The sequence below is a fragment of the Prevotellamassilia timonensis genome, from assembly GCF_900106785.1.
Classification (GTDB): domain Bacteria; phylum Bacteroidota; class Bacteroidia; order Bacteroidales; family Bacteroidaceae; genus Alloprevotella; species Alloprevotella timonensis.
Genome location: NZ_LT629845.1, coordinates 471563 through 529233, shown reverse-complemented (window position 1 = coordinate 529233; position 57671 = coordinate 471563). Strand labels below are relative to the sequence as shown.

Sequence of the window (57671 nt, the reverse complement as noted above, 5' to 3'; positions counted from 1 at the left end):
CGACAACCGTCCACGTCAGTACGAATTCAACCGTCTGAACCTGACCTACACCGTCATGTCAAAGCGCAAGCTTTTGGCTTTGGTGCAGGAGCATCTCGTTGATGGTTGGGACGACCCGCGCATGCCGACCGTATGCGGCTTGCGTCGCCGTGGCTACTCGCCCGAGGCTGTAAGAAAGTTCATCGACATGATTGGCTATACCAAGTTTGACGCACTCAACGACTATGCCATGCTCGAGGCTGCTGCCCGCGAGGATTTGAACGCGAGAGCGCTGCGCGTAAGTGCCGTGTTGAACCCCGTCAAGCTGATTATAACCAACTATCCTGAAGGACAGACCGAAGAAATGGAGGCAGTCAACAATCCCGAACGCGAAGAAGACGGCACACATACCATCACCTTCAGCCGCGAATTGTGGATGGAACGCGCTGACTTTATGGAAGATGCGCCCAAGAAATTCTTCAGAATGGTGCCTGGCAAGGAGGTGCGCTTGAAAAATGCTTACATTGTAAAGTGTACTGGCTGCAAAAAAGCAGCCGACGGCACAATCGAAGAGGTATATGCCGAATACGACCCCTCAAGCCGCAGCGGCCTTGAAGGAGCAAACCGCAAGGTTAAAGGCACACTTCACTGGGTGAGCGTGGCACATAGCTTGCCAGCCGAAGTGCGTTTGTACGACCGACTCTTCAATGTCGAAAATCCCTCAGCTGACGAAAGAGACTTTAGAGAGTTGCTCAACCCAGACTCGCTGAAAGTACTCAGCAACTGCTATGTTGAAAAGTTCGCTGCCGAAAACCCAACTGGCAACCGCTACCTGCAGTTCCAACGCACAGGATATTTTACTGCAGACAAGAACTCTACGCCCGACCACCTTATATTCAACCGCACGGTGAGTTTGAAGGATACTTGGGCCAAGCAGAAGTAAATCGAAGGATTTATGGGTGGGGCTAATAATTCTGAAATAGGGATTTGTGCTCTATCGGACGCCACACCCACTGATTTCACAAAACGACTTTGAACATCATAATATTGGGCTACGCTTAAATGCAATGCAGTTCGTTGCACGCAACAGCGTAGCCCTTTATTGTTCAATAAGTAGGTGTTCAAAATTATTTAATACAAACAGTAGGTATCATTTTCACATTGAAAGCACATTCTCGAGACACATCTGTTCCCTTCGGTCTCGGTCACATAGCCCGCTATGCTTTCTCACCCGAAGGAAACATCTGCGCCCCGATAATGCACTTTCAATGTAAAAATAATTTTGAACACCTACTTAAACATGGGGACACCATATATGGATAAATATCTGAAAGAAGCAATTGCAGAATACGAGCAAAAGATTGAAACAGGTGAAGACTTCTACATGGACGCCTCCACCCTCATGGACATTGAGGAATACTACGAGAAGAATAACCGTAAATATGATGCGGAACGCCTTATGCGTTTCGCCGAAAAGTTGCACCCTGACAATGAGGAGGTGCTCGTGGTAAAGGCATACCAGCTAAAGGGTGATGGCAAATGGAATGAAGCCATGGGCATCATTAAAGGCATTGCCAATCAAGCGAACCGCGACGTGCAACTATTTTACATTGAATGGGACGTGGCTTGCAGCAGATTAGACAAAGCCGAAGTACGGACGCAACACAATCTGCCAGCGGTCATGAACGACAACGACTATGATTGGTACCTTGACCTGGGAGAAATATACCTGGACTACGGATTTCAGAAGCGCGCACTAAAGTATCTTGAACAAATACCCAAGAACTACCAATTTCGCAGTCGCGCTGACGAACTTATAGCCGAAGCCTACTTTCAGTCACAAAATTACGACAAGAGCATAGAGGCTGCCAACCGACAGGTTGACATCAACCCTTACGACGCCATATCATGGAGCCAACTGGCTGACATTCAGCAAAAGTGCGGGCTGTATCAAGAGTGCATACAGAGCTGCGACTACGCACTCGCCATCGACGACACCAACCAACGTGCCATGAGTTTGAAAGTGTTCGCCACCTTTGCTACACAAAACACCGAAGAGGGACTGAAACTGTGTATTAAATACGCCCATTTGTGCCCCAATGATTATAGTTTGCGCATGTATGCAGGTGAACAACTTTATGCGCAACATCGCGAAAAGGAAGCTTTGCAATCACTGCAAGATGCCCTCAGACTCTGCCCGCCCGAAAGTCCAGACCACCTGCGCATCACGACCGACCTTGTTTACACCCACATCATGCTGGGCAACGACAATATGGCAGAAGAGCTTGCTTTGTCGCTTGGCATGCTCGGCAGTTCGCAGTGCAGCCTGCTTACACAACTGGCAGCCTATTACCATGAATTTCAAAATGACAAAAAGGCTGTTGAGCTGCTTGACAAGGCATTAGATGCGCCACATAATGACATGAAGGAGTACACGGCCATTGTTGAGCAACTGAATGAAATCAAGAACTTTAATTTAACAAGCGAGCTGTGGATAAAACTGGCAAAACAACCCATCATACAAGAGAGTTGCGACATATATCCTTACATAGCCTTGGCCATGTACAAACTAATGCAGAAGGAGCTGTTCCTTCGCAACTTTCAAATCACGCTTGCCACCAGGCCCGACATGGTGGTCAAACTGTTTGGCCGCATGTTCAACACATACGTTCTCGACGATATTCTACAACAAATCAAGAAGGATTTCAAACTGGAATAGGTGTGCAAGCGGATTGTGACCTTCACTTGGACGAATTACAATGCAACAACCAAAGGAGCAAAAATGCCGAGAGGAGACCGTAAGGCAATTTCTAATTTCCCCATTCCTCTCCCTCCCCTCCCTCTCCAACAACTCTTTGCTCATCGCATAGAGCCGATAGAACATCAGAAGGCTGAAGTACAGAAGGCCATTACCAACCTTAAAACCTTGCTTGCCTCTCGTATGCAGTATTGGGTTGAATGAAAAAACGCAAGCACTAATGGGGGCGACGCGTTCCGCGTCGGGCTATTTTTCAGCAGCCTCGTCCCGCGAAAATTAAGGCAAAGGCTCACAGACAAGCGTATAAATTAAATAATGCTGTCTGCGAGCCTTTACATCAGTGTATGAACATTGCATTTTTCCCGTCGCGGAACGCGTCGGCCTCATTAGTGCTTGCGTTTTTGTAGCGCGTTTTAGGCAACTCAAATTACTTCAACAAGTCGGGGCGTAGGCGTTTGGTACGTTCCATGCTTTGTTGCAATTCCCATTCCTTGATTTTTGCATCATGCCCCGAAAGCAGAATATCGGGCACTTTCCACCCTTTATAATCAGCAGGACGTGTGTATACTGGCGCAGCTAACAAGTTGTCTTGAAAAGAATCACTCAAGGCGCTTTGTTCGTCGGAAAGCACACCCGGCACCAGGCGCACGAGTGCATCGCTGATGATGGCCGCTGGCAGTTCACCCCCAGTCAGCACATAGTCGCCTACACTTATCTCCTTAGTAATAAGGTGTTCGCGTATTCTGTAGTCTATACCTTTGTAATGACCACACAGAATTATAATATTCTTTTTCAGCGACAGTTCGTTGGCCATTGGCTGGTCGAACTGTTCGCCATCGGGCGATGTAAAAATTATTTCATCATAATCGCGCTCCGATTTTAACTGGCTGATGCAGGCATCGATAGGCTGACACTGCATCACCATACCAGCAAAGCCGCCAAAGGGATAGTCATCTACCCGGCGGTGCTTGTCTGTAGTGTAGTCACGCAAATTATGTACATGTATTTCAACGAGTCCCTTCTTTTGGGCACGAGCCAATATAGAGGTGTTTACAAAGCCGTCAAGCATTTCGGGCAAAACGGTTATGATATCAATACGCATAGATGGTAGTGTATGGTTTCAAAATTACATCGCAAAATTACAAATTTATTGGCGAAAGTCTGTACTTTTGTATTTCAAATTAGGAACACGCTCACAACAAGCTAACGACATGGACGAGAAAGCACGTATATTGCAACTCCGCAAAGAGTTGCACCAACACAACTATAATTATTACATACTCAACGCTCCAACCATTACCGACCAGGAGTTTGACATGCTCATGCACGAGCTCATGGACCTTGAACGCAAACACCCGGAAATGGCTGATGCCAACTCACCTTCTGTGAGAGTTGGCAGTGACCTGAGTCAGGACTTTGTACAGGTAGAACACACGACGCCCATGTTGTCACTCGGCAACACCTACTCACGAACAGACGTTGAGGATTTTTACAACCGCATAAGGGAGGGGCTGCAAGGTGAACCTTTTGAAATTTGCTGCGAGCAAAAATTCGATGGACTGAGCATTTCCCTCATTTATGAGAACTATAAACTGGTGCGTGCTGTGACACGTGGTGATGGTGTGCGCGGCGACGATGTAACGGCCAACGTCAAAACGATCCGAACCATACCCCTGCAGTTGCCTGAAGACTGCGGCTGCCCCGCAAACTTTGAAATTCGTGGCGAAGTGCTGATGCCGTGGCAAAGTTTTGAAAAGCTTAATGCCGAACGCGAGGCACGCGAAGAACAACTGTTTGCCAATCCGCGCAATGCTGCCTCAGGCACGCTCAAAAGTAAAAGTTCGGCAGTTGTGGCACACCGCCACCTCGATGCTTACCTTTACTATGTGATGGGCGACAGCATACACGAGCCTACACACTTTGGCCGGCTGGCCAAAGCACGCCAATGGGGCTTTAAGGTGTCAGACCACGTAAAACTGGCACACTCTGTTGACGAGATATTTGAATACATTGACTATTGGGACGTACACCGCCGCGAATTGCCTGTGGCCACTGACGGCATTGTGCTGAAAGTAAACTCACTGCAGCAACAACAACGCTTAGGCTTTACAGCCAAAAGCCCACGATGGGCTATAGCTTACAAATTTAAGGCAGAACGTGCCTGCACCACACTGCGCGAGGTGACTTACCAAGTAGGCCGCACGGGCGCCATAACCCCCGTTGCCAACATGGACCCCGTGTTACTGGCCGGCACCATTGTCAAACGCGCCTCATTGCACAACGAGGATATTATCAAGCAACTTGACCTGCACATTGGCGATCACGTTTATCTTGAAAAAGCCGGCGAAATTATTCCACAAATTGTGGGTGTCAACACCGAGGCACGCCAACAAACCGGTGAAGCGCTTGGCCCAAAGGTGTCATTCATTACACACTGCCCCGAATGTGGCTCACCATTGGTGCGCTACCCAGGCGAGGCAGCAACCTATTGTCCGAATGACACAGCGTGTCCGCCACAGCTCAAGGGGCGCATTGAGCATTTTATCAGCCGCGATGCCATGAACATAGAATCACTCGGCCCAGAAACGGTGGACGCCTATTTCGAACGAGGACTCATTCACGATGTGGCCGACTTGTACCAACTTAAAGTGCAAGACCTTTGGGGCGAAGATGGCACGAAAGCCCGTTCGGCTAATAAAATAATCGAAGGTATTGAAGAGAGCAAGAAGGTGCCGTTTGAGCGAGTTTTGTTTGCCCTCGGCATTCGTTTTGTGGGCAAGGTCGTGGCCAAAGGTATTGCACGCCACTTCAAATCAATGGAAGCTCTGTTTAAGGCAAGTATCGACGACCTGCTTGCATGCGACGGTGTGGGTGAGGTGATAGCATCAAGCGTTCGTACATTTTTGCGCGAAGAACGCAACATCACCCTGATTAAACGATTGAGCGATGCTGGCGTACAGATGTGCATTGAGGAAAAGGAAATGGCATCTACGCTACTTGCTGGCATGACAATCGTTATAAGTGGCACATTTGAACAGCACTCGCGCGAGGAGTATAAGAAAATTATTGAAGACAATGGTGGCAAAAACGCTACAAGCATATCAAAGAAGACTTCTTTTATTCTTGCCGGCGAGGGAATGGGCCCATCTAAGCGTGAAAAAGCAGAAAAACTGGGTATACCCATCATTAACGAAACCGAGTTCTTAGCCAAACTCGAAGTTTGAACCATGACTGCAGACGGACTCAAACACCAAACGCTACCTCTGATAGGGGCGGAGCGTCCCGCAAGATTTTAGGCAAAGGCTCACAGACAAGCGTGTAATTAGCACCGTCTGTGAGCCTTTGTTTTGTGTATGTACATTGCATCTTCCACACGGGACGAGGCTGCTAAAAAAAACGCGGGACGCGTCGCCCCCATTAGTGCTTGCGTTCGGCGTTTGAGTTCGTTCGCATTTTTACGTTTTACCAGACAGTTCCCTTTGCCAGAATGGCAAACAAGTTGAGATAATAACAAAGATGATATTTGAACTTTGTTATATAGAAGACAACAATATGAAACCTATATACTATCATCTGCTATCAAACCATCAAGCGTTCTACACAATGTATCGCTATTGACCTTTTCAACATAGATGGCACGAACAATCCCGTTATTATCAGACACATAGACACGCGGTATGCCTGCTGTGGCAAACAACGCATAGACACTGCGATCCGTCTGTGCCGAATATGGTATGTCCAAACCTTGCGCCTGCCAATATGCGGCAACATCATTGCCAGATTGCGCCCTGCTTATACACACAAAAGCGACACACGCTTTATACTTATTATAAACGTTCTGTAACGCAGGCAAAGCCCGCTGGCAATCTTTGCATTGGGTGCTGAAAAACACTATTACGGACGCATGCCCACGCAAATTATCACTACTCACCAAAGTGCTGTCACTTGTAGTCACCGTAAAATCAGGCAAACGCTGCCCAACACTCACAATGTCCGTCACCTTAGCATTTTCCTCTAATTTACCCAGACATGACGTCATTAGGCCGACAGCTATGACTAAAAGCAAAAAGATTTGTTTCATTCTGCAAATGTACAAATAGCATTGCGCTTATCCGAAAGTTTGATGGCAAATATTCAATCATTTGCATTCTGCCGCAAATATTCTATGCTCTGACGAAATATACGATATTTTCACAGAGTGACTCCATAAACAACCTAAGGCGCAAATGTCCAAGAAATAACACGTTTTGCTTTGTTGAAAGTTGGGTTTGCAGTAACTTTGCTTACCAATAGCAGCAATACATAGCAAATTGCAGAGTGGAATATGCCAATACCTGCATAGACTTTGTATTGTCATAAGGAGTATGCAGACAAGCTGTCATACAATTTATACGAACAACGTAACTAACTGACAACCAGCGTATGTACGATAATTATATTGAACTAATGATTGAAGGCATGACACGTGGTCGAGAACTGCAAGATGCTTTCATTTTGGTGCTGCGTGAAAAGGAGGGCAAACGTTTCCTTCCAATCCTCATTCCGCACAATGGGTACGATATGATTGCAAATGCATTAAAGCATAAAGACTTTACTTGCTCAAAGCTGATGAATAAATTGGCTGGGCGCGTGGGCATGACCATGATAGGTGTACGACTGATGCAGCCAGCCAATGGTGAGACACAAGCCTTGCTTGACTTTGAGCTTGTTAATGAAGTGGTGTCTATCACCGTGCCCGTGGCCGAAGCCGTTGTGTCAGCAATAGAAACACACTCTGCACTGTGGGTGCAACGCGACACTTTTGAGCGACAATCAAGAATGAACAATCCGGACAAGCAAAGCATGGCCTTGCCCCTTGCTGCCATGAGCAACAACTTGCTTAAAGAAGCTCTCAAATCGGCAGTCGAAGATGATAACTTTGAACTGGCCAGCGTGTTACGTGACGAGCTTAACAAGCGGGATATGGCAAATAACAACGAGTAGAAGCCAAACAAGACAAATCATGAAAGAGACACACATTTTCTATGCGCCACAAATAGCTGAAGGCTCTAACGAACTTCCAGCCGACGAAGCAGGACATGCTGTACGCGTGCTCAGAATGAGAGAGGGGGACGCACTGACCCTGACTGATGGCATTGGCCATTTCTACGACGCACATATTACAGTGGCCTCGGCAAAACACTGCACTTTTGCCATTGACCACGAATGGAACGACCACAAACTATGGCAAGGCAGCATTAACTTGGCTGTTGCACCGACTAAAAATATGGACCGCATGGAGTGGTTTGCTGAAAAAGCCACCGAAATTGGAGTTGATAAAATATCACTTCTCAACTGTGCCAATTCTGAACGACGCGTGGTAAAAACCGAACGACTGGAAAAAATAGTCGTTTCGGCCATGAAACAAAGTCACAAAGCTTTCAAACCAGAGATAGAACCCCTTACATCATTTGAGGATTTCATAAACAAACCTTTTGACGGACAGAAGTTCATAGCACATTGCTACACCCCCGAGGAGACAGGCGACAACCAGGACGGCATTCACCTTTCAGGACGTAATTTCTTAGGCGAGCTTCTTAATTCAGACGGGGAGTCCTTGGTTCTTATCGGCCCAGAAGGCGATTTCAGCATTAGTGAAGTTGACAAGGCTATTCGCAATGGTTTTCAACCAATTAGCCTTGGCGAAAGTAGATTAAGAACAGAGACTGCAGCACTTGTTGCCGTGCATCTCATGTATTTGGCAAAACGCACAAAGGCCTAACTCTATAGAATGTTATGCAAAAGGCTAAATCGAAGAAATATATCATTGCAACTACAATAGTGGTTGCAGCCATTGCAGCCTTGCTCACATGGTGGCTTTGGCCCAAAGGATATGAGGATTTCATACCAGCACAAAGTAAAGCTGTTATACGCATCAACCCTGCAAAAATAAAAGACCAGGTGGGCGGCCAAACGCTCCCGGCATGCTTGGGCGAAATGATGGCTGGCACCACATCGGGTATTGATATGAGCAAGCCTGTATACGCTTTCATCACACCTAACGAATACTTCTGCATCACAGCAAAGATTGATGATGGAGATGAGTTTGCCCGTGCGCTTGCACAAAAGGCAAAGCTTAACACCGGCAATATTGACAAATCTGATGGCAGAAACTGGGCCTGGATAAACAGCGGCTGGCTCGTGAGTTGGGATAACAGCAACATGGTATGTATTGGCCCCGGCGTTGCGAAAGAACGCGACTTATTGCGCCAGACGATTACGGCCATGATTAACTCGGGCGATAACTTTACAAGCACCGATGCTTTTAACAAGCTCAAGGCTATTGATGGCAGCATACAAATATACACTCAACTCGACGCGGTGCCTGCACCATATAACATGCTGTTCCGCCTTGGTGTGCCCCCCGACTGCGACCCTGCCGCAATACACGTGTTTGCCGCCGCAAATGTTAAACGCAGTAAGCAGGGACAGTTAACAATGTCTGACATTAACTGCGAAATTACCAGCGACAACAACGATATTATCAATGCAATCAACACCTTTGAACAATCAAAAGGCTGTATAACCACCCCACCAACCACAACTACAGCCGGGCACTTATTGTTCATGGCCACGCGTGCACAAGGCAAGCCATTACTACAACTGCTCAAAACGGACGCCACGCTACGCGGGCTACTCATGGGCCTCAATCAAACATTTGACGCTGATCAGATGATAGGTAGCACAGACGGATTGTTTAGCATTGCAATTGATGCCTTTGGCAAGGATTGGACACCATCATTTTGCATGAAAGCTGAAACGCACACTTCCCACCTTTTTGACGATGCAAACTATTGGCTGCAAAGTGCACACAAACAAAAGAATGTACTATTGAAGCAGTTGTCAGACCATGCTTTCTATCTGAGCAGCGACAAACAGCAACTTAACTTTGGCTTGCAAGACTGCAACAATGCACTATATTTTGCATCGCCCCAAATGATTGGTGAAGCTAAGAAACCTTTTGGCTTTGACAAAAGCAACTCGGCAAACGGCACTTTAGTTTACATCAGTCTTGATGTGAATGGTCTGCTCAAGCAGCCCTGTTTTGAACAAGGCGGGCTACACGACTTAATCCGCAAATTTACGTTAGGCGCACAACATATCACCTATCAAGCCATGAGCGGCCGTAAAGCAACAATCAGCATCGAATAAAACCAGCATATTATCATGCAATCAATTACATTATCAAACGTTCTGCCTCATGTCTTTGCCCAACGTTCAGACCTTAAGAGCGAGATATGGAAGCAAAATGTGAAGTTTGAAAAAGGTAAGCTCTATTTGGTCGAAGCCATGTCGGGCACAGGCAAATCTACTCTGTGTAGCTACGTATTAGGATACCGGCATGACTATACCGGCCTTGTACGTTTTGACGATACTGACGTCAAAACACTCACTGTAAGCAATTGGGTGGATATACGGCAACGTAACATCAGTCACTTGTTTCAAGAACTGCGCTTATTCCCCGAACTGACAGCTCTTGAAAATGTCGAGATTAAGAACAAACTTACAAATTTCAAGACCCAAGCAGAGATTGAGAGTTGGTTTGAGCGTTTGGGCATTGCCGACAAACTTGATGCCAAAGTTGGACGTATGAGTTTTGGACAACAGCAACGCGTAGCCATGATACGCGCTTTGGTACAACCCTTCGACTTTTTGCTGGCCGATGAACCTATCAGCCACCTTGACGACACCAATTCTGCCATTATGGCTGATATCATGATGTCTGAAGCCAAACGGCAGGGAGCCGGAGTTATCGTAACGAGCATAGGCAAGCACATGGAACTTGACTATGATCAAACATTCAAACTATAATTCGCAAACAGACGCTTTGCTATGAACAAGTTGATTTGGAAATTGCTCAGACAGCACATCAGCCTGTCACAACTTGCAGGTTTTTTCTTTGCCAACCTTTTTGGCATGTGGGTAGTCATGCTGGGCATTCAGTTTTATAAGGACATCATACCGGTATTTACCGAAGAAGACAATTTTATCAACAACAACTTTTTGGTTGTTTCCAAACACATCACGACCGTTGGCACACTGTCAGGCCGCAGTAACGCTTTCTCAACATTCGACATTGACGATGTGCGCAAACAGCCCTTCTGTAAAAAAGCGGGTGCTTTTACGTCCTCACAATATAAGGTGTCTGCAGCAATGGCAGTTAATGGTGCAGAGCCTCTGAACACGGAAATGTTCTTTGAAGCCGTACCCGACAGTTTTGTTGATGCCTCAGCAGCCGACTGGCAATATAAGCCCGGCGATGAAGAAGTGCCTGTCATTTTGCCTCGTACGTATATTGCACTATATAACTTTGGTTTTGCACAAAGTCGCAATCTGCCAAAAGTAAGCGACGGACTTGTCGGTATGATTGATATGCGCATCTTTATCAATGCCAACGGCCAACACGCCCAATTCAAAGGCAAGGTGCTGGGCTTCTCAGGCAGATTGAACACAATACTCGTCCCCCAATCGTTTATGGATTGGAGCAATGCCACCTACGAACCTGGTAAGACGGAGGATCCATCACGCATCATATTGGAAGTTAACAATCCTGCAGACTCACGCATAGCGCAATACATGCAGCAAAAGGGCTATGACGTAGAAGACAACAAACTGGACGCTGGCAAGACTACTTACTTCTTGAAGGTCGTGGTAAGCATGGTGATGCTTGTCGGTTTATTGGTCAGCATACTTTCATTCTACATTCTTATGCTCAGCATATATCTGCTTGTACAAAAAAATACGCAGAAACTTGAGAACCTGCTACTCATAGGCTATAGCCCCAACCGTGTGAGCCGCCCCTATCAATTACTGACTCTCGGCATGAATGCAGCAACACTCATATTGGCGTTTGCATTATTAATAGTCGTTCGCGACTATTATATGCACGTTATCGGCCTTATTTTCCCAACAATAAAAAGAGGTAGCATGCTGCCCGCACTTTTGACTGGTGGAGGCATTTTTGTATTAGTTTCTATTATTAACATCATTGCCATCCGCAAAAAGGTCATGAGCATTTGGAACAGAAAGGAATAACAGCATTATGAAAGAATTACTCTCACTATACAAGCACTGGAAAGGGCAAGCGCCTCTTAAGGTGGAAACCCTGCCTAAAGCAGGCAGCAACAGACAATACGTGCGCATATATGCAAATAACAACGAAAGCGTAATCGGCGTTATAGGCCCTTCAACACATGAAAACCACTGCTTTGTATATCTTGCCCGGCACTTTTCTGAAGCAGGAATGCCTATGCCGCACATTTACGCAGTGAGCGATGACGAGACGTGCTACATACAGCAAGACCTTGGACACGAATCTCTTTACGATGCACTCGCAAATGCTCGTAAAAACGGATATAATTATGGCCAAGAAGAAGTTGCACTGCTTGAAAAGACCTTGCGAATGCTTGCACATGTACAGGTTGAGGGCGGAAAGGGCATTGACTACGAGCAATGTCTGCCTCCGATACGCTTTGACCATCAAGCCGCCATGTTCGACTTAAATTACTTCAAATACAGTTTTTTGAAGACAACGGACTTGCCTTTCAACGAAATAGAGTTGGAACGCGACATGCAACAGTTCGCAAAGGACCTGGCCGGTAATGAGCAAGATGATCATTACTTTTTGTATCGCGACTTTCAAGCCCGCAACGTCATGCTGTGCGATGGTGCTCCATATTTTATAGACTTCCAAGGCGGAATGCAAGGCCCCCTGCAATATGACATTGCATCATTCCTGTGGCAAGCGTCTGCACGTTATCCGCAAACATTGCGTGAGCAACTAATTGATGCTTACTTAGCCGAATTGCAACAAATTGTGCCACAACTCAATTCCAACGCGTTCCGCCAGCGTTTACAACAATTCGTATTATTCCGCATACTACAAGTGCTCGGAGCCTATGGCTTGCGTGGCTACTTTGAACGCAAAAAGTACTTCCTTGACAGCATACCTCTGGCAATACAAAATTTGCGCCGTTTGCTACTTGAAGGTGTCGCTACGCCCTACCCCTGCCTGAATGACACGTTGCACCGCATGGTAGAGCTGCCACAGTTTAACCAAAAGTCCGAAGAGCTTGGCCAGGCCACAAAGTCAAAGTATGACGGGCAAGGGCCATTAGTTGTACGCGTATTCAGTTTCAGCTACAAGAAAGGTATTCCCGAAGACACCTCTGGCAACGGAGGCGGATATGTATTTGACTGCCGAAGCACACACAACCCCGGACGCTACGAACAATACAAGCCTCTCACCGGCCTTGATGCTCCCGTAATCAAATTCTTGGAGGACGATGGCGAGATTCTCACATTCCTTGATTCTGTATACAAGTTGGCTGATGCACACGTGACACGCTACATGGAACGTGGATTTACAAATTTGATGTTCTCATTCGGCTGTACAGGTGGGCGACATCGCAGTGTATACTCTGCCCAACACCTGGCCGAGCATATACACCAAAAATTCGGCATAGAAGTACATATCTGTCATAGGGAGCAAGGCATTTCTGACACGCTTAATGCCACCAAATAGCACATATCTGCAGACTGAAGGTGTACTTACTGAAAGGCGCTGACTGACGACAAACTGCGAGTTAAGTTTCTCTAAAAAAATACTTGAGATATATTGTTATCCAATAATAAGCAGTAACTTTGCTTTAAGACATGCCTATGAATACAGCCGAAATGAACCATTTTCAAGACATTTATGACGCATTAGACCATGGCCAAACTGATGAAGCCATGCGACTTATCTGCCAAGAGCAACAAAAAACAGAGCATTCGGCAGAACTCTACTACTTGCAAGGTAAAGTATTCATGAAGCTGTCTGACTGGGGCAATGCCATTTCGTGTTTTCTAAAATCTGAAGAGATTGAACCGGAAGGCCCCGCACGCCAATGCAGATTGATGCTGACAGAAATCATGGATTTCTACAACAAGGACATGTACAACCAATAACACATACACTCATGCCCCTGAAGCCGGGCAGGAATTTGATACATATAAATATGAGCAAAATGAAAGGAGCTCTTGTCATCGACACCAAACGATGCAAGGGATGCGGACTATGCATTGTGGCATGTCCCACCCATACGCTCGAATTGTCAAAAAAAGAAGTCAACCATAAAGGCTATGCCTATTGCGAGGAAATAGCAGACACTTGCATTGGCTGCGCTTCGTGCGCCATTGTATGCCCCGACGGTTGCATTAGTGTTTATCGAACAAAAGAGTAGAATCAGGTATAAGAAAAGACTCACGCAAAACTATATATGTGTGCAGTCTGCCCTTGAAACATACTTCTATGAAAGAAGAAAACGAAGTACTCCTACTTAAGGGGAATGAAGCCATAGCACGCGCAGCCATACGCTGTGGGTGTGACGGATATTTTGGATACCCTATTACACCTCAAAGCGAGGTGCTTGAAACTTTGGCAGAGTTAAAGCCTTGGGAAACTACCGGCATGGTGGTGTTGCAGGCTGAAAGCGAAGTAGCATCAATCAACATGCTATATGGCGGTGGCGGAAGCGGCAAACGCGTCATGACATCTTCATCATCACCTGGCGTAGCGCTGATGCAAGAGGGTATCAGCTATATGGCTGGCGCCGAAGTACCAGGACTGATTGTTAATGTGCAGCGCGGTGGCCCTGGTCTTGGCACCATTCAACCATCACAAAGCGACTACAACCAAGCAACAAGAGGCGGTGGTAATGGCGATTACAACGTAATTGTATTGGCACCTGCATCTGTACAGGAAATGGCAGACTTTGTTGACTTGGCATTTGAACTCGCATTCCGGTACCGCAACCCTGCAATGATCCTTTCCGATGGCGTTATCGGCCAGATGATGGAGAAAGTTGTGCTCCCCCCGTTCAAGCCTCGCCGCACCGAGGAAGAGATTGCTAAAGAGTGTCCTTGGGCCGCTAACGGACATGGACTGAAAACACGTGGCCCCCAAGTTATCACATCTCTTGAACTTGAGCCGTCAAAAATGGAAGCTAAAAACTTGCATTTGCAGCACAAATATCAAGAAATAAGAGACAAGGAGGTTCGATACGAATGTCAAAACCTTGAAGACGCGGACTATGCTATTGTAGCTTTCGGTTCGGCAGCACGCATCTCACAAAAGGCAATGGAAAGCGCCCGCAAGCAGGGGCTTAAAGTGGGATTGTTCCGCCCTATAACCCTATGGCCTTTCCCCGAAAAGCAAATCAGCGAACTCAGCAAGAAGGTCAAAGGTATTTTGGTCGTTGAAATCAATGCAGGACAAATGATATTTGACGTGCGATGCGCAGTTGAAGGCAGAACGCCCGTTGAACATTATGGACGCTTGGGAGGCATTGTACCCGACCCAGACGAAATTATAGAAGCCTTGCGAAAGTTACAATAACAAGTGCCATACGCACCTTTAACAACGCTTTAATATGATCAATAACAACACACCTGGAAACGGGCATGACATATTGGAACAGTTGCGTCAGTCAAGAGAGGCGCAACAAAAAAGGCGCATGACGCATAATCTTTTCCTGAGAAACATTCTCAATAGCATTTTCATCATTGTGGCTTTGGTTGCCATGATTGGTATCTTGGTTGACAACACACGCACCATGCTGTGGTATAGTGTCGGTTTGTTTGCTGTCATCATCAAAATGGTTGAAGTTGTATTAAGAATGCCCGGAATAAAGAAAAATAATTTTTCAGCCAGAAACTCATGACAAGAGAAGATATTATCAAACCAGAGAATTTGGTGTATAAAAAGCCAGAACTCCTGAACGACACGGACATGCACTACTGTCCTGGGTGTTCGCATGGCGTTGTTCACAAACTTGTGGCAGAAGTCATTGCAGAAATGGGCCTGGAAGAAAAGACAATAGGTATCAGCCCCGTTGGTTGTGCCGTTTTTGCCTACCGTTACATTGACATTGATTGGCAGGAAGCTGCACACGGGCGCGCGCCAGCACTTGCCACAGCATGTAAGCGACTTTGGCCAGACCGTTTGGTGTTTACATATCAGGGAGATGGCGATTTAGCATGTATCGGAACTGCCGAAACAATTCATGCCCTCAATCGTGGCGAGAACATCACCATGATATTCATCAACAATGCCATCTATGGCATGACTGGTGGCCAAATGGCTCCCACCACCCTATTGGGCATGAAAACTGTTACTTGCCCGTACGGCCGTGACCCTAAATTGCATGGTTATCCACTCAACATTACAGACCTCGCTGCAAACCTTGAAGGCACAGCATATGTTACACGTCAAAGTGTACATAGCGTTGCCGCCATACGCAAAGCGAAGAAAGCTATTCGCCATGCATTTGAAAACTCAATGCAAGGCAAAGGTTCTAATTTAATCGAAATTGTATCTACCTGTTCTTCTGGTTGGAAGATGTCACCCGTCAAAGCCAATGAATGGATGGAAGACCACATGTTCGACTTTTACCACATTGGCGACCTGAAAGATAAATAAACAAGACACATGAAACAAGAAATTATTATATCTGGATTTGGTGGCCAAGGAGTGCTTTCAATGGGCAAAATTTTAGCTTATGCGGCACTTATGGAGGGCAAAGAAGTAACATGGATGCCTGCATACGGACCTGAGCAACGTGGTGGCACAGCAAATGTAACGGTCATCATCAGCGACGAACCCATATCATCGCCCATACTCAGCACATACGATACGGCCATTCTGCTCAACCAACCCTCACTCGACAAGTTCCAACCCAAGGTTAAAAAAGGTGGTACTCTTATATACGATAGTTTTGGAATCATAGAAAAGCCTTCACGCACAGACATCACCTCATGGCACATTCCTGCAATGGAATCTGCTGCCGAAATGTCTATGATGAAGTGCTTTAACATGTTCATCTTAGGAGGTTTTCTTAAAGTTCACCCAATCGTATCCATCGAGAGTGTAATGAAAGCCTTACGTAAGACACTGCCTGAGCGTCACCACAATCTGCTACCTATGAACGAGCAGGCCATTCTGAAGGGACGTGATATTATTTCGAAATAATAAAAAGGAGACCGTACTCCCCATATTAACCAAATAAAAAAACGATTATGGCAAACCGCAAACAACTCAAAAAGAGTATCAAAATGATCACTGGCGACCTCTTTGCCGATTGTGTGGCTTTAAGTATGTGCCAACAAGCAGACCGAACTGTGCTTGACGAACTTATGAAAGAGGTTATTGCCCTTCATGGTGAATATGTTGCACGCATCAGCCATACAGAAAAAGGATCTGAACGCGAATTTTATCGTAAGCTCAAACAAGAGTTTACCGATAAGGTTAACGACATTAATGCCCGCATCATAAAGGCATAAAGTCAAAACATAGTAGCGTTAGTCAAATGATTACCGATGTGCAAGTGTTTAACATCTGTATCAAAACAGGTGTTGCAACACTTGCACATCTCGTTTGAGACAACTAATACCAATTTTACATAAAAGAAATGCTCAAATCCATTTGCAAAACAATACTGCACAGATGGTTAGGCTGGCGCGTCGAAGTCACTGAACAGACGCCAAACAAATGCATTATTTGCGTGGCACCACATACAAGCAATTGGGATTTTATCATCGGAGAACTATACTACACTTCTATCGGATTGACCTCGAATTTCCTGATGAAAAAGGAATGGTTCTTTTGGCCATTTGGCCGATTGCTTAAGCGCATAGGAGGTATTCCTGTCGAGAGAAGCAAACATACGAGCATGACGGACCAGTTGGCCCAGAAAGCAAAAGAATCTTCTCATTTTTCACTTGCCATTACTCCCGAGGGTACAAGGTCTTTAGCCAAGCAGTGGAAAAGAGGTTTTTACTTTATCGCATTAAAGGCACAACTTCCTATTTTGCTTTACGCTATCGATTATCCCAACAAGCGCATTGTGTGCACAAAAACACTCAACCCATCTGGAAACGTTGATGCGGATATGCGCATCATCATGGAATATTATCGCCAGTTTGAAGGTAAGCACCCCGAAAAATTTGCGGTTGAAGAAATTGCCCAATAATTACTCTCCTGACTTCATCACTTTTTTGTGCCATTGAATGGCGCGTATTGAAAAACGCTGAGTTACGCCATTTGATTGGGTGACGCATTGCATGCGAACGGACTCAAGCACCAAACGCTATCATCAAGCGCTACCATCAAGCGCTACCACCAAACGCGAACTCTAATGGGGGCGACGCGTCCCGCGGAGAAAGATGCAGCTATTATTAGCAGTAGTAGCGTTCGTATTTAACTCCTATCTCTATCCCGCGAGACGCGTCGCCCCCATTAGTGCTCGTTTCTTTCGCAGCGCCTTTCAGATCGTGCGAATTTATACGTAAGCGGAACGCCAGGCGAAAGTCGCTCTTGACAAAGTGGAGAAATACGCTGTTCTTGCCACTGTTGACAAGCAAGAACTTACATTTTCTCTTCTCAACATAAAGACACCTGTACAAGAAGCAATGAATACCGTAAATAAGAAACTTTCCATCCCAATTCCTGCACTCATCGGACAAAAGACTTGGCGAGAGGAACGGACAACAAACATCAATGACGCTATCAAGGTTCTTGTCGTTGCCATCAACGCTGAACGTGACAAGCAGAATAATGGTACACAAGCATCTGTCAACAAAACTTACACTTACTATATGCAGCAACTCAACAAACTGATTATTGAGAATAAGGCATTGCAGAATGAGAATGATACACTAAAGGCTGAAAATGCAAAAGTGAAGCAACACATATCGCTGCTTGACGAAAATGCTGTCAGACAAGCAACCGTTCAAAAGGATGCAGTTATTGAAAGTCTCAATACCCAATTAGCCTCAAAAAACGAGGACATTACAAGACTCAAGACTGATTACAATACTCTATTGGAGAAATATAAAATCTTGGTTTTTCAATGGAACGACTTGACAAAGCAGCCTGAAATAATTGAAGCTGTTAAACGTGTGGAAGACCGCAAGGAACAAGAAGCGGAGGCAAAACGTGAAGAACAGGCAAGACAAGACAGATACCAAGGTGTACTTAACCGATTCATTAGTGAAGGTAATGAACAGCTTAAAGCCTTTTCGCAATCAAGCAGAATAGATTTCGATGAAAAAGAAGCCAAAGCAATCTATTATGGTATTATGGCTACTGCCACAAAATCCAACATTGCGCTTCGCTCTCCACAAGGAGCAAAGTTTGCCGTTGAAAGATTTCTCGCGAGCATGGATTGGAATGGTTGTGGCAACTATCGGAGAGAATGTGTCGCACACTGGACAAAACTCTTTGCTACCGATGAAGTTGTTTATACCGAACCCATCATTCAGAACTTCCTTTCGTTCATTGATTACATGTCGTGCAGCGCAGATACATACGTTTCATTCGGTGGCTCCAATGGTTGTGCTGACCAACTCACTAATTGGGACGGAACACAGAAGTTGGGATTAGGAGCACCATCAAAAAAGAAGCCACAAGGTTCATCCAGATAATGGCAATGAGAGGCGATTTGTGACGTTGGTTACAGCAAATCGCCTCAAATTACAGAAATATGATGCCAGAAGTGAAGATTTCCAATGATTTATTCTTTCGTCTGAATAAGATTTCCCACTTTTGTGGTCAATAATTGACAATTCTATCAAGAAAAAGTCTATTGGTTTAATCTAACCTCTGAGCAATAACATTGGAAGATAACACCAAACAGCCTTTAACGGCTGACGCTTCATTGTATAATGGGCAGCCTACCGACACAGACTCATCGTGTCCAAGTGCAAGATTTACCTCTTGTACGCCCTCCGTTTCTGACGATGTCAAAGGTGGGGTGTCGGTAGAGAGTGTGCCAAACGCAAATAGGCAATGGTTCGTTTTGCGAGTTTCATATGGACGCGTTCTCAAAGCTAAAGAATTTGTAGAAGCTAAAGGCTTGGAAAGCTATGTTCCTAAGCGATATAAAGCGGTAAGGAAGCAAGGAAAGAAGCGAATCATAACAGACCCTCTTCTCTCCTCATTTCTCTTTGTTCATGCTACATATAGCCAAGTCGAAGCATTGTGTCGCAATAATAATGCATCAGTTGGTAGGGCATTGCTTAGTTTCTACTACGACCATACTTCTTACCGAGAAGATGCTCCTGACAAAAATCCACCTCTTACTATTTCTGATTCAGCGATGGACAATTTCATAAGATTGACTTCCATAAAGAATCCTCACATCATTCCTGTTACTTCAGAGAACATCATGTATAAATTAGGTGACGAAGTGGTTGTAACAGAAGGTGAATTCATAGGAATTCACGGAAGAGTGGCAAGAATTGCAGGACAGCAGAGAGTGGTCGTAGAATTGTTTGAGGGATGCTTAGTAGCTACGGCATATGTGCCAAAAGAGGCGATGAGGAAAGAAAAATCAATAACGCTGCTTGATTAACGCAACAGATTAAACACTATATAATAAATGAAATGAGCAATTCTCCTAACATATAATAAAAATATACAATCAAATGATGAAAGAAGAATTCATGAATATGAAAAAGTTGTATCATTACACAAAGTTTGATACTGCAATTAAAATATTGGAATCCCATAGTCTAAGATTTGGAAGGTTGCATAACATGAATGACATTCATGAAAATGACAAACTTTCCTATGTCGACACAACAGGAACTCTTATCAATAGTTTTCCATCCGAAGTATTGGATGCAATAGATTGTGAGATGGCAAAATATCGACAGATTAGCCTTACCGCAGATGATAACAAACAGGATAAATTGGGGTTCGACCTTCATCAAATGTGGGGACTTTATGCCGATAAAGGCCAAGGCGTCTGTCTCGTATTTGACAAGGACATATTATGCAAACAAATTGATGATGCCGTTCTGCACAAAATTGTATCATACGATACCTCTGTAGAATCGTTTTATATTGCAAACTCCAATGACTCTCAAAGTATCCAAAGCAACATACAAAAGAAAGCCGATAAGTTATTCTTTCACAAGCGAAAAGAATGGGAGCACGAACAAGAATACCGATTTATTAAACGCTGTACCAACCTCAATAAAGAGGAATACTTGTATTATGGCAAAGCCTTAAAATATATTATCCTGAATTCTGTAATCGAGAATACTGATAGTGTTAAGTTTAAAAAATGTAGAGAAACTGAATAAACATACACAAAGAGTTCCAATACTGGTATATGGTAATGGATTGCTTGATTATTCTCTTATTGATATAAATCACACGGAAATAATCTGGAATTCTTCCTATGGATATGATATTCTCATTCCTGAAGTTAATTGTGAGATAGATGTTTGACGTTTCAAAAAGGAAATTGTATGAGTTCAATATTAAAAATATTAGTAGACATTCAATGCCTTGTCTATTGCGATTTTGAAGAAGTTGGTGAAGCTTTCCCAAATTCCATATTAAAGATAGAACTGCGTAAAGGTATATATAAAATAGGCTTTAAAAAAGACAATATTAGTCTAAAATCAATCAAATACAAGATTAAAACTGATAATGAGGATTATCTATTAGAAGAATCTTTAACTAATATATATACAAAAAAGAAGGAAACGAAAAAAAGAAAGGAGATTTCTGAAAAGAACGTTTTATGGATTAATGTTGGTGGTAATTGGAGAATTATGTCTGTAGATAATTACATTCTTAATTCCGTGGCCATGAAGTCATGGATAGATCTTCCCAATAGCTATAATTTATTACCAATGGGGCAGCATCGTGATCCAGACATTGATGCATGCGGTTATATTCCGTTCAATATAGGTGGAACGTTAATGGAAGATGACCTAACCGGTTTCTTTATATCAGGAGGAACATGGGGGTGTTTGGACAAATCTGGTAAAGTCGTAATACAACCAATATATAGTCGTAAAGTGTTTTTCTATAATGACCAAGTTGTAAGTACATATATCAATGGTATATTTAGTGGAGTCATTAATCAATTCGGGGAAAAGTCATTTGCCGAATTTGATAGTGTGCTCCCAGTAGATGAGGTTGTTGGCTATTATGATGTGTCACAGCAAAATAAACATGGAATCGTTAATAAACACGGAGAATTCATCTTACCATTAAACTATTTAAGTTTTGGATATCATACAAGTAAGGTAATTGGGGCACAAGACACATTGTCAAAAAAATGGGGATTGTTAAGATTTGATGCTACTATTGTATTACCTTTTATCTATGATAATATCAATAAGGCAGAAGATGGTTTTTTTGTGTGTAAAAACAAGAAATGGGGAACTGTGAACCTTGAAGGAAAAGTTATTGTAGATACAAAATATCAAATAATAACAAAGATATCAAAATGTTATTATAATCCATCTGCATATGAGGATTTAGATTATTTGTACAACAATTACTCTATAGTTGTTCTTTGTAATAATTATGAAGGTTACCAATATGGTATCGTTAATACACACTTTGTAAAGCACTTCAGTTCTCAAACAACAACAATTGCATTTAAGGAAATTATTCCATGTAAATATGATGCCATATATTCAAAAGAAGGCAAGCATTATTCAGATGATGATTTGGTTGAAGCAGCAACAAATCAATGCGGCGCTCCTGATGGATTATTCGAAATCACAGATGTATATTTCGTCTTAAAACGAGAGCACATGCAATGTGATAGATATGATGACAAGGGCAATATCACATACTCGTTTATTTGTGATGAATTTAATTCAAAATACAAAATTCTATCTCAAAAATACTATCTTAGAAACACGAAAAATGAATTTGATGACAGTCCGTATGACATATTAGAAACTATAGATTTCTATGATGGAACTTATTTTACAAAGAATATCTATCCTGATGATTGGGATGGATATACTTCTATTCCAGCAATAGGACAAGTAAATGTAAAGCACAAAGTCTCTTTTTTAATTGGCAAAAGGGATGATGAATGGTGTGTGTTTGATAACAGAGAATCTAATGCGTATGACTGCAAAGAGAATGAAGCAAGTGAATACTACTGCTTATACAATAATCGTCCAACGACAATTTTATTCAGCTATAAATGTGACAAAATCATTGAATTTGGCATCTTGCTTAGTGGAGAATATTTTGCTATAGTAGAAATAGATAATTATAAAAAGCTATGTATTATTGAGGATTCTAAAATAATATATGAATCTGATTATATGATAGAAATACATTCTTCATATAATCAACTTGCACTTTCAAAAAGATTAGACTTAGAGAAATATCTATATTTAAACGGATTAGGTAATGATTATTTTATTGCAAGATTAACCATTGATAAATGGCAGATTTTAAAGTACGATTACGCCTGTGAAAGTTACGGAGTAGGAATTTTCAAATCTCCAGAATTTGATTTTATTCGGTTTATAGATGAAAATACTGTTGAGATTCATTTATATCACAATGGGCGTACGCTATATAATACAATGTCCATATTGTGTTGGGACAACATGCGACCAGATTGTAAACGATGGAAAGTATCACCTTATGAGGAACGAAATTGCAATTGGGTAGCTGTATTTGATTTTGACAAAGAGAAAGAAGGAATCGTAATAGAAGAACACGATAAATTGTCAGAAACAGAAAATCCTTCATATGGAGGTTATGACATTGTTGGAAAAGTCCCAGAGGAAATAATCATTCCATTTAAATGGGATTATGCAAGAGTCTTTTATAGCGAGCAAAATCCAATAATAGTTGTTGGAAATTTTACAGGTAAAAAAGTCGGAAACTTCTTAGGTGCTGCCAATGAAATAAAGTGTGCTATCTTGGATACAAATCAACGTCCTTTAAGCAGTTTCATATTTGACAGAGTGTCTGTTGGTCGGTCTTGCCAAGATTTGCGATTCCATATAGGTAATTATGGTGCCGATATAAATCTTGCAAAAGATGAATTTATCTATGCTGTTCCTTTTTTGAATTATGACTCATGTGATGAAGAAGGACATCGCATATGGGGAACTCCCTTTAAGAATTTGAGATGTTTTATTGATACTGAGACAACAGGTTTACCAATAAACGACAATCTGCCGTATACAGAATTGGACAATTGGCCTCATCTTGTTCAAGTTGTATTAATTATTGAAGATGACAACTATGGAATATTGGCAAAACGGAATATGATTTTGAAACCGAATGGGTATTCCATACCAGAATCATCCGCAAGAATACATGGAATATCCAATGCCCAAGCTATCAAAGTAGGAGAAGATAGAAAACATGTTATAGGTTTCTTAGACCAGGTTTTAAGTAATTCTAACATCGTTATAGGACATAATGTTTCCTTCGACTTAAATGTGGTTAAAGCTGAAATAATCAGAGTCAAAGGGATAGAAAATGCATTGCTCACTACAAAGAATCACAATGTAGTTGACACGATGAAAATGGGTATGAATATATGCAAAATACCTAATTTGTCATTCCATACACGTATGAGTCAGCCATATAAATATCCCAAATTGGATGAACTCTACTACAAATTGTTCAATAAGCACTTTAATAACCAACATGATGCTATGGCGGACGTACAAGCAGCATATGATTGTTATTACGAACTTAAAAGGAAATCACAATGATTAAATTGTATAACACAAATGTAGATGTTTTGGTGGTAAGGAAGTCAGACTATCAGAATAACAATATCGGCGATGGATATTTTATTGTTCCTAAAGAAGAATGGCTTTGTGAAGATGATGGACTCAAAAGTTTTCATTTATTCCTAACCAAGTTTGACGGAAACAGAGTTTCCTTGTTTTTGACAAGTGAACGGCATCCTGTTATTTTCAGAGAACTACCATTATCACGAAGAAGTGATTATATTGAGATATAAATATTACTGAAACAGAATGAAGTATTGATTATGCTCGAACTCGAACTACAGCAATACCTCCTCCGTGAGTACCCACAAGAGAATGCTCGCTGTGAATGGAAGGAATTTAAGAACTTGAAGAACTCGTTCTGTGGGGACGAGAAAGATGATGTCATATCCTACGTGTCGGCTATCGCCAACATGGAGAAAGAGCAAAAACTTCGTTATGTAGGCAGACTCTTAGTAGAATTAAATAAAGAAAAACAGATAGACAGAATAGGGTTGAAGTGGATATTAAAAGACTGTAATCGGTCGGTTTAATCATAATCCGACCGAAAAATCCACAATCCGACCGAAAATCCGACCATTTGAAAAAAATCGACCGAAAATCCAGCCGATATTTTCGACTTAAACGTCAAATAAAACTGTTTGATTTGTGACATCAGTGTAGGTTTAACAAGTAAAATTTTTACCCAATTAAAAAAATGCTTTATCACTATACTTCTATAGATGCCTTTAAAAGCATTCTTAAAAATGCAAAGGCTCAGATGCAAATGTGTTTCTGGGCAACAAGATACGATTGTTTTGCAGACAAAGAAGAGTTTAAACTTGGCATAGAAACAATAAAACGGCTTTTACCACAAGTTGAAAAAGACTTGCCTTCAGATAGACAAATAGCCTTTTCTTTCGATTGGGACAAAATAAGAGAGAATGAAAATTTACCATTTCCTTATATTGTTTCATTCACTTCACGACCAAACAATTCTTATATGTGGGAAGAATATGCAAAATCAGATGGAATTGTGATGGAAATAGATGATAGTCTGAATTTTCAAACTCAAGAATATCCTATGATGAGAATTGTTTCCTGTATATATGCAGGTGAAAATTCAGATGACAAATTGGTAAATATACTCAGAGAAGAATATTCAAACTTGGGCTATGTCCTTCTTAAAGGGCCCAATAAAGATACAGCTTTCTATTTGTTGAAAAATCATCCGCAATCATTTGTTGTACTAATAGCAATGGGATTGCTCTCGTTTGTTGCGCCAAGAATCAAACGAGCCAAAGATTACTGGATGGAGGAAGAAACACGAACAATTATTCCAATACCAATACCGGCATACAGTAAGAAAACAGAAGGATTTGATGAAATCATTGCAAAATTTGGCATATCTTCAACATGGATAAGAAAAATTTTATCCAATGAATATTCGCGTAAACGAGATGATGGCTCGACTCTATATTACAGAAAGTTGCTTCTACCTATAAATCTACTTAAAGGTTTATATGTGAAGTCCAACAAGGCAAAAGGAAGTGTCGAAACATTCTTAAATGAACAAAATATAAAGATCCCTATAATTCAAGTTGATTAATAAATATGGCACTCGCAATAAACATAAACGACCTGCTTAACAAGCAGAAAATAGAATCCAACCGCATTGAGTTCAAGAAAGGTTGGAACCCAGGAAGCATATATCACAGTATATGTGCTTTCGCCAATGACTTTGATGATCTTGGCGGTGGATATATCATAGTTGGTGTAGATACCGACGATAAGACAGGCATGGCAATTCGCCCTGTAGAAGGTGTGCTAATTGAAAAGATTGATAACATCCTACAGGAGATGGTAGGTTACAACAACAAAATGGCTCCATACTATTTACCTCGCTCTTCTGTAGAGGAGGTTGATGGCAAACAGTTGATAGTTATATGGTGTCCTGCTGGCAGTTACCGTCCATATTCTGTGCCTGTAAACGTAACAGCGAAAGGGACAAAAGAATATTTCTACATTCGCAGTGGCACAAGTAGCATTGAGGCAAGGGGTGAAGTTCTCGTTGAATTGCGAGAGTTGGCTAATCGTGTGCCTTTTGATGAACGAGGCAATAGCGACATCCAGTTGGAAGATATTTCTCTGGTGCTTCTTCGTGATTATCTTGTCAAAGTGGGTAGCAAACTGGCTGATGATGTGATAACGACTCCGCTTTCTACCATACTTGACAAATGGAACTGTACACAGGACCAAAAGAAAACCGTTTGCTTCGCAATGTGGCAGCCATGATGTTCTGCGAGAATCCAAGCAAGTTCTTCCCTTACACTCAGATTGATGTGGTGACATTCCCTAACGGAAAGATGAAAGCCCCGAATAATTTCACAGAGGTAACATTCAAAGGCAGTGTTCCACAGATGATAAAGCAGACAATGGATTACATTAAGAGCAATGTACTCAAAGAGTATGTGCGTAAGATTTCTGGTAGGCAGGAGGCAGAACGCTTCTGGAACTATCCATACGATGCTATTGAGGAAGCAGTTGTAAACTCTGTATATCACAGAGATTTCTTGCAGCATGAACCAATAGAGATTACCATTGAACCAAGCGGAATCTCTATACTCAATTGTCCTGGACCTGACAGAAGCATCTCCAAGGAGGATATAGAAAAGGGCGATATGCTAAAAAGCCGTCGCTATCGCAACCGTCGTTTGGGTGATTTCTTAAAAGAACTTGACCTTACAGAGGGTCGCTCAACTGGTGTTCCAACAATACAAACAAAGTTAGCAGAGAATGGTTCACCACGTGCCATCTTTGAAACTACAGATGACCGCTTGACGTTCTTGGTTACTATTCCTGTTCATGAAGGATGTCGTGAAAGTTCGGAAACGAATAGCAACAGTTCGGAAACAGACATACTTGGTTCGGAAAGAGGTTCGGAAACAAAGGACTTGATTATAGATATCATAAAACAAGACCCACATATAACAGCCGCTGAAATCGCAATGCAATTGAATATGTCTTCACGAGGAGTTGAGAAGCAAATACGTAAACTTCGTGAATTAGGCAAAATTAAACGAACAGGTGGTAGATTTGGAGGCTATTGGGAAATCGTAATATTAGACAAAGAATAAAACGGATATGTTATTAGGAAACAAGATAAGGTCTCTAAGAGACGAACAAGGGATATTGCAGCGTCAAGTGGCTGCATACTTAGAAATAGACACCCCCATGTTCAGCAAGATTGAACGTGGGGATAGGCGAGCAAAAAGAAGTCAAGTAATTCAAATGGCAACATACTTCAAAGTGTATGAAAAGGAAATGCTCACTCTTTGGCTTGCCGACAAAGTATTGGATGCTTTGGAGGGTGAAGACGAATTGAAACTTACAGCCATTGAAACCGCCAAATCCAAGTTAATGGATATTAATAGGTAATTTGCAGCGAGCAATTCATTTTCTGATATAAACAACGCAAGATTGGTTTCTTGCAACCATTGGGAACTTCATGGTATCAAATCAACTTGATACTATAAAGTTCCTATTGATTTACAAACACTTACAAAGCAATTACTGGTTCAAGCGTGGGAACTTGCTCTGTCGCCCGTCCCACCTTTAGAGGCTTCTCGCATTGCCCGATATTGTAGAACGAGCAACGTTGAAGCCCACGCCGATATGAATATAACAACCCCTTTGAGCAAATAATAAGACATAAAAAGCCATATATACTTGCTAAAGGGATGCGTATAAACACATCCCGAGGACATCCACCGTTGCCTCATCCTTGACAATATCTGAATTTTGCGAGAATTCCTAAAGATCAAAGACAAGACGCTTGAAGACGCCTTATTAATATGTCGTGACTCTTTTCCCACCCATTACCCGCTTTGTTATGGCGACACCGTCTCACTCGGCCCGGCGTGGACTGTCTTTGCCTATGTATTATTAGAACATGTCAAAATTACACACATCGGCACGAGACTAAGAGTCATTTGCAAAATGACAAATTTTCTTGCATGTTACAATGTTTTTTGAGAAAAACTTCAAAAAAATAGACATTTAACCCGACTCTTCTGACATTCTGCGGGAGGAGGAGAAGAAGCGAAGTGTTTATGAAAACGTTGCAGTTCGAATAATGCGCTCTTTACTCTGTTTGTGATAAACTTTTCCTTCTGACTCTTTTGCAATACGGCCTGCACGAGATGCTTACAATTATTCGAAGTACCCCCCGCGAGACGCATCGCCCCCATTAAAGCTTGCGTTTGGTGGTAGCGCTTAGTGATAGCGTTTGGTGCTTGAGTCCGTTCGCATGTTTACGTTTCACAGGAAAGCAATAAATTATAAAAGGGCAAAGACAAGAAAGTTGCCGCTTGTAGCTTTTACCATACTACAAAAGCTTACACGCCGAGCATCTTGCATCTTACACTAACACGCCGCAACTCATTGACTATCAACACTTTACTCAGTGTAAGATGTTACAGATGCCACCTACACGCAACCTGCACAAGGCACAAGCTGCAACACGGCACAAGCACGGGAGGGTTATATCACGGCATAGGGGAGCAGAAAAGCCTGTTGCTCCGACAGATTTCTCTACGTCCCTGTGGCGTAAAACCCACCACATACGTCCAAATCGGCTGCGTGGCTGCGGGGCGTGGTGTGTAAGATGTATGTAGGAGTGTGTAAGATACTTTGAAATCATCTTACACTCTTGAAACATCTGAATATCAACTTGTTACACACAAAAAGTGTAAGATGGCAGTAAAAACACACGCACCCTTTTACATGTAGGCAGACGGGGAGGGGGCAAATATGTGTATACAAGTTGTACACTTTTTTGATGGGTACAATGTCTTGGCGTTGCCTTTTCAACAGAGTTCGTTCTGAACGTATAATAAAACAAGTATTAAAACAATTCATGGCGGGAGCATACCCCGCATTCCCCAACTGGCTCATCAACACATATTGGGTATTGATATTTGGTGAATTTAATGCAACCCCAATCTTTATCATAACAAAAAAACTTGCCGAATGTTTCTCTGTAGAGTCGCATTCAGCAAGTTCTTTTTTTTGTTTCAAGCAATGCCACCTGTGGCAGTCCCTTAGCGTACATCTATAAATTTAAGTTGATAATGGCATAAATTAATTCGATGTAAACAAGAATGGGTATGACTACACATATAATGACAGAAGAGACAATATAGTTCCAACCTATCTTTTGGAACCATAATAGGAAATCTACCGATTTCTTGAATGCCAAGTCACATCGGTTCCTGAAATCCATTTTGTCTTTCCAGATAAAAACAATCCATGCTAATAAAAACAGGAGTGTTAGAAATGGCATTCTTGTAATGTAGTCGAGCATGATGGTCCATGACAATGGGATGACAAGATAATATACAATGATATTCACTTCGTTATATGTTGTTCCAGTTATCTTTGCAATTAGGTGTTCTATTCCTGCCACTATCGCAAAAATGGGTAGTGTGATTACCATTACAACCTTCGCAAACATGGTCTGTGAGTTCCAAAATGCTTTTAATTTACTCATCTTTAGGAAACGCATAATATTCTTTGGCGGATATTAATTGAAGTTTCGGATTTAACAAGGACAGGCTAAATCCGAAACATGAGTTTAATACATACTATATGTGTGTTATTTTGATTGTCATTCAAGTCTAAAACCATGGCGAAGTAGCGTTGTGGTTGAAACATCGTTACTAAAAATGGAATACACGCCCTTCTTACATTCAGGATATTCAGCAGTATAATCATAAACGACTCTCCACTCATCACCCTCAGTACGAGCCATGCCGCCCCACCCTTTGAAAGAGCAGCCTACGAGTGGTTGACCAGTTCGCTTAGCCTCCTCCACCTTTGACAGTAAATAAGCAAAATAAGCATTCCGCGCATCTGTGCGCGATGACGGCCGTACAAAGAAAGCGTCCCGAGGATAGCAAGCCTCTGACAACCAATATACCTTGCCATAGTTCAAGCTCAACCTATTATATATCTCTATCCTGTCATCAGAACGTAGATACACATTTCCAAGATTATCAAACAGGTTACCATTCTTTACGCCACAGGTTATGACAGGATTGGCAACGACCTCTATCACATCTGCGTCCTGCGCCTGTACACAAGTCTCAAAAAGTGGTTCATTATTCTGCGCACCAAGTGGCATATAAGAAATGGAAACAAGATGATTCTTGTCAAGAGTCTTCAAATATGAAGCCAATTCAGATTCGGCAGCCACAAATCGGTATAGGCTGTCGGCATTTTGCGTCATTAACGCATCACACACTCGCCAAGCCAATATCGTACTGTCATTTGAGTATAAATTACCCGAGAGGGAACTTTTACGATTAAGCAAATGGGCAGCAAACTGCTTATATTTTTCAACATACTGCTCGCTAAACTGCATTTCTCGATCTAACGAAATAACGGCCCTCATCTTACGTTTTTGCAATTCGCATAAGACGAAGTCCAAACCTCGAAGCAATTTTTCATTCGCTATCTGAGTGTGCAATACTCCATACGACGGGCGCAAGCTATCTACCAACTCTGGTAAGGATACACTTGCACCAGCCAACATGCTAACAGTATTCACCCCTAACGCCTGAAGCGAATCAAGTTCTGCTATCAAACGAGTTCTTTGTTTTTTACCTTCACTTGCCAATAATGGCGCATACCACATTGACACGCCTTTGCACACGAATACCGAACCATCAGTGTGATGCAAACTACTATTGTCTGCATATACAAAAGACTGCTGCGCCTTTGCAGGACTTTGTACGAGAAGGAGCACAACAACCAAAATGCAACGATATAGCTGAAGCCTAATCATAGTCTAACTTTCATTGCACGATCCATTTCACGACGGTCTTGTTTCTCCTTCAACGTGTTGCGCTTGTCATACTCTTTTTTACCACGACAAAGACCTATTACAACCTTTGCAAGTCCTTTTTCATTGATAAACATACGCAATGGCACTATTGTAAAACCAGGAGATTTCGTATCATCTTGCAAAGATCTAATCTCCTTGCGATTTAGCAAAAGTTTCCGGTCACGACGCGTTGAATGATTGTTGTACGAACCAAAATCATATTCTGCTATGTAAGCATTCTTCATCCACATTTCACCACGATTTATATAACAAAATGTGTCAACCAAACTGGCTTTTCCCGCACGAATGCTCTTTATTTCGGTACCGGTCAGCACAATACCTGCTGTATATTTGTCAATAACCAAATAGTCGTGTTCCGCGCGCTTATTCTTTATGTTTATACGCGAAGTAGGTAATATTTTACTCTTGCCCATACTTTCTTATTATTCTATTTCAACAAAATCATTTATATGCTCGTCCACATAATGAGCCACTGCTGCAGTTATATCCTCCTCAGCCTCTACAAATTCGTCGTCGAGGTCGTCAAACATGGGATATTGTTCAAACATCGCCATAAATTCCTCGTCTGTTCGTTCACGAGTCAAATCTTCTTTGTGAGCATCATAGGCTTGCTTAGCCTTATACAACAATTTTGAGAACTCACGCAATCCCCAAAGTCGCATGGCCTTGGCAAAGGGATTATCAAAGTAGAATGGTCCATAACCATTATATATCAGTTGTACAAAACCTCCGTCCATCAATTCATCGCGAAGTATCAAATATCCCCACAAAGTAATTTGATCAGCCGAGAGGTCCTGCATACTATCTGCATTTAGTTCCTCACCAACCTGGCTCTTAAAAGCAGATAGCACTGCATCAAGAAATGCATCAACACCATCGCGAGCAGCAACTTTCAACACAGAGTCTTTTATCTTAATATTCATATATTTAGTATTTATCTATTAAAGAATTGATTTACCTTCGCATCTCCTCTACCAACGTTTTCATGCCTTTAATTTTCTCACAGCCAACTCTTCGGAGCATGTCTCTCAACTTTGACCGAAGCACTGCTGCATAAGCATAATGCGGCCCAACATCTATACGACCAATTTCGTCAGAACGCAGGCCACCCTTTTTGCACAAAAAGCCCAACACATCGCCCTTACTCAGTTTATCGCGCTTGCCACGCCCTATGTATATCGTTGCATATATCGGGGCTACTGGCTGAACCATAGACACACCATTCAAATCAAGTGTCTTATATTCCGTAACAAAATCGGGCAAAGTTTCTGTCGGGCCAAGTAACAAACAAACTGAACCCTCTGACTGCCAACGCGCCGTACGTCCATTTCGATGCGTATAATCCTCAGCCTTCTGTGGCAAATGATAATGCACAACCACTCGCACCTCAGGAATATCCAATCCACGAGCAGCCAAATCCGTGCTTACCATCACGTTAGCTGCCCCACAACGAAACTTATATAATGCTCTTTCACGATATTCCTGTTCCATTCCGCCATGATACATTTCGACAGCAAACCCTTGCTGCCTCAGCCATAGCCCTACGCGCTCTACGCTCTCTCTGTACGATACGAACACAATGGCTGGCGCACCAGCAATGTGTGTTAGCAATTTGGCCAAGGTGTCCAACTTATCCTTTTGAGGCGAGTTTACCACATTTACCTCCACACGATCCTGCAAACTGGCATTCTCCGTCAAGAAGTCTATTTTACTATACTTCGGAAAAAGTTTGCCCATGAATGCCGGTATTTCTTCTGCATCAGTTGCCGACATAAGCCAAGCACTGCTTACATTAGAGAAATACTTTAACACGCACGACATTTCATCTTGGAATCCAAGCTCAAGACATTTATCAAACTCATCTATAACAAGAGATCGCACGCCGAAGACATTCAGGTTATCCTTACCCAAATGGTCATTCAATCTTCCGGGTGTTGCAAAGACAAGTTGTGGCTTTATTTCTTTAATTTTACGATGTTCCTCCATCGCAGGTCGTCCACCATAAAGAGCTAAACAACGTGCCCCGGTTTTCATTTGTCTGAACACGTCTTCGCTTTGCTGTGCCAATTCACGTGTAGGCACTATCACGACTGCCTGCAACACATCAAGCTGCACATCTATTTTCTCAACCAAGGGCAATAAGTAAGCCAGGGTTTTACCCGTACCAGTTGGCGAAAGCAACACGACCCCCCCTGTCCTTTTTCCAGCGCACTCCATACGCTGCTGCATGGAAGTTAGAGTATCAAAGCCTAAATTGGCAAGTATTTGTTCTTTGTCTATCATTATTCTTTTTATTTGCGTACAAAGTTAGCACAAAAGGAGAGGTCGTGCAAAACGAATAAGTGTTATTTTCGTACATCATGCCATAAACGCACAGACTTTGGACGGCAAAACAATACACATTGCCTCACTCGCTGCACCAACAACCTATCCCCGTCCAAATTCTTGAATTTGAAACACTTACAAACAAATAAGCAAAACATTTACACACCGCACATAGCAACGCTCGCCCTTATAGACAAACGAATGTTTAATAATTTCGTTACGAAAGTTTGGGCAATCCAAATCTTTTCCACAAATTTGCAAAGTAAATAACGCATTTAGCAACATAATCGTTCATTATCATGGAAAATACAGCAAAGTCTCTTAGCGGACTCAAAAAAGAAGATTTCCAGAAAGTTATACAAGGAAAACAAACAGACCTCTACTTCTTACGCAATTCCAGCGGCATGGAAGTAGCTGTAACAAACTATGGAGGTTCCCTCGTGGCCATCATGGTGCCCGACCGCAATGGCAACTATGCCAACGTCATTCAAGGACACGATAACATCGACGACTGCATCAACTCTCCAGAACCATTCCTTAGCACACTTGTTGGACGCTATGGCAATCGTATCTGCCACGGAAAGTTCACACTCAATGGCAAAGAATATAGCCTTGCTGTAAATAATGGTCCTAACCACTTGCATGGTGGTCCCACCGGATTTCATGCACGTGTTTGGGACGCAGAACAGGTAAATGACCACACTCTTGTGCTACGCTATGTGTCAGCATACTACGAAGAGGGCTTCCCTGGCGAATTGTCAATGACTGTAATGTACTCACTCACCGAAGACAATGAGCTTAAGATTGACTATAAAGGTACCACAAACAAGAAGACAATTGTCAATATGACAAGCCATGGTTTCTTCTCACTCGCCGGCATTGGCAACCCCACTCCTACTTGCGAGGACGTGATTTGCCAAATCAATGCCGACTTTTATGTGCCCATCGACGAGAACAGCATCCCGACAGGCGAAATTCTTAAAGTGAAAGGCACCCCCTTCGACTTTACAACACCACACCGCGTAGGGGATCATCTGACAGATTTCAGCGACAAACAAATAAAGAACGGCACAGGTTACGACCACTGCTTTGTACTGAACAAGCACGAACCGGGCGAACTCACTTTCGCAGCTAAAATCGTAGAGCCTAAGAGCGGACGTTCTATGGAGGTTTATACCACTGAACCGGGTGTACAGTTCTACTCAGACAACTGGGCTGATGGCTACAAGGGTCAGCATGGCGCTACCTTCGGCAAGCACTCTGCACTTTGCTTCGAGGCACAGCACTTCCCCGATAGTCCTAATCGTGCCTACTTCCCTCCCGTGGTGCTTAAGCCCGGACAGGTTTACACGCAAAAGACCATCTACAAGTTTGGCGTAGAAAACTAAACATAAATCATTAAAGTTTACGGACATGCGTCAGGCGCAAGTTCGTAAACTTTAATACTGAAGAATAATACAAATCAATTCATCTAATAATCTAATTTATCTTTCTCACAAACAAAAATGAGTAATCAAAAGAAACAATGGGGAGCCATCATCATCATGATTGCACTCTTCGCCATGATTGCCTTCGTGACAAACCTTTGTACACCTATGGCAACCATTATTAAGAACCAAGGCGAAATCTCAAACGTATTGGCACAGATTGGTAACTACGGCAACTTCGTAGCTTACTTAGTAATGGGTATCCCCGCAGGTATGCTTATCGCAAAGTTTGGCTACAAGAAGACAGCCCTTATCGGTTTGGCTATCGGTATCTTGGGTATCGCTATTCAGTGGTATAGCGGTCAGATTGAGAATCCTAAAGAAAACTTAGGTCTCGTATTTGGCATTTACCTCGTTGGCGCTTTCATCGCAGGATTCTGTATGTGTATCTTGAACTGCGTTGTTAACCCTATGCTCAACATCCTAGGTGGTGGTGGTAACGCTGGTAACCAATTAATTCAGACAGGCGGCGTATTCAACTCTACTGCTGCGGTTTGCTGCTACATCTTAATGGGTGCCCTTATCAGCGATGCAACAAAGGCTAAGATCTCTGACGCTACTCCTGCCCTCATGATCGCACTTGGCATCTTCGTCTTGGCTTTCATCATCATTGCCATGACTAAGATTGAAGAACCCGAACAAGCTCCCGTAGAAGTTAGCTTGATTAAGGGTGCTATGAGCCACCGTCACTTTGCTCTCGGTGCTTTGGCTATCTTCCTTTACATGGGTATCGAAGTTGGTGTGCCTAACTTCGTTCAGCAGTACTTGACTAATGAAATGAAGATTCCTGCCGGTACAGTTGGTATGCTCGTAGCCGTATATTGGTTTATGATGCTTATCGGTCGTTTCGTAGGTGCTTCTATCGGTGGCAAGGTGAGCAGCCGTACAATGATTACCACTGTTTCAGTCGCCACACTCGCACTCGTACTCTTCGGCATGTACGCTCCAACTGACGTACTCGTAGCATTCCCTGGTGTTGACTGGGGTAGCCTCACTGTTGTATGGCAAGATGTACCCGTAGGTATCTTCGCTTTCTTGCTTGTTGGTCTTTGCACCTCAGTAATGTGGGGTGGTATCTTTAATATGGCAGTTGAAGGCCTCGGTAAATACACTGCCATCGCTTCTGGTATCTTCATGACTATGGTATTCGGTTGCGCTGTAATGATGTTTATCCAGGCTTCTGTTGCCGATACTGTAGGTTATATTCAGAGCTACTGGGTTGTTGTATTCTGCGCTGCATACCTCCTTTTCTACGCTTTGGTAGGCAGTCGTGTAAGCAAGCGCGAAGAATAAATTCGCTATATCACAAGTTGAAGAGTATGGACGACACGGTTCCTTACTCTTCAACTTCACTTTTCTATAAACAGACAGACAGGTGCAAATTGATCATTAGTACTTAGAATGAGCAAACCTTCTGCCGGCAATTCTTTTACCCTCTAAAATTCTTTACTCCCATGAAATTAACAGTAGATGACGTAAGAAGCCGTTTCGTTGAACACTTTGATGGTACAACAGGTTCTGTATATGCCTCTCCAGGCCGTATCAATCTGATTGGTGAGCACACCGATTATAATGGTGGCTTCGTATTCCCTGGTGCAGTAACTCAAGGCGTTATTGCAGAAATCAAGCCCAATGGCACACGTAAAGTACGTGCCTACTCAATCGACTTGAAGGACTACGTTGAATTTAGTCTCGACGACGAGAAAGGCCCCTCAGCTACACACTTCCGCTTTATCTTTGGTGTTTGCCGCGAAATGATGAAGCTCGGTGTACCTGTCGAAGGATTTAACACAGCCTTTGCTGGCGATGTACCCCTTGGCGCTGGTATGTCATCATCAGCTGCATTGGAAAGCACTTATGCCTTTGCACTCAACGACTTATTTGCCGATAACAAAATTGACAAGTTCACTCTTGCCAAGGTAGGCCAGGCCACAGAACACAACTACATCGGCTGCAACTGCGGCATCATGGACCAGTTCGCCTCAGTATTTGGCAAGGCTGGCAGCTTGATGCGTTTGGACTGCCGTTCACTCGAGTTCAAGTACTTCCCGTTCGACCCCAAGGGCTACAAACTTGTATTGCTCAACTCACAGGTTAAGCACGATTTGGCATCTTCAGCCTACAACGACCGCCGCAAGAGCTGCGAAAACGTGGTAGCTGCCATGAAGAAGCACTGGCCGAATGTGGATAGTCTGCGCGACGCAACCTACGACATGCTTGACGAAGTTCGCCCAGAAGTTAGCGAAGAAGACGCACTCCGTGCCAAATATGTAATTGGCGAGAAATACCGCGTACTCGAGGTTTGCGTAGCACTTGAAGAAGGCGACTACGAAGAAGTTGGTAAGAAGATGTACGAGACACACTATGGTCTGAGCAAGGAATATGAAGTTTCATGCCCTGAACTTGACTTCTTGAACGATGTTGCTCATAGCTGCGGCGTTACAGGTTCACGCATCATGGGTGGTGGCTTTGGTGGTTGCACAATCAACCTCGTAAGCGACGACCTCTATGCAAACTTTATCGAAACTGCCAAGAAAGCATATAAGGAGAAATTTGGCAAAGAACCTATCGTTATCGATGTTGTAATCGGTGACGGATCACGCAAGCTCTGCTAATTAAAACATATCAGGCAGCCTATTATTGGCGTCCTCTTATAGATTTTCCGCCCGAAGCCCTTACACATAAGGCTTCGGGCTTTCTTTTGCAGTGCATATCAGCCATTGTTGTCTAACAATAGCCAATCTCTTGCACCCTAATAATACCCTTATCGGAATGCACAAATGACCACATTGATTTGACGTTTTTCCTACCTTTCTGAAAAAAATACGCTTAAAATGCATTTTTTTCTTGGTTTAGTTTGGTAGTTTCAAAAAATGTCGTACCTTTGCATCGCGTTTGAGAGATAACGCTAAAACAAATAACAAAAAAGGAAGTTTGGGTGAGTGGCTGAAACCACCAGTTTGCTAAACTGACGTACGGGTTTAACCGTACCGGGGGTTCGAATCCCCCAGCTTCCGCACCATGGCGCTTTCATCTAATGGTTAGGATACATGCCTCTCACGCATGGTATACGGGTTCGATTCCCGTAGGCGCTACAATGAAGACCGCTAGTCACAACGATTAGCGGTCTTTTTGTCCACCATTTATTTTTGTACACCCCATGCAACTACCCGATAACATCAAGAAACCGCGCGAAAGAGCAAAGGCCAAACTGCAATTAGACGCTAACGAATCGCCGTTCAACAAGCCACTCAACCGCTACCCCAGCACCAAGGCTCTGCAAACTTTAATGACCAACTGGGGCAAACATGAGCATATACCCGAAAGATGCATATTCATGTGTAACGGAATCGAAGAGGCATGCGACCTGCTCATTCGTACATTTACCGTACCCAACCGCGACAGCATCATTGCCGCAGAACCGACAAGGCATTATTACAAAAGGCGCGCACAGATCAATCGCATAGAATACCGCGAAGCCAACTTGCGCGCAGAAAATTTTGAACTCGATGCAAACGACATCGTCAATGCCATTAGCGACACGACACAAATGATATTTTTGTGCTCGCCTAATTCACCAACAGGAAACCTGCTTGACGCAGGAGAAATAGAAAGTATTGTTCAAATATTCGATGGCATAGTTGTGGTTGACGAATCATACATCGATTTTGTTCCTCAGGCCACAGTCATCGGTTTGCTCAACAAGTATAAGAACCTTGTTGTGCTACGGTCTTTTTCGCACGCATGGGCCCTTGCCGGACTGAACCTATCAGCCATTATTGCGCACCCCGACATCATCTGTAACATAGCAAAGATTGCACTCTCCCACCCCATCAACACCATAACAATCAATGCCGCGCTTGAAATGATAAAGAACAGACTTGACATAGACAAGTGGACAAGGCAAATCATAGACGAACGCACAAAGGTGGAAATTGCACTCAAGGACATTCCCGAATGCGAACACATCTATCACTCCGATGCCAACTTTCTACTTGTAAAATTCTCTAACAGCGCATCAATTTACAAAGATCTACTCAAAAACGGCATTGCCGTACACCCCGTAATGGGGTGCTTGCGTCTGACAATCGGGCTACCGCAAGACAACTCTGCATTGCTCGGAGCGCTCCGACGCCGAAACAGCAGCATCAAATAGCGGAATGTCATATTTTGCGTCTAAGAGCATATTCCGTGCCGCTCCGACTCGGTTTTTTCCAAGCCGAACAAAGGGGGCAAAACGCCGTAAAGCGCATTAAAATAGCCTTTACGGCGTTTTTGCTTTCGAAAACGCCGTTTTTCAAAGAGCTTTTCCACGCCATTACAAAAGAAAATCTTAATTTTGCTCTTAGAATATATATACTACACATTCAATGATAACAGACGACGATAGAATTATCAAGGTCAATATTGAGGAAGAAATGAAATCCTCATATATCGACTACTCCATGTCAGTAATCGTATCGCGTGCATTGCCCGATGTGCGCGACGGATTTAAGCCTGTCCATCGACGCATATTATACGACATGATGGAACTTGGCATCACTCACGACAAGCCCACACGTAAATCGGCGCGTGTTGTGGGTGACGTACTCGGTAAGTACCACCCACACGGCGACAGTTCTGTTTACGGTGCGCTTGTACGTTTGGCACAACCTTGGAACATGCGTTACACGCTGGTTGAAGGCCAAGGCAACTTTGGTTCGATGGACGGTGACTCTGCAGCCGCCATGCGTTATACCGAAGCACGTCTGTCACCTGTTGGCGAAGCCATGATGCAAGACATCGAAAAAGAGACGGTGGACATGGATCGCAACTTTGATAATACACGCGATGAGCCAAGCGTCATGCCGACACGCATTCCCAACTTTCTGGTAAATGGTGCGAGCGGCATCGCCGTTGGTATGGCTACCAACGTGCCGACACACAATTTGCGCGAGGTTATTGATGGTTGCGTGGCTTATATTGACAATCCCGACATCACAATCGACGAATTGATGCACTACATCAAGGCCCCCGACTTTCCTACCGGTGGCTATATCATGGGCATGCAAGGCGTGCGCAGTGCTTACGAAACGGGACGTGGCCGCATCATCATGCGCGCTAAGACCGATATTGAAAGCGGACCGCAGCACGACACGATTGTGGTTTCGGAACTTCCATACGGACTTAACAAGGAAGAACTTGTAAAGTTCATCGGCCAACTTGCAGCAGACAAACGTATTGAAGGCATCTCAAACGTAAACGACGAGAGCGACAAGGATGGTATGCGCATTGTTATTGACGTTAAACGCGACTTCAATGCGAACGTGGTGCTCAATAAATTGTTTAAGATGACAGCACTGCAAACATCGTTTGCAGTGAACTGCATCGCATTAGTTCACGACCATGCACATAGAGCCGGCCGACCGCAATTACTCACACTCAAGGATTGCATAAAACACTTCATTGAGCACCGTCACGACGTGGTAATACGCCGCACACAATATGACTTGCGCAAAGCTCAAGAACGTGCCCATATACTTGAAGGACTTATCATTGCCTCAGACAACATCGATGAAGTTGTACGACTCATACGTGCATCGAAAACACCGCAAGCTGCCATCGAAGCCCTCAAGGAACGCTTTGGTCTTGACGATGTGCAAGCTAAAGCCATCGTTGACATGCGTCTGGCGCAGCTTACTAATATTCAGCAGGAGAAACTGCACGAAGAGTATGAGGAAATCGAGCGTCGCATCGCATACTACGAACAAATTCTTAGCGACGACGAACTCTGCCGCAAGGTGATGAAGGACGAGCTCATCGAAGTTAAAGAAAAGTACGGTGATGACAGACGCACCGAGATTTGCCTGTCATCTACAGAGTTCAACCCTGAAGACTTTTATGCCGACGACGAAGTCGTTATCACCATCTCGCATTTGGGCTATATCAAGCGCACACCTCTCAATGAGTTCCGTGCACAAGGCCGTGGCGGCGTAGGTTCAAAAGGCGGTAGCACACGCGACTCTGACTTTATCGAGTACATCTACCATGCAACCATGCACAACACCATGTTGTTCTTTACAGCCAAGGGACGCTGCTACTGGCTCAAAGTGTATGAATTGCCTGAAGGTGCTAAAAACGCAAAGGGACGCGCTATTCAAAACATGCTGAACATCGATCCCGACGACAGTATCAATGCTTGTTTGCACATTCGCAAGTTAGGCGATGCTGACTTCTGCCAAAGCCATTTCGTAATGTTCTGCACCAAGCAAGGCATTATAAAGAAAACTTGTCTGAGCGAATATTCACGCCCACGCGCCAACGGTGTAAACGCCATCAACATTCGCGAAGACGACAAGGTTGTCAGCGTTGTGCTGACTAACGGCTCTGACGAGATTATCATTGCCAACCGCAATGGCAGAGCTATCCGTTTCAACGAGAATACTGTACGCGCCATGGGCCGAACTGCTACTGGTGTGCGCGGTATGCGTCTGGACGATGCCGACCCGACAGACGAGGTAATTGGCATGATTTGCATCAACGATCCCGAAAAGGAAACGGTTCTTGTTGTCAGCGAGAAGGGCAAGGGCAAACGTTCTGCTGTTGAAGACTACCGTGTAACAAACCGCGGTGGAAAGGGTGTCAAGACTCTTAACATTACGGAAGATACTGGCAAGGTTGTTGCTATTAAAGCCGTAACTGAAGAAGAAGATCTCATGATTATCAACAAGAGCGGCATTACCATACGCCTGCGTATGGACGAGATAAGCGTTCAGGGACGCGCCACACAAGGCAACAAACTCATCGACCTCAAGAAGCGCAACGACGTAATATCAAGCGTATGCCTTGTACCCGCCGATGACGAAGAAGCCTTGGAACAAGACTCTGAAAATACCGATGGTTCTGCAGACGAAAATGTTGACGACATGACAACCACCGCCAACAACTCTGACGAAGAAGCATCAACTAATGAGGAATAAGTATAAAAGCGTCAGGCTATGATTATGCAACAAGTGCAAACTGCCCCTGTTGCATAGTTATAACCCGCTACAATACAACAACAATTCACTAAATCAATAACAACTATGAAGAAGTTAATTCTATGTCTGGCGGTTCTTTTTGGAGGCATAGGAACTGCCATGGGACAAACAGCCAATCCGGGCTCTTGGAAGGCATACGACAAAATCAACAAAGCGAATGCCTTGATAAACAAGCACACGTCTGAGGATTTTGAACAAGCCCAGATTCTTTACAAGGAGGCAGAACAGATTATCAACGATGACATTGAAGAGGCCAAAGCAAAAGGCAAAAACAGCAATTTGGCACTCCTTTACACTCAGAATGCCGAATTGCAAGTTAAATTGCTTGACCCCGAATGGAAAAAAGCCGCAGGTGGCATTCCTTTTGACACGTTGAAGTTCTGCAATGGCATTGACAACATTATCAACTTGTACAATACCGCTGCTGAATACAACCAAAAAGCAGATGCCAAAGGACGCGTTAAGCCCAACCCTATTGTAACGGCTAAAACACGTTACGGCATTGAAAAGCAAATGCTCACGATGTATAGCGCATGCGGACTTTTCATGAACAATATGCATAAGTACAAGGAGAGTGCCGAGTACTTCTACAAATTTGTTCAACTGCCTAAGATTTCGCCTGTATTCACTGCGGCCGAAAAAGACTCTGTGTACAAAGCACACGAGAAGGACTACAACGCCTCATTGGTGAACATTGCCAACCTTAGCTACAAAGGCAAAGATTGGAATCAAGCTGTAAAATATTGTAACGAAGCGCTCAGTCAGGTAACGGACTCTGTCAGCCTGCACGACCTCTACTTTATCAAATTGGCAGCTCTTCAGGAACAAAAGGACACTGCAAATTGGGCTAAGACCTTATACGAAGCCAGTCAGCGTACAGGACAAGAAGTATTCTTCTTGCAGTTGATGCAATACTATATCAACAGCAACAAAACTGCTGAAGCTGAAGCTTTTGCACAAAAGGTTGTGGCTGATGAGCCTAACAGCAAAACGTCATGGTACATGAAAGGCTACGTAGAACTTTACCTTGGCAAGAACTATGCTACAGCACGTCAGTCTTTTGAAAAGGCATTGTCTATTGACCCTGATTATGCCAACGCACTCTACCTCGTATCGGTAACTTATACCGACGAAATCATTTCGAAGGTAAATTCTGGCAAGTACCAGTATATTGGTAAGAACCGCAACATTACGGGACGCGGCAAAGGTGCTGCTGCCGAAGCTGCATACAAAAAGCAGAAGGCTATTTACGACAAAGAGTTGAACGAGGTTAAGTCATACTATAAAAAGGCTCAGACTTACTTGGAACACATGCGCGAGATTGCTCCCGACATGGTGAACAAGTGGGCTCCCGCCTTGCAGACAGTATACACCAACCTTGGCATGAAGGACAAGGCTAAGGAAATGGATGCCGCACTCGACGCCTACAACCAAAGCCGCTCTTCAAAATAAAGAATGAGCAACGAAACTAAGGATTATCCCCTATAATTGATATTGAGGTTATGAATGCCACATGGCGTATTCATAACCTCAATTAAGAAAATGCGCATACGATTCCTCTTGAATATCAGTTCTAATATGAAACAGTTTCTTTTGTTACTTGTAATGCTCTTTAGTTTGTCATGTACAGCACAAAAAGCATTTAAGCCTGTCAAGACTGCCTTGAAAGACAAAAAATACAACGAGGCCATCACACAAATAGAGAAGCTACGGACTGACTCCACCTTCAAAAACAACACTAAACTCTGCTTGTATGCCATTGAAGCTTATCGTGGACTTAACGACGCAGAGAACACTAAAATTTACCTGAAAAAGAACTACGACACTTTGGTTTTCTTCTCAACAACCCGGGAGTTGATTGCAATATCACTACAACTGGATTCTATAGAGAATGCCCTACAGCATGAAACTGGAGCCAAGCCCAAACAAAAGCACTTGGTGTGCAGCGTGCTCAACCAATATTATCCTAACATAAACGCTGCTGCACGCTTTTACTATAGCAAGAAGGATTACAACAACGCTATGAGGTTTCTGAGAATTTCGATTGACTTACCTCACAGCAAAATTGGTACATTAGCTAAACTACCCGTCAAAGTTGACACTACAAACAGCGTGCTTTACCTCATTAGCGCATATAATGCTAAAAAGTATGACGAGGTGCATCGCTACCAAGACACAGCCTTGCAAGCCAAGAGCACGCGACGCATTGTGCTACGATACCTTGCACTCAACGCTGAAGCTGAAAACGATACAACGAGCTACCACAGTTTTTTGTATGAAGGTTGGAAAACATACCCTTCAGAGACCTTCTTTTTTACCCGGTTGGCCGATTATTACAACAAGCATAAACACTACGAACGAACGCTCAACATAGCACAAGAGCAACTGCAATCTAAATCGCTGCATAACGCTGCCTACTTGGCACGTTGCGCAGCCTACTACGAGATACAAGACTACGACAGTTGCATTGTTAATGCAAAGAATTTGATTGCCATAGACTCGACAAACGTAGAAGCGCATTACTACATCGGCGCATCATACATTCAAAAGGCTGAACAGGTTGTCATGCCGCAAAACACATCGACACGTAACTATAATAAAGCACTGGCTCAACGACGCGCTTTATTCGCCAAAGCGGAACCCGAATTGGAGCAATTCCGCCGCATGGCACCACAATCACAAAATTTGTGGGCACCCTTGCTCTACAGAGTATATCTTGAGCTCAACAGAGGTGACAAATTTGCCGAAATTGAAAAGTTGCTCAAGAAATTCTGACTAAACCGATTGACACATTACAATATATGAAAAAGTTCATCGCCTCACAATTACTTTCTGACACAGATTGGCAAAAGTTTATCACGTCCAATTATGATTTGCTGCCAGAACTTAGTGGTTCCCATGACAAATCTGACGTGACAAGCGCAGCCATGCTGCACGATGCCATCATCGAAGGCATGGATAAAGAAAAAGCTGAAATTTCCGCCATCACAAACAATACTGACGCACCCAACTTTGACAACACGATAGTTGCTTTGACACAAAGCGGTGGCATGCTTGAACGTGCTACCACCACAATGTACAACTTGCTGAGCGCAGAGACCAACGACGAACTTGACGAACTTGCCAACGAAATGGCGCAAAAACTCTCTGACCATGAAAATGACATCATGCTCAACGAGCAACTTTTTACACGTGTCAAAAAGGTCTATGACAATGAACGCGATCAGCTGGACGGTGAAGACCGCAAATTGCTTGATAAAACATACGAAGCATTTGAACGATCAGGAGCCACACTTAATGACACGCAGAAAGCAACGTTTCGCAACATCACACGTGAGTTGTCTGAATACACACTGAAGTTTTCACAAAATCTGCTGAAGGAAACAAACAACTTCGTTTTGCACATAAAGGACGAGAAAGACCTTGGGGGATTACCCGACATTAACAAGGAAGCCGCCCGATTTGAAGCACAAAGCCGAAAGATGGAAGGCTGGGTATTTACGCTGCATGCTCCAAGTTACGGACCATTTATGATGTATGCCAATAAGCGGAATTTGCGTGAACAAATGTACATGGCATATAACACTCGCTGCACACACGACAATGCGTATAACAATTTTAAGATTGTCGAGCACATAGTCAATTTGCGACGCGAAGTGGCCCAACTTCTTGGCTATAAGAATTATGCAGATTATGCTCTGCGCAGACGTATGGCCCAGAATGCAGAGAATGTTTATGAGCTACTCGACGACCTTATTAACAGTTACTTGCCTAAAGCTAAGGAGGAGGTGGCACAAGTTGCCCAAAAGGCTAAAGAACTTGAAGGCGACGACTTTGTCATGCAACCATGGGATTTCTCATACTACAGTCAGAAACTTAAACACGAACTGTACGACTACGACCCCGACATGTTGCGTCCATACCTCGAACTTTCACATGTGCAAAAAGGAGTGTTAGCTTTAGCTACAAAACTGTATGGTATTACGTTTAAGGAAAACAAGCACATACCCGTTTACCACCCAGACGTTATTGCCTACGATGTCTTTGACAAGGATGAGGCCTTTTTGGCCACACTGTTGGTGGACTTTTTCCCAAGGAAAAGCAAAAAGGGAGGTGCTTGGATGACAAACTATCGTGACGAACACTGCGACCTGCCCTGCAATCAACAAGTGACAGCAAACAATTCGTACCGACCAGTGGTGAGCGTCACGACCAATTTTACAAAGCCAACTAACGACACCCCCGCCCTGCTCACACTTAACGAACTTGAAACATTCTTGCACGAATTTGGTCATGCCTTGCATGGTATCTTTGCCATGACGCACTATGCGGCACTCAGTGGCACTTCTGTATTCTGGGATTTTGTTGAACTACCTTCACAATTTATGGAGAACTATGCAACAGAACCAGATTTTTTGGGTACATTTGCCTTTCACTATAAAACAGGTGAGCCATTGCCACAAAGCTACATTGAGCGTATACGCAAAAGCCGCAATTTCCTTGCAGCTTACTCTTGTATGCGTCAAGTTTCTTTTGGACTGCTTGACATGGCCTACTATACACAGACCTCGGCAACAAGCGAGGACATAAAATCATTCGAGCATGATGCTTGGCATAGAGTACAATTACTACCACAAGTGCCATCGGCATGTATGAGCGTGCAATTCAGCCACATTATGGCTGGAGGCTATGCAGCAGGCTACTACAGCTATAAATGGGCCGAAGTGCTTGACGCCGACGCATTCTTCATGTTTAAGGAAAAAGGCATCTTCGACAAAGACACAGCCAACAGTTTCCGAACCAATATACTTTCGAAAGGAGGCACAGAGGATCCGATGACGCTTTACACCAACTTCCGTGGGCAAGAACCAACCATAGATGCCCTACTGCACAGAGATGGTATTAAATAGTAAATGTGCACATACAAGTAAAACAAATGGGCGCCTCATTACTAAAGCACCCAACATAAAATAGTCCTCCGACAACGGGACATAGAACTCGCCATTAAACAACAAGTTATGACAAAAGCTGAATTACTTGACAGACGCTATCTGCGCATGGCACGCATTTGGGCGGAAAACTCATATTGCACTCGCCGTCAAGTTGGCGCACTTATCGTTAAAGACAAAATGATTATTAGCGATGGCTACAATGGGACGCCATCAGGCTTCCCCAATGTATGTGAAGGAACCGACGGACTTACACTGCCATACGTGTTACACGCCGAAGCTAACGCCATAACAAAGATAGCCCGCTCTGGCAACAACTCCGATGGAGCTACGCTCTATGTAACTGATGCACCTTGTATTGAATGTGCAAAATTGATCATACAAGCGGGTATCAAGCGCGTTGTTTATGCACGGAGTTACCGCCTCACAGATGGCATTGACTTGCTGGCTGATGCAGGAATTGAAATAGATCATATAGCAGAAACTGAAACATCACTGCAAAACAAGTGACGAGCACCAAGCACATCAAGCTTTTTACGCCCCATCACATTACAACGAACTACGTAAAATTGCGGCAAACCGAAGTTAGATGTCACTTGTACATCAGACACTTGAAAGCGCCAACATTTCAATACATACCATAAAATCCGCTCACACGCATTATATCATATACAATGATTAAGCATAACAAAAATCGATTTGTTCCACTGTTCATATCACTAGGTGTCATTGTCGGTATTTTGATAGGGAGTTTCTTTGCCAACCATTTCTCTGGCAACAGACTGAGCATTATCAACAACTCAAGCAACAAAATTCTCGATCTTTTTCACCTCATCGACGATCAGTACGTTGATAGTGTCAACATACCCGACCTGGTAGAGAAATCCATGCCACAAATTCTAAAGGAATTGGACCCCCACTCCACTTACATCTCTGCGGCTAAAGTTGAAGAATCCATGCAGGACCTAAAGGGCAGTTTTTCGGGTATTGGCATACAATTCACGCTCTACAAAGATACCATACGCGTGGTTAAGGTCGTAAAGGGCGGCCCGTCAGAAAGCGTTGGCATACAAGCAGGCGACCGTATCATAAACATAGATGGCAAAGCCTACGTGGGCGATACGATCTCAAACGATGGCACAATGCTGCGACTCAAAGGCCCCAAAGGCTCTGTTGCACGCTTAGGTGTGAAACGTGCCGGTCAACCGCGTACTCTAACGTTTAACATCACGCGTGGAGATGTGCCCGTCAAGACAGTAGATGCGGCATATATGGCGGCACCTGGCACCGGATATATCCGTATAACAGGGTTTGGCGACACGACCTATGCCGAATTTATTGCAGCTCTGACCAAACTGCAGACTCAAGGATTTGCAAAACTTATTATTGACCTTCGCGGCAATCCTGGAGGCTATATGGAAACCGCTGTGCAATTAGCCAACGAATTCTTACCCAAGAACTCACTCATTGTATACACAAAGGGACGTAAATCGCCACGAAAGGAATACCGCACCGATGGTCGTGGAGCATACCAGAATCTCCCATTGGTTGTCTTAGTTGATGAAACATCTGCATCTGCCAGCGAGATTTTTGCTGGTGCCATACAAGACAACGACAGAGGTACCATCATCGGGCGTCGATCTTTTGGCAAGGGATTGGTGCAAGTACCCATCGAATTTCCTGACGGATCCATGCTCCGACTCACGACTGCACGCTATTACACCCCTTCTGGCCGATGCGTACAAAAACCATACAGGCCCGGTGACGAAGAGGACTACGAAGCAGACTTATTGCTGAGAGCTGAACATGGAGAGTATTTCTCGGCAGACAGCATACGCAACTCTGGTGAAAAATATAAAACACGACTTGGACGTACGGTGTATGGCGGTGGAGGTATTGTGCCTGATATTTTTGTGCCACGCGACACTACAGGTATAACCTCCTATTTCAAAGAGGCCTATCTCGGTGGTCTGCTCTTTCAGTATGCCTACGACTACGTAGACAACCACCGTACTGATCTGGCAAAATACAACAATATCAACACGCTCTCTGCATACATCAGCAAAAAGAATATTGTAGAGGGTTTTGCCAACTATGCAGCTAAGGCTGGTTTGAAACGCCGTAATTTGATGATTCAGCGCTCGCACAAGTTGCTCGTTACATACATCTCGTCTGCCATCATTGGCGACATGCTCGATGACAACGAGGCAGCACAGTATGCCAATCGTACCGATCCTGCGGTGAACAAGGCTATCAGTGTTTTAGCCACGAGCAATGCCTTTCCGCAGGCCCCTCATAAATCAAGAGAACAAGCATGGGCTACAATCTGCCGTATCAAACCAAATACACATTTTGCCTGGAGCTTTGGTAGAAACACATTCCTCAACCTATTGCAACAAGCCAAATGTAACGCAAGACCGCACAATACCCCAAGCCTGAAGCATTTGAACGACAAGCCATTGTATGCATTATGTCCGAAAAGAAGACACTTCGTCAACATATAAAAAGCTTGACACTTGCTTTACCGCCAGAAGATAGACTACGCATATCGGAAGATATCATGAAACAGCTCACTGAGCACCCACGCTTCAGAGCTGCAAAAGTTATCATGCTATATCACTCACTGCCTGATGAAGTGTGCACCCACACGCTTCTACAACAATACTGCACGGAAAAGCATCTGCTACTACCTGTTGTCAAGGGCAACTCTATGGTGCTAAGAACATACCATAGAACAAGCGACATGGAAGCCGGCGCATACGGCATAATGGAGCCAGAAGGTCCTGCATTTACTGCATACAACGACATTGATCTCATTATTATACCTGGCGTAGCATTCGATGTAAAACATAATCGGCTCGGCCGCGGTAAGGGCTACTACGACCGCTTTTTGCAACAGATGCAACAGATGCGACAAACACACGCCTACAAAATTGGTGTATGTTTTCCTCACCAACTTGTGGATAGCATACCTGTCACAGCATACGACATTCCTATGGACGAAGTAGTATCTCTGTCTGAATGACAATAAGTCTTAGGTACAAGGACACGCTTTCAGTCATTTTTTCGAACATCTTCATTCTAAAACACCCTTCTATGACACTCGACATACTTATTTGTTCACTCAACAAGGGGGTGGTTCGCATACAAGATGTACTGCTGCCACCACAACCCAATGTGCATTACATTGTATCGTATCAGTACACAGACGAGCGCTATCTTGACCTCATACCTCAAGCACTTGGCGCACGTCCAGATGTATCGGTTTACACATACAAGGGGCAAGGACTCTCTGCCAACCGAAACCTTGCACTCGACAAGGCTACCGCAGACATTATCATGTATGCCGATGATGATGCACACATTCTGCCTGAGACTCCAAGTCTCGTCATGCGCAGGTTTGAAGAAAACCCACAATACGACGTACTATTTTTCAAAGCATCAACTTACACAGACAAACCTCTGAAAAACTATCCAGACAAGGACTTTGACGTATTGGCGATGCCTGCACTATACACCATTTCTGCACTCGAGATGGCATGCAAACGTCAGAGTGTGCAAGGCTTCATACGTTTTGACGAGCGATTTGGACTTGGCACAAAATTCCTCACATGTGGCGAGGAAGAAGTATGGCTTGAAGATGCGCTACGCGCTGGCCTCAAACTGCATTACTTTCCTAACAAAATCATAGAAACCAGCACCATGCTCAAGAAGTCGCTCATATACATCGATGCCGGTGTACAACGAAGCCGTGGAGCCATAGCTTATTACAAACATGGCAATCAAGCATGGTGGACTTCATTTTGCTTTGCGCTTCAAAGTGCCAAAAATGGCTATTGTCATTTCCTGCCCCTTATGCGCCATTTGGCAGAAGGCATTCGCTATATGAAACGAACCACTAAATAAGCAGTGGTAAGCTATAAATTAGACAAGTACTTAATAATAGTCGTTAGAAACAATTACAAGTTAGGCATTGCTACCCACATCACGAGTAGCAATGCCTAACTTTATTATTTTCAATCCCAATCGCACTCTTTGTACCCCTAAAATGTCCCACACACTTGACAACAAGCAAACCAAATACATAGAATTTATGGTATTAGGCCAATAAGTACCGAAAAAAATCGCATTTTAGCCATAAAACCCGTAATTTTGCGCCCGATATGAAAAGTAGGCTACCTATCAACCACAAAACAATGCGACGAGCAATCACGTTGTCAATCATACAAATGTGTTGTGCAAATACACAGCACCTTTATGCGATTTCACCAGTCACGCAGACAAAAGCAACTAACGTTGCAGACAGTGTTGGTACCTACCAAGCAGACAGTATTGGTACCTACCAAGCAGACAGCATTGGTACCTACCAGGTTGACAGCATACAGCCTGCACACAATAAAGGGTTGATAAAGAAAGTCATAGGGTACTTCCGCGACTCGAACAAGCCCAAGAGCAACAAAAAGGTTGACTTTGGCTTTGTGCCTGGTCCCAACTATTCTGGCACAACAGGCCTCGGATTGGGATTTCTTGGTACAGCAACCTACTCTGCCGACCATAATGATGCAACGTTACCCAGGTCAAATGCCTCTATATATAGTAACATGACTACCAAGGGGTTCTTCATGGTGGGCTTACGCGGTAACCACATATTTCCACACCAACGCTTCCAACTCGACTACAAACTCAACCTTTCAACTTTTAGCACAAGTTATTGGGGCATAGGATATGCCGAAAACGACGATGACAATAACGAAACTGACTATCGCCGCAACCGCATAAACGCCATGGCACGATTTATGTGCAAATTGGCACCCAACACCTATATTGGACCATTGGTAAGCTATCGCGTGATACAAGCCAAAGGCGTAAAGAGCGAATACCAGCACCTGTGGCAAGGACAAGACAAAACGATACGTGCTTATACCGCAGGACTGTCATTTACCTACGACTCACGTGACTTCATGCTTAATGCGTCACGAGGTGTGTTTTTACAAATAGACCAAACCTTCACGCCACGCTGCTTTGGCAACGGACAATACAACTTTTCAAGCACCGAAGCCACATTTGCCACCTATGGCCGTTTGTGGAAAGGGGCCATTATTGCCGGGGAGTTGCACGGGCTCTTCAATTACGGTAACACACCATGGGCCCTCTTAGCCGAAGTTGGTTCAAACGACCGTATGCGCGGCTATTATGAAGGGCGCTATCGTGACAAGAACATTATCGAAGGCCAGCTTGAACTGCGGCAACACATCAAAGGTCGCAATGGCGTTGTAGCATGGGTAGCACTTGCCAATGCATTCCCCGACTTCGACCACATAGCGTGGCGTCACACACTACCAAATGCTGGTGTAGGATATCGTTGGGAATTCAAAAAGCGCATCAATATTCGCATAGACTACGGATTTACGCGCAAGGGTGGCGGTTTTATATTCAACATCAACGAAGCATTCTAAAGAATACCCTTTGCATCGTACAAAACAACATATATAACATTCACTATGAATTTCAAAAGCATCACATTAGCTCTTATGCTTGCCATGACGAGTTCTGCAGCAATGGCCATCCCCTATTCACCGGATTACCTGCAAGCAGACCAAACCGATAGTGAAACTGGCAGCATGCAATTCATCCCCAAAGGCAACTTTGAATCGTGGTCTTCTCAATCTATCAAAGAGAGTGGTATAATTGGTGGAAACACTGTTACACTCATGCACATAGGTAGGCCATGGGGATCATCTAATGTATGGGCAAAAGTCAGTGGCGTTACCAAGACCAACGTCAGTGTGTATCGTGACACGCACCCCGGACACGGACATTGCGCGAAGCTTTACACTCACATTGTCGAAGCAAAAGTGCTTGGCATCATCAATATCAAGGTGCTTGCGGCCGGCTCCATATTCCTTGGCAGCACATTACAACCAATCACCGACACCAAAAATCCGATGGCCAAGCTCAATGCCGGCCTCCGCTTTACCAAACGTCCGAAAGCAATTGTTTTCGATTATAAAACCCATATTGTCAAAGGTAATCGCATACGCCAGAATGGCATCACAAGGGGTGCTACTGTTGCCGGGCAGGACATGGCCGATTGTATACTCTACCTGCAAAAACGTTGGGAAGACGCCAGGGGCAACATTTATGCCAAGCGTGTAGGCACCATGGTGCACCGTTTCAGTTCATCAACCAATTGGCGCAACAACCAATCATTCGCCATACATTATGGTGATATCCGCAGACAAAAGTTTTATAATTCAGCATGGGGTCTCACCTCTGGCGCACTTACCAAGTATGCACGTAACTCAAAGGGGAGAATGGTGCCCGTACGCGAGGTAGGTTGGGCTGCTGCTAACGAAGTTCCTACGCACATTGTACTTCAGTTTGATTCAAGCCATGGTGGCGCATACGTTGGTACAGTAGGCAACACCTTGTGGGTTGACAACGTTCGTTTAGCATACTAAAAGCGAAACATAACCACACCAATAAGGGTAACTCCCGATAGCATGTGCAAATGCCATGCTATCGGGAGTTTTCTCATGTCACCATATAAGCCAACAATTATTACTGTCCGCTAAAACACAAAATAATATGGAAATTATTGGTGTCCGGCAAAACGCCGAAACGCAACTTTTTCCGTCTTAAACCCTTTATAAAAAAAGTGTAGATTTTGTACACATATATTTGCCCCCTCCCCGTTTGCCTACTTGTAAAAGAGAGTGTGTGCTTTTACTGCCATCTTACACTTTTTATACGTAACAAGTTGATATACAGAGGTTTCAAGAGTGTAAGATGTATTCAAAGTATCATACACTACCCTGCATACATCTTACACGCACCCCCCCGCTGTCGCGCAGTCAGTTTGGACGTATGCGGCGGGGTTTACGCCACAGGGACGTAGAACAATCTGTCGGAGCAACAGACGTTTCTACTCCCCAATGCCGTGATATCGTCCTCTCGTGTTTGTGCCGTGTGGCAGTATGTAGGGTGTGTAGGGTGTGTAGGTAGTGTGTAGGTAGAATTTGTAGTATCTTACACTAAGTAAAGCATTGATAGTCAATGAGTTGCAGCGTGTTTGTGTAAGATGTAAGATACTCGGTGTGTAAGTTGTTGTAGTGTGGTAAAAGCCACAAACGCTACCTCTAATGGGGGCGACGCGTCCCGCGTCGGGCATAAAAGCAAAGGTTCATACACCCAATAAAGGCTCACAGGCAGCACTAATTACACGCCTGTCTGTGAAAGCCTTTGCTTTTAACGCGGGACGCGTCGCCCCCATTAGAGGTAGCGTTTGCTGGTAGCCTTTGGGATGTCATCACATAAAGCAAGAAGCGCATTTCATGACCATCAATCATGAAATGCGCTTCTGCTTTAAGACATAGACATTAAGTCCGCCAAGACTTAATCCTCCTCCATATGACGCACTATGCCATGTTTGGCACCCCTCACAAATTCGAGGATATCTTCAATTTCCTCACTCATAGGTATCTGCTCAGGAATCTTGAGCACTGCATCTTCAAGACTGAAGTTACCAGTATATATAATGCGATACGTATTGGCAATATGGCGAATAATACGATCTGTCTTATTAACATGTTTCAATACAACGGCATTAACTCCGTGGTATGAGGCAGGATTACCACCCAATATCACATAAGGAGGCACATCCTTCTGTACACGGCAACCACTTTGGATAAGGGAGTAGCGGCCTACACGTACATGCTGCTGTACAACAACACCTGTGCTTTGTATTGAACAGTCGTGAATTTCACACTCGCCGGCAATGCAAGCACCAATGCCTACAACACACTTATTGAATATGTGTACATCATGACAAATGTGCACGCGGTCCATAATAAAATTGCTATCACCAATAATTGTAGCCTTGTCAGGATACGTGCTGCCAGCTATCACCACATTTTCACGAATGCGATTGTCGTTTCCGACAACCACCTTTGTAGAAGTTCCCTCCACATAGTGAAAGTCTTGGGGAGTCGCACCAATTACAGCATTCTGATAAACAATGTTGCCACTGCCCATTGTTGTACCTTTAAGAATGCTGGCATGCGACTTGATAACACAATTATCACCGATCACAACACCCTTCTCAATATAGGCAAAAGGGCCGACCTCCACGTTTTGACCAAGTTTGGCCTCGGGGTCAACATAAGCTAAAGGACTAATCATGGAATAAAGTTTTTAATTAAGATAAACTGTAAGGACGAATACACTTAGTGTGTTGGAACATAAGATTACGAGGTTACAAAGTTTCCTTAGTCACCACATGTAACAAAAGAAACCTTGTAACCTCATTTATCTAATAAATACCAACCATATTATATTCTACCTTTAGTATTATCAATATTGGGTTAGTTATTTTCAGTTTCACGGCCTCCGCCAAGCGCCTGATAAAGGTTGATGGCGGCCTGCACCTTGTCAAATTTGTCCGAAATCAGCGTCAACTGAGCCTGAATGAGGCTCTGCTGTGCTGTAAGCGTCTCAAGATAAGTGGTACTTGTGCTGTGTTGGAAAAGCATTTTAGTGTTCTCCAACGCCGTAGTCAATTCAGCCACCTGATGTTTGCAAGCCTCCTCCTGCAGGGCAGCAGCCTGATATTGTGCAAGAGCATTGCTCACTTCTTGGCCGGCACTCAACAAGGTCGATTTGAAATCATTTTGTGCAGCCTCATACTGCAACTGCGAGATCTTCAAGTTTGCCTTGAGTTTGCCATTGGTAAAAAGCGGCTGAGTAATCGAACCGAGCAAAGTGGCAAGTATCTTGCCTGGATTGACAATAGCGCCAGCATTGTTCGTCCAACTTCCCTGCGCTGTTATATTGAGCGAAGGATAGAAAGCCGACTTGGCTACGTTTACGCCATAGAAAGCCGATGCCACCTTCATTTCAGCAGCATGTACGTCTGGACGGTTGGCCAGCAGCTGAACTGGCATTCCAACAGAGTATTGTGTTGGGAAATTATCTGCATTAAAAGCACCACGACCGATATTGTGCGGAGCCTCGCACAACAAAGTACAAAGCGCATTTTCAGTTTGTGTTATACTGTTTTGCAGTGCAGGCACAGTACTTTGCAAATTATAGTAATTTGCCTTAGCCTGCGACACGGCAGCCTGATTAGTCATACCGCCCTCCTTCATGGCCTCCATTGCGCGCACATTCTCTGCCCAAATGCCGATAGTCTCCTGCGTAGTCTTAAGCTGTTCATCAAGCATTTGCAGCGTGTAGTAAAGGTTGGCCACATTGGCTATAATAGCAGTACGTGTAGCTTGCTTTGCAGCTTTAGTCATTTCGAGGTTCATCTCGTACTGTTTTTTCGTGTTACGAATTGAACCCATCGAACCAAATTGCCAACTTGCTGCTATCGGGAAAGCATAAGTTTTGCTGGCCTTGTTAAAGTCCCAACTTGACATGGTTCCCTGTGGTTGAAAGGCTATGCTCGGATAGTAAGCCAGGCGCTGCATTTTCAAACCAGCCTGGATTTGCTGAATACTCAAATCAGCATTAAGCAAATTAGTATTGTTTGCCAAAGCCTTGTTGATAAGAGCCTGCAGTTGCGGGTCGGTAAACACCTCCTGCCATGGTGTATTGCCATAGCTGGCGGTGTCAGCTTTAACCACATCAGTTGTTGTGTTGCGATACAAGCTGTCAATACCTTGTGCCAATGTCTGAGGGCGCTCGTAGTTCTTGTATATACCCGAGCAACTTGCCATCAGCATGGCACAACCTATGATAGGAAAATTGATTTTCATATATGTAATTTATTGAAGCGTTAAGTAACAAGTAAAACCATGAACAACCAAAGAAGTTGAAGTAATAAGTAAAACATCATTGCATGAACCTCATGCCGTGCAACAACATTCTACTTATTACCAGTTTTACATATCACCTAATGCACCTTTACTGGCATTATTTAGTGTATTGTTCAATATCTGAGCTTGCCTCACTGTTATCCATATCCTCCCATGTGATAGGCTTGATCTTCTCCTGCAAATATTCAAAGATCACGAACAACGAAGGAACGATAAAGATCTGGAATAACATACCAATCAACATACCGCCAATGGCAGATGTACCAAGCGAGCGGTTGGCATTAGCACCTACACCAAATGAGAACATCAAAGGCAACAGACCGATGATCATGGCCAAAGACGTCATCAAGATAGGACGCAGACGGGCACCAGCACCAAGCACTGCAGCCCAAGAGATGCTCATACCCATCTTTCGGCGTTCAAGAGCAAACTCTACAATCAAGATGGCATTCTTAGCCAACAGACCCATCAACATGATAAGTGCAATCTGCACATAAATATTATTTGCAGCCTCGCCAAAAATAGGCAACACATTGTTGATAGCACCTACACCCTGAATAAAGAGGAATGAGCCAGCCAAACCGAAGGGCACAGAAAGCAACACTGCGAAAGGCAACATGTAACTTTCGTACTGGGCAGCAAGCAACAAGTAGATAAACACAAAGCAAAGCACAAACACGATACCAGTGGAACTGCCTGAATTCTGCTGTTCCTCACGAGTCTGGCCCGAGAACTCAAACGAATAACCCGTAGGCAAACTCTTTTCAGCCACTTCTTCAATAGCCTTAATTGCCTGACCTGAAGTATATCCCGATGCAGGGTTACCATTCACAGACATTGAGGT

At 43.8% G+C, this 57671-nt stretch carries 50 protein-coding genes and 2 tRNA genes (2 of these 52 running past the window's edge); 43 read left to right on the top strand and 9 right to left on the bottom strand.

All coding sequences use genetic code 11. The features are described 5' to 3' along the window. Nucleotides 1–922 carry the 3' portion of a glutamine--tRNA ligase/YqeY domain fusion protein gene (locus BQ5453_RS10825; RefSeq protein ID WP_071123220.1) on the top strand. 782 nt of this gene lie to the left of the window's left edge, so the window shows 922 of its 1704 coding nt (coding positions 783–1704); its start codon lies off the left edge, out of view; the stop codon is at nucleotides 920–922. 357 nt (nucleotides 923–1279) lie between these two features. Further along, nucleotides 1280–2698 (top strand): tetratricopeptide repeat protein, encoded by a 1419-nt coding sequence (locus tag BQ5453_RS10820; protein ID WP_235860078.1) that lies wholly within the window; start codon nucleotides 1280–1282, stop codon nucleotides 2696–2698. Nucleotides 2699–3164: 466 nt separating this feature from the next. On the opposite strand, the gene trmD is transcribed toward BQ5453_RS10820, so the two are convergent. Further along, entirely contained in the window at nucleotides 3165–3839 is a 675-nt protein-coding gene (gene trmD / locus BQ5453_RS10810; RefSeq protein ID WP_071123217.1) for a tRNA (guanosine(37)-N1)-methyltransferase TrmD, read from the bottom strand. 109 nt (nucleotides 3840–3948) lie between these two features. Here trmD and ligA point away from each other — a divergent pair, with 109 nt between their 5' ends. Continuing rightward, nucleotides 3949–5961, top strand: a complete 2013-nt coding sequence (ligA, locus tag BQ5453_RS10805) for an NAD-dependent DNA ligase LigA (RefSeq protein ID WP_071123633.1) — start codon at nucleotides 3949–3951, stop codon at nucleotides 5959–5961. A 335-nt stretch (nucleotides 5962–6296) separates the two neighbouring features. Here the strand turns inward: ligA and BQ5453_RS10800 are convergent, their stop codons facing one another. Next, complete coding sequence (locus BQ5453_RS10800; RefSeq protein ID WP_071123216.1) at nucleotides 6297–6818, bottom strand: TlpA family protein disulfide reductase; 522 nt, start codon at nucleotides 6816–6818, stop codon at nucleotides 6297–6299. Nucleotides 6819–7159: 341 nt separating this feature from the next. Between BQ5453_RS10800 and BQ5453_RS10795 the strand changes: the two genes are divergently transcribed. From BQ5453_RS10795 to BQ5453_RS10690, 24 genes are all read left to right on the top strand, one after another. Further along, nucleotides 7160–7720, top strand: a complete 561-nt coding sequence (locus tag BQ5453_RS10795) for a UvrB/UvrC motif-containing protein (RefSeq protein WP_022102722.1) — start codon at nucleotides 7160–7162, stop codon at nucleotides 7718–7720. Between the two features lie 19 nt (nucleotides 7721–7739). Next, nucleotides 7740–8498, top strand: a complete 759-nt coding sequence (locus tag BQ5453_RS10790) for a 16S rRNA (uracil(1498)-N(3))-methyltransferase (protein ID WP_071123215.1) — start codon at nucleotides 7740–7742, stop codon at nucleotides 8496–8498. Between the two features lie 14 nt (nucleotides 8499–8512). Then, on the top strand, nucleotides 8513–9928 hold the full coding sequence (locus BQ5453_RS10785) for a DUF4836 family protein (RefSeq protein ID WP_071123214.1): 1416 nt from the start codon (nucleotides 8513–8515) through the stop codon (nucleotides 9926–9928). 15 nt (nucleotides 9929–9943) lie between these two features. Next, on the top strand, nucleotides 9944–10588 hold the full coding sequence (locus BQ5453_RS10780; RefSeq protein ID WP_022102725.1) for an ATP-binding cassette domain-containing protein: 645 nt from the start codon (nucleotides 9944–9946) through the stop codon (nucleotides 10586–10588). A 21-nt stretch (nucleotides 10589–10609) separates the two neighbouring features. Continuing rightward, on the top strand, nucleotides 10610–11812 hold the full coding sequence (locus tag BQ5453_RS10775; protein ID WP_071123213.1) for a hypothetical protein: 1203 nt from the start codon (nucleotides 10610–10612) through the stop codon (nucleotides 11810–11812). A 7-nt stretch (nucleotides 11813–11819) separates the two neighbouring features. Then, the gene (locus BQ5453_RS10770; RefSeq protein WP_071123212.1) at nucleotides 11820–13301 is read left to right on the top strand and encodes a RapZ C-terminal domain-containing protein; all 1482 of its coding nucleotides are present in this window, start codon (nucleotides 11820–11822) and stop codon (nucleotides 13299–13301) included. Nucleotides 13302–13438: 137 nt separating this feature from the next. Then, entirely contained in the window at nucleotides 13439–13726 is a 288-nt protein-coding gene (locus BQ5453_RS10765) for a tetratricopeptide repeat protein (protein ID WP_083361217.1), read from the top strand. A gap of 50 nt (nucleotides 13727–13776) precedes the next feature. After that, complete coding sequence (locus BQ5453_RS13845) at nucleotides 13777–14001, top strand: 4Fe-4S dicluster domain-containing protein (RefSeq protein ID WP_074027675.1); 225 nt, start codon at nucleotides 13777–13779, stop codon at nucleotides 13999–14001. 68 nt (nucleotides 14002–14069) lie between these two features. Next, nucleotides 14070–15155 carry a 3-methyl-2-oxobutanoate dehydrogenase subunit VorB gene (locus tag BQ5453_RS10760; RefSeq protein ID WP_071123211.1) on the top strand — a complete coding sequence of 362 codons (1086 nt, stop codon included), beginning with the start codon at nucleotides 14070–14072 and terminating at the stop codon, nucleotides 15153–15155. A gap of 34 nt (nucleotides 15156–15189) precedes the next feature. Beyond that, nucleotides 15190–15480 (top strand): hypothetical protein, encoded by a 291-nt coding sequence (locus BQ5453_RS10755; RefSeq protein WP_071123210.1) that lies wholly within the window; start codon nucleotides 15190–15192, stop codon nucleotides 15478–15480. Next, a complete protein-coding gene (locus BQ5453_RS10750; RefSeq protein WP_022102732.1) occupies nucleotides 15477–16238 on the top strand; it encodes a thiamine pyrophosphate-dependent enzyme in 762 nt (253 codons plus the stop codon). Before BQ5453_RS10755 ends, BQ5453_RS10750 begins: the two co-directional genes overlap by 4 nt. 9 nt (nucleotides 16239–16247) lie before the next feature. Then, complete coding sequence (locus BQ5453_RS10745) at nucleotides 16248–16787, top strand: 2-oxoacid:acceptor oxidoreductase family protein (protein ID WP_022102733.1); 540 nt, start codon at nucleotides 16248–16250, stop codon at nucleotides 16785–16787. 47 nt (nucleotides 16788–16834) lie between these two features. Continuing rightward, complete coding sequence (locus BQ5453_RS10740) at nucleotides 16835–17098, top strand: hypothetical protein (RefSeq protein WP_022102734.1); 264 nt, start codon at nucleotides 16835–16837, stop codon at nucleotides 17096–17098. 128 nt (nucleotides 17099–17226) lie between these two features. After that, a complete protein-coding gene (locus BQ5453_RS10735) occupies nucleotides 17227–17787 on the top strand; it encodes a 1-acyl-sn-glycerol-3-phosphate acyltransferase (RefSeq protein WP_071123209.1) in 561 nt (186 codons plus the stop codon). 352 nt (nucleotides 17788–18139) lie between these two features. Next, nucleotides 18140–19240: a hypothetical protein gene (locus BQ5453_RS10730; RefSeq protein WP_071123208.1), complete on the top strand. Its 1101-nt coding sequence runs from the start codon at nucleotides 18140–18142 to the stop codon at nucleotides 19238–19240. 191 nt (nucleotides 19241–19431) lie between these two features. Next, entirely contained in the window at nucleotides 19432–20169 is a 738-nt protein-coding gene (locus BQ5453_RS10725) for a UpxY family transcription antiterminator (protein ID WP_161942416.1), read from the top strand. A 73-nt stretch (nucleotides 20170–20242) separates the two neighbouring features. Further along, complete coding sequence (locus BQ5453_RS10720) at nucleotides 20243–20905, top strand: DUF2971 domain-containing protein (protein WP_071123206.1); 663 nt, start codon at nucleotides 20243–20245, stop codon at nucleotides 20903–20905. 168 nt (nucleotides 20906–21073) lie between these two features. Next, nucleotides 21074–24322 carry a 3'-5' exonuclease gene (locus tag BQ5453_RS13965; RefSeq protein WP_083361215.1) on the top strand — a complete coding sequence of 1083 codons (3249 nt, stop codon included), beginning with the start codon at nucleotides 21074–21076 and terminating at the stop codon, nucleotides 24320–24322. Beyond that, complete coding sequence (locus BQ5453_RS10710) at nucleotides 24319–24576, top strand: hypothetical protein (RefSeq protein WP_071123205.1); 258 nt, start codon at nucleotides 24319–24321, stop codon at nucleotides 24574–24576. The genes BQ5453_RS13965 and BQ5453_RS10710 overlap by 4 nt, the downstream gene beginning before the upstream one ends. 30 nt (nucleotides 24577–24606) lie before the next feature. Beyond that, the gene (locus BQ5453_RS14490) at nucleotides 24607–24876 is read left to right on the top strand and encodes a hypothetical protein (RefSeq protein ID WP_071123204.1); all 270 of its coding nucleotides are present in this window, start codon (nucleotides 24607–24609) and stop codon (nucleotides 24874–24876) included. A 164-nt stretch (nucleotides 24877–25040) separates the two neighbouring features. Next, the gene (locus BQ5453_RS10700; protein ID WP_071123203.1) at nucleotides 25041–25931 is read left to right on the top strand and encodes a hypothetical protein; all 891 of its coding nucleotides are present in this window, start codon (nucleotides 25041–25043) and stop codon (nucleotides 25929–25931) included. A 5-nt stretch (nucleotides 25932–25936) separates the two neighbouring features. Further along, nucleotides 25937–26617 carry an AlbA family DNA-binding domain-containing protein gene (locus BQ5453_RS14705; RefSeq protein ID WP_317039463.1) on the top strand — a complete coding sequence of 227 codons (681 nt, stop codon included), beginning with the start codon at nucleotides 25937–25939 and terminating at the stop codon, nucleotides 26615–26617. Then, a complete protein-coding gene (locus BQ5453_RS14700) occupies nucleotides 26560–27459 on the top strand; it encodes an HTH domain-containing protein (RefSeq protein WP_317039462.1) in 900 nt (299 codons plus the stop codon). Before BQ5453_RS14705 ends, BQ5453_RS14700 begins: the two co-directional genes overlap by 58 nt. 7 nt (nucleotides 27460–27466) lie before the next feature. After that, nucleotides 27467–27760: a helix-turn-helix domain-containing protein gene (locus BQ5453_RS10690; RefSeq protein ID WP_071123202.1), complete on the top strand. Its 294-nt coding sequence runs from the start codon at nucleotides 27467–27469 to the stop codon at nucleotides 27758–27760. A gap of 2230 nt (nucleotides 27761–29990) precedes the next feature. Here BQ5453_RS10690 and BQ5453_RS10680 read toward each other — a convergent pair. From BQ5453_RS10680 to BQ5453_RS10665, 4 genes are read right to left on the bottom strand one after another with little or no spacing between them, the layout of a single operon-like run. Beyond that, nucleotides 29991–31169, bottom strand: coding sequence for a restriction endonuclease subunit S domain-containing protein (locus BQ5453_RS10680; protein ID WP_071123200.1), 1179 nt, complete (start codon nucleotides 31167–31169; stop codon nucleotides 29991–29993). Continuing rightward, on the bottom strand, nucleotides 31166–31642 hold the full coding sequence (gene smpB / locus BQ5453_RS10675) for an SsrA-binding protein SmpB (RefSeq protein ID WP_022102911.1): 477 nt from the start codon (nucleotides 31640–31642) through the stop codon (nucleotides 31166–31168). The genes BQ5453_RS10680 and smpB overlap by 4 nt, the downstream gene beginning before the upstream one ends. 9 nt (nucleotides 31643–31651) lie before the next feature. Then, nucleotides 31652–32152 (bottom strand): DMP19 family protein, encoded by a 501-nt coding sequence (locus BQ5453_RS10670; RefSeq protein ID WP_071123199.1) that lies wholly within the window; start codon nucleotides 32150–32152, stop codon nucleotides 31652–31654. Nucleotides 32153–32183: 31 nt separating this feature from the next. Continuing rightward, nucleotides 32184–33512, bottom strand: a complete 1329-nt coding sequence (locus tag BQ5453_RS10665) for a DEAD/DEAH box helicase (protein WP_071123198.1) — start codon at nucleotides 33510–33512, stop codon at nucleotides 32184–32186. 341 nt (nucleotides 33513–33853) lie between these two features. Between BQ5453_RS10665 and BQ5453_RS10660 the strand changes: the two genes are divergently transcribed. The 16 genes from BQ5453_RS10660 (at nucleotide 33854) to BQ5453_RS10580 (ending at nucleotide 53470) form a co-directional block, all read left to right on the top strand. Further along, entirely contained in the window at nucleotides 33854–34942 is a 1089-nt protein-coding gene (locus BQ5453_RS10660; RefSeq protein WP_071123197.1) for an aldose epimerase family protein, read from the top strand. Between the two features lie 117 nt (nucleotides 34943–35059). After that, nucleotides 35060–36334 (top strand): MFS transporter, encoded by a 1275-nt coding sequence (locus tag BQ5453_RS10655; RefSeq protein ID WP_071123196.1) that lies wholly within the window; start codon nucleotides 35060–35062, stop codon nucleotides 36332–36334. A 161-nt stretch (nucleotides 36335–36495) separates the two neighbouring features. Then, nucleotides 36496–37656 (top strand): galactokinase, encoded by a 1161-nt coding sequence (gene galK, locus BQ5453_RS10650; RefSeq protein ID WP_071123195.1) that lies wholly within the window; start codon nucleotides 36496–36498, stop codon nucleotides 37654–37656. Between the two features lie 313 nt (nucleotides 37657–37969). After that, nucleotides 37970–38058: transfer RNA gene (locus BQ5453_RS10645), tRNA-Ser, on the top strand. A 6-nt stretch (nucleotides 38059–38064) separates the two neighbouring features. Then, nucleotides 38065–38136: transfer RNA gene (locus BQ5453_RS10640), tRNA-Glu, on the top strand. 65 nt (nucleotides 38137–38201) lie between these two features. Beyond that, nucleotides 38202–39197 carry a pyridoxal phosphate-dependent aminotransferase gene (locus BQ5453_RS10635; RefSeq protein WP_022102905.1) on the top strand — a complete coding sequence of 332 codons (996 nt, stop codon included), beginning with the start codon at nucleotides 38202–38204 and terminating at the stop codon, nucleotides 39195–39197. A 217-nt stretch (nucleotides 39198–39414) separates the two neighbouring features. Continuing rightward, nucleotides 39415–42000: a DNA gyrase subunit A gene (gyrA, locus tag BQ5453_RS10625; RefSeq protein WP_071123630.1), complete on the top strand. Its 2586-nt coding sequence runs from the start codon at nucleotides 39415–39417 to the stop codon at nucleotides 41998–42000. 105 nt (nucleotides 42001–42105) lie between these two features. Further along, complete coding sequence (locus BQ5453_RS10620) at nucleotides 42106–43512, top strand: tetratricopeptide repeat protein (protein WP_143033380.1); 1407 nt, start codon at nucleotides 42106–42108, stop codon at nucleotides 43510–43512. Nucleotides 43513–43638: 126 nt separating this feature from the next. Beyond that, nucleotides 43639–44835, top strand: coding sequence for a tetratricopeptide repeat protein (locus BQ5453_RS10615; protein WP_143033379.1), 1197 nt, complete (start codon nucleotides 43639–43641; stop codon nucleotides 44833–44835). A gap of 152 nt (nucleotides 44836–44987) precedes the next feature. Further along, nucleotides 44988–46970, top strand: coding sequence for a M3 family metallopeptidase (locus BQ5453_RS10610; RefSeq protein ID WP_083361256.1), 1983 nt, complete (start codon nucleotides 44988–44990; stop codon nucleotides 46968–46970). Between the two features lie 108 nt (nucleotides 46971–47078). Then, on the top strand, nucleotides 47079–47519 hold the full coding sequence (locus tag BQ5453_RS10605; protein WP_071123191.1) for a deoxycytidylate deaminase: 441 nt from the start codon (nucleotides 47079–47081) through the stop codon (nucleotides 47517–47519). A 164-nt stretch (nucleotides 47520–47683) separates the two neighbouring features. Beyond that, nucleotides 47684–49513, top strand: a complete 1830-nt coding sequence (locus BQ5453_RS10600) for a S41 family peptidase (RefSeq protein ID WP_071123190.1) — start codon at nucleotides 47684–47686, stop codon at nucleotides 49511–49513. Beyond that, nucleotides 49480–50034 carry a 5-formyltetrahydrofolate cyclo-ligase gene (locus BQ5453_RS10595; RefSeq protein WP_071123189.1) on the top strand — a complete coding sequence of 185 codons (555 nt, stop codon included), beginning with the start codon at nucleotides 49480–49482 and terminating at the stop codon, nucleotides 50032–50034. The genes BQ5453_RS10600 and BQ5453_RS10595 overlap by 34 nt, the downstream gene beginning before the upstream one ends. A 71-nt stretch (nucleotides 50035–50105) precedes the next feature. Then, a complete protein-coding gene (locus BQ5453_RS10590; RefSeq protein WP_071123188.1) occupies nucleotides 50106–50915 on the top strand; it encodes a glycosyltransferase family A protein in 810 nt (269 codons plus the stop codon). A gap of 290 nt (nucleotides 50916–51205) precedes the next feature. Further along, the gene (locus BQ5453_RS10585; RefSeq protein WP_161942415.1) at nucleotides 51206–52465 is read left to right on the top strand and encodes a BamA/TamA family outer membrane protein; all 1260 of its coding nucleotides are present in this window, start codon (nucleotides 51206–51208) and stop codon (nucleotides 52463–52465) included. A gap of 45 nt (nucleotides 52466–52510) precedes the next feature. After that, nucleotides 52511–53470 carry a PCMD domain-containing protein gene (locus BQ5453_RS10580; protein WP_022102894.1) on the top strand — a complete coding sequence of 320 codons (960 nt, stop codon included), beginning with the start codon at nucleotides 52511–52513 and terminating at the stop codon, nucleotides 53468–53470. Between the two features lie 934 nt (nucleotides 53471–54404). Here BQ5453_RS10580 and lpxA read toward each other — a convergent pair. The 3 genes from lpxA to BQ5453_RS10565 form a co-directional block, all read right to left on the bottom strand. Beyond that, nucleotides 54405–55190, bottom strand: a complete 786-nt coding sequence (gene lpxA / locus BQ5453_RS10575; RefSeq protein ID WP_071123187.1) for an acyl-ACP--UDP-N-acetylglucosamine O-acyltransferase — start codon at nucleotides 55188–55190, stop codon at nucleotides 54405–54407. Between the two features lie 182 nt (nucleotides 55191–55372). Then, nucleotides 55373–56767: a TolC family protein gene (locus BQ5453_RS10570; RefSeq protein ID WP_071123186.1), complete on the bottom strand. Its 1395-nt coding sequence runs from the start codon at nucleotides 56765–56767 to the stop codon at nucleotides 55373–55375. Nucleotides 56768–56924: 157 nt separating this feature from the next. After that, nucleotides 56925–57671: the end of an efflux RND transporter permease subunit gene (locus BQ5453_RS10565; protein ID WP_071123185.1), read on the bottom strand. Its footprint extends 2673 nt past the window's final position; the window shows 747 of its 3420 coding nt (coding positions 2674–3420); its start codon lies beyond the right edge, outside the window; it ends in the stop codon at nucleotides 56925–56927.

Bases quoted from the DNA above. Each gene is read 5' to 3' on its own strand.
- BQ5453_RS10820 (WP_235860078.1), top strand. From the start codon at position 1,280: ATGGGGACACCATATATGGATAAATATCTGAAAGAAGCAATTGCAGAA.
- trmD (WP_071123217.1), bottom strand. From the start codon at position 3,839: ATGCGTATTGATATCATAACCGTTTTGCCCGAAATGCTTGACGGCTTT.
- ligA (WP_071123633.1), top strand. From the start codon at position 3,949: ATGGACGAGAAAGCACGTATATTGCAACTCCGCAAAGAGTTGCACCAA.
- BQ5453_RS10800 (WP_071123216.1), bottom strand. From the start codon at position 6,818: ATGAAACAAATCTTTTTGCTTTTAGTCATAGCTGTCGGCCTAATGACG.
- BQ5453_RS10795 (WP_022102722.1), top strand. From the start codon at position 7,160: ATGTACGATAATTATATTGAACTAATGATTGAAGGCATGACACGTGGT.
- BQ5453_RS10790 (WP_071123215.1), top strand. From the start codon at position 7,740: ATGAAAGAGACACACATTTTCTATGCGCCACAAATAGCTGAAGGCTCT.
- BQ5453_RS10785 (WP_071123214.1), top strand. From the start codon at position 8,513: ATGCAAAAGGCTAAATCGAAGAAATATATCATTGCAACTACAATAGTG.
- BQ5453_RS10780 (WP_022102725.1), top strand. From the start codon at position 9,944: ATGCAATCAATTACATTATCAAACGTTCTGCCTCATGTCTTTGCCCAA.
- BQ5453_RS10775 (WP_071123213.1), top strand. From the start codon at position 10,610: ATGAACAAGTTGATTTGGAAATTGCTCAGACAGCACATCAGCCTGTCA.
- BQ5453_RS10770 (WP_071123212.1), top strand. From the start codon at position 11,820: ATGAAAGAATTACTCTCACTATACAAGCACTGGAAAGGGCAAGCGCCT.
- BQ5453_RS10765 (WP_083361217.1), top strand. From the start codon at position 13,439: ATGAATACAGCCGAAATGAACCATTTTCAAGACATTTATGACGCATTA.
- BQ5453_RS13845 (WP_074027675.1), top strand. From the start codon at position 13,777: ATGAGCAAAATGAAAGGAGCTCTTGTCATCGACACCAAACGATGCAAG.
- BQ5453_RS10760 (WP_071123211.1), top strand. From the start codon at position 14,070: ATGAAAGAAGAAAACGAAGTACTCCTACTTAAGGGGAATGAAGCCATA.
- BQ5453_RS10755 (WP_071123210.1), top strand. From the start codon at position 15,190: ATGATCAATAACAACACACCTGGAAACGGGCATGACATATTGGAACAG.
- BQ5453_RS10750 (WP_022102732.1), top strand. From the start codon at position 15,477: ATGACAAGAGAAGATATTATCAAACCAGAGAATTTGGTGTATAAAAAG.
- BQ5453_RS10745 (WP_022102733.1), top strand. From the start codon at position 16,248: ATGAAACAAGAAATTATTATATCTGGATTTGGTGGCCAAGGAGTGCTT.
- BQ5453_RS10740 (WP_022102734.1), top strand. From the start codon at position 16,835: ATGGCAAACCGCAAACAACTCAAAAAGAGTATCAAAATGATCACTGGC.
- BQ5453_RS10735 (WP_071123209.1), top strand. From the start codon at position 17,227: ATGCTCAAATCCATTTGCAAAACAATACTGCACAGATGGTTAGGCTGG.
- BQ5453_RS10720 (WP_071123206.1), top strand. From the start codon at position 20,243: ATGATGAAAGAAGAATTCATGAATATGAAAAAGTTGTATCATTACACA.
- BQ5453_RS13965 (WP_083361215.1), top strand. From the start codon at position 21,074: ATGAGTTCAATATTAAAAATATTAGTAGACATTCAATGCCTTGTCTAT.
- BQ5453_RS10710 (WP_071123205.1), top strand. From the start codon at position 24,319: ATGATTAAATTGTATAACACAAATGTAGATGTTTTGGTGGTAAGGAAG.
- BQ5453_RS14490 (WP_071123204.1), top strand. From the start codon at position 24,607: ATGCTCGAACTCGAACTACAGCAATACCTCCTCCGTGAGTACCCACAA.
- BQ5453_RS10700 (WP_071123203.1), top strand. From the start codon at position 25,041: ATGCTTTATCACTATACTTCTATAGATGCCTTTAAAAGCATTCTTAAA.
- BQ5453_RS14705 (WP_317039463.1), top strand. From the start codon at position 25,937: ATGGCACTCGCAATAAACATAAACGACCTGCTTAACAAGCAGAAAATA.
- BQ5453_RS14700 (WP_317039462.1), top strand. From the start codon at position 26,560: ATGGAACTGTACACAGGACCAAAAGAAAACCGTTTGCTTCGCAATGTG.
- BQ5453_RS10690 (WP_071123202.1), top strand. From the start codon at position 27,467: ATGTTATTAGGAAACAAGATAAGGTCTCTAAGAGACGAACAAGGGATA.
- BQ5453_RS10680 (WP_071123200.1), bottom strand. From the start codon at position 31,169: ATGATTAGGCTTCAGCTATATCGTTGCATTTTGGTTGTTGTGCTCCTT.
- smpB (WP_022102911.1), bottom strand. From the start codon at position 31,642: ATGGGCAAGAGTAAAATATTACCTACTTCGCGTATAAACATAAAGAAT.
- BQ5453_RS10670 (WP_071123199.1), bottom strand. From the start codon at position 32,152: ATGAATATTAAGATAAAAGACTCTGTGTTGAAAGTTGCTGCTCGCGAT.
- BQ5453_RS10665 (WP_071123198.1), bottom strand. From the start codon at position 33,512: ATGATAGACAAAGAACAAATACTTGCCAATTTAGGCTTTGATACTCTA.
- BQ5453_RS10660 (WP_071123197.1), top strand. From the start codon at position 33,854: ATGGAAAATACAGCAAAGTCTCTTAGCGGACTCAAAAAAGAAGATTTC.
- BQ5453_RS10655 (WP_071123196.1), top strand. From the start codon at position 35,060: ATGAGTAATCAAAAGAAACAATGGGGAGCCATCATCATCATGATTGCA.
- galK (WP_071123195.1), top strand. From the start codon at position 36,496: ATGAAATTAACAGTAGATGACGTAAGAAGCCGTTTCGTTGAACACTTT.
- BQ5453_RS10635 (WP_022102905.1), top strand. From the start codon at position 38,202: ATGCAACTACCCGATAACATCAAGAAACCGCGCGAAAGAGCAAAGGCC.
- BQ5453_RS10620 (WP_143033380.1), top strand. From the start codon at position 42,106: ATGAAGAAGTTAATTCTATGTCTGGCGGTTCTTTTTGGAGGCATAGGA.
- BQ5453_RS10615 (WP_143033379.1), top strand. From the start codon at position 43,639: ATGAAACAGTTTCTTTTGTTACTTGTAATGCTCTTTAGTTTGTCATGT.
- BQ5453_RS10610 (WP_083361256.1), top strand. From the start codon at position 44,988: ATGCTGCACGATGCCATCATCGAAGGCATGGATAAAGAAAAAGCTGAA.
- BQ5453_RS10605 (WP_071123191.1), top strand. From the start codon at position 47,079: ATGACAAAAGCTGAATTACTTGACAGACGCTATCTGCGCATGGCACGC.
- BQ5453_RS10600 (WP_071123190.1), top strand. From the start codon at position 47,684: ATGATTAAGCATAACAAAAATCGATTTGTTCCACTGTTCATATCACTA.
- BQ5453_RS10595 (WP_071123189.1), top strand. From the start codon at position 49,480: ATGTCCGAAAAGAAGACACTTCGTCAACATATAAAAAGCTTGACACTT.
- BQ5453_RS10590 (WP_071123188.1), top strand. From the start codon at position 50,106: ATGACACTCGACATACTTATTTGTTCACTCAACAAGGGGGTGGTTCGC.
- BQ5453_RS10585 (WP_161942415.1), top strand. From the start codon at position 51,206: ATGCGACGAGCAATCACGTTGTCAATCATACAAATGTGTTGTGCAAAT.
- BQ5453_RS10580 (WP_022102894.1), top strand. From the start codon at position 52,511: ATGAATTTCAAAAGCATCACATTAGCTCTTATGCTTGCCATGACGAGT.
- lpxA (WP_071123187.1), bottom strand. From the start codon at position 55,190: ATGATTAGTCCTTTAGCTTATGTTGACCCCGAGGCCAAACTTGGTCAA.
- BQ5453_RS10570 (WP_071123186.1), bottom strand. From the start codon at position 56,767: ATGAAAATCAATTTTCCTATCATAGGTTGTGCCATGCTGATGGCAAGT.